Source organism: Pseudomonas sp. SM4 (assembly GCF_051913165.1).
In the GTDB taxonomy this organism is placed as follows: domain Bacteria; phylum Pseudomonadota; class Gammaproteobacteria; order Pseudomonadales; family Pseudomonadaceae; genus Aquipseudomonas.
The window spans coordinates 1-57521 of the sequence record NZ_JBODOE010000020.1; the positions used below are offsets into that span (position 1 = coordinate 1).

The 57521-nt window shown below is 58.9% G+C and carries 54 protein-coding genes (1 of these 54 running past the window's edge); 13 read left to right on the plus strand and 41 right to left on the minus strand.

Features of this window, described 5'->3' with window-relative positions; all coding sequences use genetic code 11:
• Positions 1-222 precede the first annotated feature (222 nt).
• Positions 223-2202: a bifunctional tRNA (5-methylaminomethyl-2-thiouridine)(34)-methyltransferase MnmD/FAD-dependent 5-carboxymethylaminomethyl-2-thiouridine(34) oxidoreductase MnmC gene (gene mnmC / locus ACQ4MY_RS27160; protein WP_440097058.1), complete on the plus strand. Its 1980-nt coding sequence runs from the start codon at positions 223-225 to the stop codon at positions 2200-2202.
• A 3-nt stretch (positions 2203-2205) separates the two neighbouring features.
• On the opposite strand, the gene ACQ4MY_RS27165 is transcribed toward mnmC, so the two are convergent.
• Positions 2206-6984, minus strand: coding sequence for an NEL-type E3 ubiquitin ligase domain-containing protein (locus ACQ4MY_RS27165; protein ID WP_440097060.1), 4779 nt, complete (start codon positions 6982-6984; stop codon positions 2206-2208).
• Positions 6985-7342: 358 nt separating this feature from the next.
• On the opposite strand from ACQ4MY_RS27165, the gene ACQ4MY_RS27170 reads away from it, so the two are divergent.
• From ACQ4MY_RS27170 to ACQ4MY_RS27185, 4 genes are all read left to right on the plus strand, one after another.
• Positions 7343-9115 (plus strand): N-acetylglutaminylglutamine amidotransferase, encoded by a 1773-nt coding sequence (locus ACQ4MY_RS27170; RefSeq protein WP_008079753.1) that lies wholly within the window; start codon positions 7343-7345, stop codon positions 9113-9115.
• Positions 9116-9118: 3 nt separating this feature from the next.
• Positions 9119-10867 carry an N-acetylglutaminylglutamine synthetase gene (ngg, locus tag ACQ4MY_RS27175; RefSeq protein WP_440097061.1) on the plus strand — a complete coding sequence of 583 codons (1749 nt, stop codon included), beginning with the start codon at positions 9119-9121 and terminating at the stop codon, positions 10865-10867.
• Positions 10868-11034: 167 nt separating this feature from the next.
• Entirely contained in the window at positions 11035-12225 is a 1191-nt protein-coding gene (locus tag ACQ4MY_RS27180) for an osmoprotectant NAGGN system M42 family peptidase (RefSeq protein WP_008088578.1), read from the plus strand.
• A 201-nt stretch (positions 12226-12426) separates the two neighbouring features.
• Entirely contained in the window at positions 12427-12654 is a 228-nt protein-coding gene (locus tag ACQ4MY_RS27185; protein ID WP_003192759.1) for a YheU family protein, read from the plus strand.
• Positions 12655-12657: 3 nt separating this feature from the next.
• Here ACQ4MY_RS27185 and csrA read toward each other — a convergent pair whose 3' ends face one another.
• The 3 genes from csrA to ACQ4MY_RS27200 form a co-directional block, all read right to left on the minus strand.
• Entirely contained in the window at positions 12658-12843 is a 186-nt protein-coding gene (csrA, locus tag ACQ4MY_RS27190) for a carbon storage regulator CsrA (protein WP_008088573.1), read from the minus strand.
• A gap of 138 nt (positions 12844-12981) precedes the next feature.
• Positions 12982-13314, minus strand: coding sequence for a YnfA family protein (locus tag ACQ4MY_RS27195; RefSeq protein WP_126365335.1), 333 nt, complete (start codon positions 13312-13314; stop codon positions 12982-12984).
• A 63-nt stretch (positions 13315-13377) separates the two neighbouring features.
• Positions 13378-14193, minus strand: a complete 816-nt coding sequence (locus ACQ4MY_RS27200; RefSeq protein ID WP_158830343.1) for an SDR family oxidoreductase — start codon at positions 14191-14193, stop codon at positions 13378-13380.
• Positions 14194-14517: 324 nt separating this feature from the next.
• Here ACQ4MY_RS27200 and ACQ4MY_RS27205 point away from each other — a divergent pair, with 324 nt between their 5' ends.
• Positions 14518-14676, plus strand: coding sequence for a DUF3309 family protein (locus tag ACQ4MY_RS27205; RefSeq protein WP_169432680.1), 159 nt, complete (start codon positions 14518-14520; stop codon positions 14674-14676).
• A gap of 70 nt (positions 14677-14746) precedes the next feature.
• Here the strand turns inward: ACQ4MY_RS27205 and ACQ4MY_RS27210 are convergent, their stop codons facing one another.
• The 10 genes from ACQ4MY_RS27210 to ACQ4MY_RS27255 all read right to left on the minus strand — a co-directional run bounded on the left by ACQ4MY_RS27210 (position 14747) and on the right by ACQ4MY_RS27255 (position 24257).
• Positions 14747-16840 (minus strand): LTA synthase family protein, encoded by a 2094-nt coding sequence (locus ACQ4MY_RS27210; protein WP_008087398.1) that lies wholly within the window; start codon positions 16838-16840, stop codon positions 14747-14749.
• Between the two features lie 306 nt (positions 16841-17146).
• Positions 17147-17752: an START domain-containing protein gene (locus tag ACQ4MY_RS27215; RefSeq protein WP_008087399.1), complete on the minus strand. Its 606-nt coding sequence runs from the start codon at positions 17750-17752 to the stop codon at positions 17147-17149.
• A gap of 41 nt (positions 17753-17793) precedes the next feature.
• Positions 17794-18048 (minus strand): YkgJ family cysteine cluster protein, encoded by a 255-nt coding sequence (locus tag ACQ4MY_RS27220; protein WP_008087400.1) that lies wholly within the window; start codon positions 18046-18048, stop codon positions 17794-17796.
• Between the two features lie 166 nt (positions 18049-18214).
• Complete coding sequence (locus ACQ4MY_RS27225) at positions 18215-18685, minus strand: hypothetical protein (RefSeq protein WP_008087401.1); 471 nt, start codon at positions 18683-18685, stop codon at positions 18215-18217.
• 78 nt (positions 18686-18763) lie between these two features.
• Positions 18764-20203 (minus strand): aminotransferase-like domain-containing protein, encoded by a 1440-nt coding sequence (locus ACQ4MY_RS27230; RefSeq protein ID WP_008087402.1) that lies wholly within the window; start codon positions 20201-20203, stop codon positions 18764-18766.
• A 297-nt stretch (positions 20204-20500) separates the two neighbouring features.
• Positions 20501-21313 (minus strand): OmpA family protein, encoded by an 813-nt coding sequence (locus tag ACQ4MY_RS27235; RefSeq protein WP_008085532.1) that lies wholly within the window; start codon positions 21311-21313, stop codon positions 20501-20503.
• Positions 21310-21666, minus strand: a complete 357-nt coding sequence (locus ACQ4MY_RS27240) for a DUF4398 domain-containing protein (RefSeq protein WP_177323332.1) — start codon at positions 21664-21666, stop codon at positions 21310-21312. Before ACQ4MY_RS27240 ends, ACQ4MY_RS27235 begins: the two co-directional genes overlap by 4 nt.
• Before the next feature lie 9 nt (positions 21667-21675).
• The gene (locus ACQ4MY_RS27245; protein WP_440097062.1) at positions 21676-22497 is read right to left on the minus strand and encodes a substrate-binding periplasmic protein; all 822 of its coding nucleotides are present in this window, start codon (positions 22495-22497) and stop codon (positions 21676-21678) included.
• An 80-nt stretch (positions 22498-22577) separates the two neighbouring features.
• On the minus strand, positions 22578-23507 hold the full coding sequence (locus ACQ4MY_RS27250) for an electron transfer flavoprotein subunit alpha/FixB family protein (protein ID WP_440097063.1): 930 nt from the start codon (positions 23505-23507) through the stop codon (positions 22578-22580).
• Positions 23508-24257, minus strand: coding sequence for an electron transfer flavoprotein subunit beta/FixA family protein (locus ACQ4MY_RS27255; RefSeq protein WP_007908338.1), 750 nt, complete (start codon positions 24255-24257; stop codon positions 23508-23510).
• Positions 24258-24807: 550 nt separating this feature from the next.
• Here ACQ4MY_RS27255 and ACQ4MY_RS27260 point away from each other — a divergent pair.
• Complete coding sequence (locus ACQ4MY_RS27260) at positions 24808-26472, plus strand: electron transfer flavoprotein-ubiquinone oxidoreductase (RefSeq protein ID WP_440097065.1); 1665 nt, start codon at positions 24808-24810, stop codon at positions 26470-26472.
• Positions 26473-26655: 183 nt separating this feature from the next.
• On the opposite strand, the gene ACQ4MY_RS27265 is transcribed toward ACQ4MY_RS27260, so the two are convergent.
• On the minus strand, positions 26656-27546 hold the full coding sequence (locus tag ACQ4MY_RS27265) for an AraC family transcriptional regulator (protein WP_008085522.1): 891 nt from the start codon (positions 27544-27546) through the stop codon (positions 26656-26658).
• A gap of 191 nt (positions 27547-27737) precedes the next feature.
• Between ACQ4MY_RS27265 and ACQ4MY_RS27270 the strand changes: the two genes are divergently transcribed.
• Positions 27738-28790 (plus strand): NAD(P)-dependent alcohol dehydrogenase, encoded by a 1053-nt coding sequence (locus ACQ4MY_RS27270; protein ID WP_141127034.1) that lies wholly within the window; start codon positions 27738-27740, stop codon positions 28788-28790.
• Here the strand turns inward: ACQ4MY_RS27270 and ACQ4MY_RS27275 are convergent.
• The 12 genes from ACQ4MY_RS27275 to ACQ4MY_RS27330 all read right to left on the minus strand — a co-directional run bounded on the left by ACQ4MY_RS27275 (position 28787) and on the right by ACQ4MY_RS27330 (position 39871).
• Positions 28787-29590, minus strand: a complete 804-nt coding sequence (locus tag ACQ4MY_RS27275) for an IclR family transcriptional regulator (RefSeq protein ID WP_008085521.1) — start codon at positions 29588-29590, stop codon at positions 28787-28789. The two genes, ACQ4MY_RS27270 and ACQ4MY_RS27275, sit on opposite strands and share 4 nt — an antisense overlap.
• A 60-nt stretch (positions 29591-29650) precedes the next feature.
• Positions 29651-30961 (minus strand): MFS transporter, encoded by a 1311-nt coding sequence (locus ACQ4MY_RS27280; protein WP_008085520.1) that lies wholly within the window; start codon positions 30959-30961, stop codon positions 29651-29653.
• A 174-nt stretch (positions 30962-31135) separates the two neighbouring features.
• Entirely contained in the window at positions 31136-32284 is a 1149-nt protein-coding gene (gene dgoD / locus ACQ4MY_RS27285; RefSeq protein ID WP_440097067.1) for a galactonate dehydratase, read from the minus strand.
• Positions 32285-32346: 62 nt separating this feature from the next.
• Positions 32347-32967, minus strand: a complete 621-nt coding sequence (locus ACQ4MY_RS27290; protein WP_397482913.1) for a 2-dehydro-3-deoxy-6-phosphogalactonate aldolase — start codon at positions 32965-32967, stop codon at positions 32347-32349.
• A gap of 19 nt (positions 32968-32986) precedes the next feature.
• Positions 32987-33976, minus strand: coding sequence for a 2-dehydro-3-deoxygalactonokinase (locus tag ACQ4MY_RS27295; RefSeq protein WP_440097068.1), 990 nt, complete (start codon positions 33974-33976; stop codon positions 32987-32989).
• 1026 nt (positions 33977-35002) lie between these two features.
• Positions 35003-35506 (minus strand): hypothetical protein, encoded by a 504-nt coding sequence (locus ACQ4MY_RS27300; protein ID WP_008085512.1) that lies wholly within the window; start codon positions 35504-35506, stop codon positions 35003-35005.
• Positions 35503-36237, minus strand: a complete 735-nt coding sequence (locus tag ACQ4MY_RS27305) for an alpha/beta hydrolase (RefSeq protein ID WP_238552725.1) — start codon at positions 36235-36237, stop codon at positions 35503-35505. Before ACQ4MY_RS27305 ends, ACQ4MY_RS27300 begins: the two co-directional genes overlap by 4 nt.
• On the minus strand, positions 36234-36728 hold the full coding sequence (locus ACQ4MY_RS27310) for a PAAR domain-containing protein (RefSeq protein WP_008085510.1): 495 nt from the start codon (positions 36726-36728) through the stop codon (positions 36234-36236). The genes ACQ4MY_RS27305 and ACQ4MY_RS27310 overlap by 4 nt, the downstream gene beginning before the upstream one ends.
• Positions 36725-37387 carry a hypothetical protein gene (locus ACQ4MY_RS27315; RefSeq protein ID WP_008085509.1) on the minus strand — a complete coding sequence of 221 codons (663 nt, stop codon included), beginning with the start codon at positions 37385-37387 and terminating at the stop codon, positions 36725-36727. The genes ACQ4MY_RS27310 and ACQ4MY_RS27315 overlap by 4 nt, the downstream gene beginning before the upstream one ends.
• Before the next feature lie 298 nt (positions 37388-37685).
• A complete protein-coding gene (locus ACQ4MY_RS27320) occupies positions 37686-38612 on the minus strand; it encodes a hypothetical protein (protein WP_440097069.1) in 927 nt (308 codons plus the stop codon).
• 117 nt (positions 38613-38729) lie between these two features.
• Positions 38730-39242: a hypothetical protein gene (locus ACQ4MY_RS27325; RefSeq protein ID WP_440097071.1), complete on the minus strand. Its 513-nt coding sequence runs from the start codon at positions 39240-39242 to the stop codon at positions 38730-38732.
• 149 nt (positions 39243-39391) lie between these two features.
• Entirely contained in the window at positions 39392-39871 is a 480-nt protein-coding gene (locus tag ACQ4MY_RS27330; protein WP_008085506.1) for a GNAT family N-acetyltransferase, read from the minus strand.
• Positions 39872-40089: 218 nt separating this feature from the next.
• Between ACQ4MY_RS27330 and ACQ4MY_RS27335 the strand changes: the two genes are divergently transcribed.
• The 5 genes from ACQ4MY_RS27335 to ACQ4MY_RS27355 all read left to right on the plus strand — a co-directional run bounded on the left by ACQ4MY_RS27335 (position 40090) and on the right by ACQ4MY_RS27355 (position 43303).
• Positions 40090-40743, plus strand: a complete 654-nt coding sequence (locus ACQ4MY_RS27335) for an HD domain-containing protein (protein ID WP_440097072.1) — start codon at positions 40090-40092, stop codon at positions 40741-40743.
• 109 nt (positions 40744-40852) lie between these two features.
• On the plus strand, positions 40853-42049 hold the full coding sequence (locus tag ACQ4MY_RS27340; protein ID WP_440097073.1) for an MFS transporter: 1197 nt from the start codon (positions 40853-40855) through the stop codon (positions 42047-42049).
• Between the two features lie 82 nt (positions 42050-42131).
• Positions 42132-42473, plus strand: a complete 342-nt coding sequence (locus ACQ4MY_RS27345) for a hypothetical protein (protein ID WP_008085503.1) — start codon at positions 42132-42134, stop codon at positions 42471-42473.
• A gap of 44 nt (positions 42474-42517) precedes the next feature.
• Complete coding sequence (locus tag ACQ4MY_RS27350) at positions 42518-42772, plus strand: hypothetical protein (RefSeq protein ID WP_008085501.1); 255 nt, start codon at positions 42518-42520, stop codon at positions 42770-42772.
• A gap of 150 nt (positions 42773-42922) precedes the next feature.
• The gene (locus tag ACQ4MY_RS27355) at positions 42923-43303 is read left to right on the plus strand and encodes a Rho termination factor N-terminal domain-containing protein (protein ID WP_440097074.1); all 381 of its coding nucleotides are present in this window, start codon (positions 42923-42925) and stop codon (positions 43301-43303) included.
• A gap of 141 nt (positions 43304-43444) precedes the next feature.
• Here ACQ4MY_RS27355 and ACQ4MY_RS27360 read toward each other — a convergent pair whose 3' ends face one another.
• From ACQ4MY_RS27360 to ACQ4MY_RS27425, 14 genes are all read right to left on the minus strand, one after another.
• Positions 43445-44374 carry a PfkB family carbohydrate kinase gene (locus tag ACQ4MY_RS27360; RefSeq protein ID WP_440097075.1) on the minus strand — a complete coding sequence of 310 codons (930 nt, stop codon included), beginning with the start codon at positions 44372-44374 and terminating at the stop codon, positions 43445-43447.
• Entirely contained in the window at positions 44367-45833 is a 1467-nt protein-coding gene (locus tag ACQ4MY_RS27365; protein WP_440097076.1) for a purine-cytosine permease family protein, read from the minus strand. Before ACQ4MY_RS27365 ends, ACQ4MY_RS27360 begins: the two co-directional genes overlap by 8 nt.
• Before the next feature lie 228 nt (positions 45834-46061).
• On the minus strand, positions 46062-47060 hold the full coding sequence (locus ACQ4MY_RS27370) for an ADP-ribosylglycohydrolase family protein (RefSeq protein WP_440097077.1): 999 nt from the start codon (positions 47058-47060) through the stop codon (positions 46062-46064).
• On the minus strand, positions 47057-47770 hold the full coding sequence (locus tag ACQ4MY_RS27375; protein WP_158830366.1) for a GntR family transcriptional regulator: 714 nt from the start codon (positions 47768-47770) through the stop codon (positions 47057-47059). Before ACQ4MY_RS27375 ends, ACQ4MY_RS27370 begins: the two co-directional genes overlap by 4 nt.
• A gap of 507 nt (positions 47771-48277) precedes the next feature.
• Positions 48278-49246 carry an L-arabinose ABC transporter permease AraH gene (gene araH / locus ACQ4MY_RS27380; RefSeq protein WP_045123308.1) on the minus strand — a complete coding sequence of 323 codons (969 nt, stop codon included), beginning with the start codon at positions 49244-49246 and terminating at the stop codon, positions 48278-48280.
• 12 nt (positions 49247-49258) lie between these two features.
• Positions 49259-50803, minus strand: a complete 1545-nt coding sequence (gene araG / locus ACQ4MY_RS27385; RefSeq protein ID WP_440097078.1) for an L-arabinose ABC transporter ATP-binding protein AraG — start codon at positions 50801-50803, stop codon at positions 49259-49261.
• Positions 50804-50856: 53 nt separating this feature from the next.
• Positions 50857-51861, minus strand: a complete 1005-nt coding sequence (locus tag ACQ4MY_RS27390) for a substrate-binding domain-containing protein (protein ID WP_008087257.1) — start codon at positions 51859-51861, stop codon at positions 50857-50859.
• 137 nt (positions 51862-51998) lie between these two features.
• Positions 51999-52817 (minus strand): SDR family oxidoreductase, encoded by an 819-nt coding sequence (locus tag ACQ4MY_RS27395; protein ID WP_440097079.1) that lies wholly within the window; start codon positions 52815-52817, stop codon positions 51999-52001.
• Between the two features lie 269 nt (positions 52818-53086).
• Positions 53087-53962 carry an SMP-30/gluconolactonase/LRE family protein gene (locus ACQ4MY_RS27400; protein WP_440097080.1) on the minus strand — a complete coding sequence of 292 codons (876 nt, stop codon included), beginning with the start codon at positions 53960-53962 and terminating at the stop codon, positions 53087-53089.
• A gap of 132 nt (positions 53963-54094) precedes the next feature.
• A complete protein-coding gene (locus ACQ4MY_RS27405; RefSeq protein WP_008087251.1) occupies positions 54095-54811 on the minus strand; it encodes a FadR/GntR family transcriptional regulator in 717 nt (238 codons plus the stop codon).
• A gap of 137 nt (positions 54812-54948) precedes the next feature.
• A complete protein-coding gene (locus tag ACQ4MY_RS27410; RefSeq protein WP_440097081.1) occupies positions 54949-55509 on the minus strand; it encodes a DUF1285 domain-containing protein in 561 nt (186 codons plus the stop codon).
• A 16-nt stretch (positions 55510-55525) separates the two neighbouring features.
• Positions 55526-56131, minus strand: a complete 606-nt coding sequence (locus ACQ4MY_RS27415; RefSeq protein WP_158830369.1) for a DUF4823 domain-containing protein — start codon at positions 56129-56131, stop codon at positions 55526-55528.
• 169 nt (positions 56132-56300) lie between these two features.
• Positions 56301-57269, minus strand: a complete 969-nt coding sequence (locus ACQ4MY_RS27420; RefSeq protein ID WP_440097082.1) for a GTP 3',8-cyclase MoaA — start codon at positions 57267-57269, stop codon at positions 56301-56303.
• A gap of 137 nt (positions 57270-57406) precedes the next feature.
• A protein-coding gene (locus ACQ4MY_RS27425; RefSeq protein WP_007908276.1) for a TetR/AcrR family transcriptional regulator crosses the window boundary here: on the minus strand, positions 57407-57521 show its 3' portion. 524 nt of this gene lie beyond the right edge of the window; the window shows 115 of its 639 coding nt (coding positions 525-639); its start codon lies off the right edge, out of view — the gene reads right to left on this strand; it ends in the stop codon at positions 57407-57409.

The following is a 57521-nucleotide window of genomic DNA, read 5'->3' on the forward strand; positions in this document are numbered from 1 at the left end:
CTCGCTGTCGTTGGCTTCTATAAGAATGCCACCGTGGCGCACAGACGCCTCGGCTTGGGCGAGTCCATACAATTACACTGGAATGCAATCCACCCTGTAGGAGCTGCCGAAGGCTGCGATCTTTTGACATTTTCCATGGCCCCCTGGATCAGACATTGCCATGGATCAAGCACCCCTCTCCCGATCAGCTAGAATGGCCGCCTTGTCGTTGCCGAGCCTGCCATGAAACCCGTATTGCCCCACGCCCAACTCGATTGGGATGACCAGGGACGCCCGCGTTCGCGAGTGTTTGATGACGTGTATTTTTCCGACAAATCCGGTCTGGATGAAACCCGTTATGTGTTCCTCGAACAAAACCGCTTGGCCGAGCGTTTTGCTGCGCTGGGGGCCGGTGGGCGACTGGTCATCGGCGAAACCGGTTTTGGCACCGGGCTGAATTTTCTCTGTGCCTGGCAATTGTTCGAGCAACACGCCGTGGCCGGTGCGCGACTGCATTTTGTCAGCGTCGAAAAATACCCGCTGAGTCCGGCCGATCTGCAACGGGCGCTGGCCCTGTGGCCAGAACTCAAGCCGCTGGCCGACCAGTTGCTGCGCCATTACGTGGCGATCCATCAGGGTTTTCAGCGCATCACCTTGGCCAACGGTCGCGTCACCCTGACCCTGCTGATCGGCGATGCACTCGAGCAACTGCCGCAACTCGATGCACAGATCGACGCTTGGTTTCTCGACGGTTTCGCCCCGGCGAAAAACCCCGACATGTGGACGGCGGAACTGTTCGTCGAACTGGCACGACTCGCGGCACCGGGGTCGACCATCAGCACCTTCACCAGTACCGGTTGGGTGCGCCGTTTGCTCAACGCCGCCGGCTTCAAAATGAAGCGCACGCCGGGCATTGGCCATAAGTGGGAAATTCTGCGTGGCGAGTTCCTCGGTTGGCCGTCAGACGTTGCGCCACCCGCCCCGGAAAAACCGTGGTTCGCCCGCCCTGCCCCAGTGGCAGGCGAACGTCGTGCGCTGGTAATCGGTGCCGGACTGGCCGGTTGCGCCACCGCTTCCAGCCTCGCCGCGCGCGGTTGGCAAGTGAGCTTGCTGGAGCGCCACGATGGCGTGGCGCAAGAAGCCTCGGGCAATCCGCAGGGCGTGCTGTATCTGAAGCTCTCCGCCCACGGCACCGCGTTATCGCAATTGATCGTCAGCGGTTTCGGCTACACCCGTCGCTTGCTGGAAACCCTGCAACGCGGCACCGATTGGGACGATTGCGGCGTGCTGCAACTGGCGTTCAATGCCAAGGAAGCTGAGCGTCATGCGCAATTGGCCGCAGCCTTCCCCGAAGACTTACTGCAATGGCTCGACCAGCCCGAAGCGCAACATCGCGCCGGCATCGCTTTGGCCCGCGGCGGTTTGTACTATCCCGAGGGCGGCTGGGTGCATCCACCGGCGCTGTGTCAGGCGCAAGCCGCGCAGCCGAACATCGAACTGCTCAGCCATCGTGACGTACTGGAACTGCGCAAAGTCGACGATCAGTGGCAAGCCTTCGACGGTGACCGCTTACTGGCCAGCGCACCGGTCGTGGTGCTGGCCGGCGCCGCCGACATCAAACGTTTTGCGCAAAGTGCCGAGCTGCCGCTCAAGCGCATTCGCGGACAAATTACTCGACTTGCCGAGACCGCAGTAAGCCGAGCGCTGACCACCGTGGTCTGCGCCGAAGGCTACGTCGCCCCGGCACGTTTGGGCGAACATACCCTCGGTGCGAGCTTCGATTTCAACAGCGATGACCTGACCCCGACCATCGCCGAACACCAAGGCAATCTGGCGATGCTCGAAGAAATCTCCAGCGACCTCGTGTCGCGTCTGCACATCAGCGCACAGCCTGTCGAAAACCTTCAGGGCCGCGCTGCCTTCCGCTGCACCAGCCCTGACTATTTGCCGATCGTCGGCCCCCTCGCCGACCGCGAAGCGTTCGATCAGGCATACGCCACGTTAGCCAAAGATGCCCGCCAGGTTCCGGACGTGGCCTGCCCGTGGCTTGACGGGCTCTACGTCAACAGCGGCCACGGTTCTCGCGGTCTGATCACCGCACCGCTGTCGGGTGAATTGCTCGCCGCCTGGCTCGACAACGAACCGTTGCCGCTGCCGCGAAGTGTCGCCGAGGCGTGCCACCCCAATCGCTTTGCGTTGCGCCGTCTGATTCGCGGCAAGTAGCTCTTACCCTTGGGGCATGGCGCAGATCCCCAGATTAACCAGACGTATCGCATCGTCGGTCAGGCGTGTCAGCACAGCTTCCTCAGCCAGTTCGCGCTGGAACTTGATCGCATCCATCTGACTGAGATAATCCGCGGAACTGAGTGTGCTCGCCTGCCCGAACACGGCATCCAGTTGCGGTGAAAAAATCTCGTCAATACTGGTGAACTGGCGGCTGAACGTGCGTTTGAGGTAATCACACCAGAATGGCTGGCGCTGCAGAAACGTCACCCACTGCGCTGAAGCTTCAGCCGCAACGATCCTGTTCTTCGCGATGTCCAGATCGGCAGGGGTCACACCGCCCAGTAGTGCATAACGCATGAACCGCGGCTGGCCCGGCAAATCCAGGTCATCGGCGAGGCCGGTGCGATACGCGAGGTTGACCTCCAAAGGATCGGCGGTCGGATTCTTGTCAGCATGTTCTTGAGCGATCTGGTTCAACTGATCCAGGCGGAACAGACCACGGCCGAGTTTGATCAGGGGTTTGGCACCATTTACCCGACCTTCAGCAGGGTTGATCACCCTGTCGACTTCAACGGCGATTTCCAGATGACTGAAGTTTATCGCCGCACTGTCCGTACAGTTGATCGGATTGGCCGCCAGATCGAGGATCTGTTCGTACAACGGCGCTCGCTGCTCCGCCGCTTCGAGTACCGCCCAGACCCGTCGATGCATGTCTTGGGTCGCTTTTTCGGAATCGGCGGTATGACTGAGTTCCGCCAGCAGATGGAATAATCCTTCGGCCCTCGGATCATCTTTGTATGCCGTCCAGATTCGATTACGACGATTCCAGTCCTCCCCCGCGCCGTCAGTGAACCAGAGCGATCGCGCCTGGTTTTCGTCGAGACGGGCATTATCGTTATCCAGATAGCCCATGCCGACGCCGATGTTTTCCCGGTAATTCGACAGGTGCGTGTTGCTGACGTCGGACAATGGATTGAATCGCAGGTTAAGTGCCTCACTGAAACGTCGCGGGGTTTTGAAGAGCCAATCCGGCAATACCTTAATTTCGTTGTTGCGCAAATCCACCCAATCCAGATTCGGCAAACGTGCCAGACCGTTGGGCAACTCCGTAGCACCGGTCTCGCGCAGTGCCAGAGAGCGCAATTTCAACATATGGCTGACATCCGGGGTTGCCCCCAGCGGATTGCCGCTCAGGTTCAAACTGTGAAGCGTGCGCAACTGGCTCAGTTTCAGCAGCGTCTGCTCGGTCAGCTTGATCTGGTTACCCGCCAGGCTCAACCGGCCAAGATCAGGCATGAACGAGAGAATTTCCGGCAGCCGAGTGAGCTTGTTGCGATCAAGCTCCAGGGATTCAACTTGCTTGAACGAGCGGAGGAAATACGCGATATCGTCCCCTTGCTCCATGTTCCTCAACGACAATCGCTTGATGTGGTCGAACTTCAGACCAGGTGGCAGAGTGGGCAGTTTGCCGACTCGCATGCCGTCCAGATTCAACGTACAAACGGGTTGACCATTGACGTCTCTGACCCATAAAAGTCGCCGAAAACTGTCCTCGATCAGTTCAGCGGTGGCTTTGCGACTACGACGCACCTCTTGCCAATCCCCGCCGAGCGCCCTTATCGCAGGCTCGTCCTCGCTCCAGAGTTGCAGTGCATCGCGCAGGCTTTGCAGATCCTCACGCAACGCCTTTACACCGGTTGCCCGGGTCAGCGGGTCATTGCCCAGTTGATCGATCAATTGGCTGGCCTGGGCTTCGCTGTAGCTGGGGAAAAGCCTCAAGACTTTGCGCAGCAATGCTCGCGGATGAGTCGTTGTCATCACCTGATCGGCCTGCACACAAGCCGGCTCGAAAACAACCGGCTCAGACTTGCCGGTGATCAACATCCGCGCAGTCACCTCGCGCTCGTCCAGTGCAGTTTCAAGCAGTTTGTTGCGTAGCCGAGCCCCATCAACAGGCACCGGGTCGGGGAATCCGGCGGCGGCACGTTGCGCAGGAGCCAGCGCCTTGAGAATGGCGTGATAGAGATCGTCAGCCCCCGCTTCAACCCGTCCCAGCGATTTGCTGTCGCCGTCAAACACCTCATACCCGCCATTGGATTTAACCAAATAGCGGGTGTTCAAGGGCGTCGCCGGCTCAGCACCAATCGCTTCCAGCAAAGGCCCGTTCAGGGTTTTTTCTCGTAACTCAAGCCGCAGCTGCGCATCCCAGCCGCTCAAATGAGGCAGTAACTGTATGGCCAGCTTTTCAGTGTCCGGATTGGCCATTGCCGGCAAATGAAGCCCGATCAGCGCACGATCAACACGTACCTGATGGGTCGCGGCCCTGACCTTCTGCGCCAGACCGACAGGCACTCGACCGCTGGAAAGCAGATGCACACGCTCGACACTCGGCGCCTGATCGATAAGACGCTGCGCATGGCGCGCCGGCAGGTCGACAAACGTATTGCGCAGCTTCTGCACATCGTCAGCCTCGATCCGGTCGTAGCGTTCATACATTCGCTGGAACACCGCCGGACGATCAGCCTTGAGCCGTGAGCCGAGTTTTTTAGCGAGAATCTCTCGTTCGTTCTGACGACCGGGGCTGCCCCCCAGCAAGGCATCGATTTCCTTCTGATACAAACCATCGATCACCGTTTGCAGCAATTGACCTTCGGCCAACTGGTCTTCAGTGATCACCACACTCAGACGATCATCGCGCACCGTGGTGAGGGGGTAGGTTGCCGTGACTTCGCCGGCGGCATCGGTGACCGCAATGTAGCGGTCTGTCGGCCAGCCGGGCATCCTTGGCAACGCACGCAATTGTTCATGCACAGGTTGCCCTGAGTGGGTTTCGCCCCGCTCAAGCTCGCCGATGAGCACGCGTAACCGTCGCTCTGTACGCAGTCGCTCCACGCTGTCGCGCAGCCGCGATGACAGTGGCAGATTGTCGCGCAAGGCACGCTGCAACGCTTCGTAGCGGTCGCCGCTGATCCTGCGCATCATGTCCAGTTCGGCATCTGTAAAATCACACAGCTGTGGATCGATACGTTTGAGGGTATACGCCGCGCTACGCCACTGTTCGGTGTCTTCGGCCGGAGTGCGCCAGCCACCTTCGACGTGACGTTCAAGCACAGGGGTGAACGCTTCAGGGCGCCCGGGATGTTGCAGACGCCAGCTACGCGCTGCCGAATCGGTAGTGCCCGCAAGGATTCGGTGCCCGACCCGACCGTAAAACCTGCTGCCGATTTGATGAAGGTCTTCGGCACCGTCGGCCAGCGTGAATCCGTGTGGAAGGTCATGCTCGTAAGGGCTTAAATCTGGCTTCCACAGGCGCGGTTTGCCGGCCTGATTGTAAATCGCGGTGAACTGGCCAAAGAACGTCGGGTGGGAGCGCACCAGATGGCGTCCGAGCGTGCCAACGACTTTCTGGCCCCCCGCGAACACGCCCATCAGTGCGATGTTTTCCACGACGCCGAGCAGGTGTGACAGCGCTTCCTGCTGGTCGCCCCGCTGCCAGTCCTCGACGCCTTCATACACCTCGCCAAGCAATTGCCCTACCGCAACACCCATCATCAGTTGGCCGAGAACCGGTACAAAGAGTCCTGCTACGGAGGCAACGCTGACACCGAGCTGGAGAAAGTCCAGCAGACGTTTGCGGCGTGCATCGTCATCAATGTCGGCGGTCGGCACCGCCAGTTTGCGTGCATCAACCTGCATTTTGCCCACGTGACTTTGCACCATGAACTCGAACAGCGGCACCGTGATCGGCAATGACCTGATGGATTCCAGCTCGGCGGAATCGGCAACAGCCTTGAAAAAATCTGCCTTGTCATCTTCATCAATGCTGTTGGCGAAGTAATCCTTGTAGCGCCGACCCTCCAACTTTTGCGTCAGGTACTGTTTGAACGCATTGAAACTCGGGTACTCGTACAACGCGCGCTCGGGGTCTCCCGCCATATACACCAGGCACGGTTCCTGAGGATGCGTTTCGAACGAATGGGCGCAAAACACCACGACACCCCAGACGCAGCTGTTGAAAATCTCCAGGCCTTGCATCATCAGTGTCTGGTCGTTGTAGTGCAGCGTCGCTGCCGACGCCACACCCTCGGCGTCAATCAGCCGTTGCACGGTCTGCAAACCGGCAGGTGAGATGTGATGCCTGATCGCGGCAAGGTGGGTGTCCATTTGCAACAACAGCTTTTTCATTTTCGCCATGTCGCGAATCATGGTGTTGCGTACCACGACCTTGCCGTCAGCCCCCAAAAGACCGAAGACCTGCTGAAAATGCGCCTGGTAGCGTTTGCCAAGGTCCAGCTCTCGGCATAGTCCGGCAAAGGCCGCCACGGTCAAACCGCTGACGCCAGCCGTGGCGCTGTGCACGACAACCTGACCGCCGACAGGAAAATCACCTGCGGCTTCCTCAGCGGTGAAGTTCTGCATTGCCGCTTGTAACAGTGTCTGCGTGGCAGCCGGAAAGGTTTGTACGCCGTTTTCGTCCGTCGATAGGGGCTCGCAACCGCAATCGGCACCCGGCAAGCTCAGGAAATCTTTTTCTACGTCGAAATTCACTGGCCATTTGTGGCGCAGCGCGAGGTTCAGTTCATCGATACAAAAGGTGTGCAACGGCTTGAGCGTGTCCAGCTCCCTCTGGACTGTCAGTTGAACGGCATGCAACTCCCGGGTGGTTCGATCAATCGCCGCGAGTTGGATGGCTGAACATTTCAGCAAAAAAGCAGGCAGGCTTTTTTGCAAGGCTTCGGCGCTGTCGAGATCGCCAGTGGCGTCAAGCAACGTGTTCAAAGTCAAATCCGGAGACTGCGTTTTTATTTCTGTGGTCGGCATCTGCAATAGTCCTTTATTGCGAGGTTCGAACGTCGACCATATCAACACCGAGGAAGAATAAAAAACCTAAAATAACGCCTGAAATCCAGCTGATTCAACAGTTTTTTGCACCGATAAAATATCTATATACCGCCATTCGATTTCAATCAGCTGTTAAGTGAGATGAGGCAAGTCGCGTCATTGCACAGGGTCGAATCCACGCGCTTATAACTCATCGTTCTAAAACTCCCACCACCGCACCGGGTCAGTTTCTGAGTACCGGCCATTTGGCCGCTGAAGAAACACCCTCCCCAACGGAAAAACCGGTAAGGACTTTATGTGCGGATTAGCTGGCGAGTTACGTTTTGATCAACAACCTGCAGACCTTGCAGCCATCGAGCGAATCACCCATCACCTGGCGCCTCGCGGCCCTGATGCGTGGGGCTTCCATGCCCAAGGGCCGATTGCCTTGGGCCATCGTCGCCTGAAAATCATGGACCTGTCGGACGGCTCGGCGCAGCCGATGATCGACAGTCAACTCGGCCTGTCGCTGGCCTTCAACGGCGCGATCTATAACTTCCCGGAATTGCGCGCTGAGCTCGAAGCGCTGGGCTATGCCTTCTATTCCGGTGGCGACACCGAAGTACTGCTCAAGGGCTATCACGCCTGGGGCGAAGCGCTGCTGCCGAAACTCAACGGCATGTTTGCGTTTGCCATTTGGGAGCGCGACGCCAAGCGCCTGTTCATCGCCCGTGACCGTCTCGGCGTGAAGCCGCTGTACCTGTCGCGCACCGGCCAGCGTTTGCGTTTTGCCTCGGCCCTGCCGGCGCTGCTCAAGGGCGGCGACATCAACCCGATTCTCGATCCGGTGGCGCTTAATCACTACCTGAATTTCCATGCCGTGGTCCCTGCGCCACGCACCCTGCTGGCTGGCGTTGAAAAGCTGCCACCAGCGACCTGGATGCGTGTTGAAGCCGACGGCACCACCGAGCAGAAAACCTGGTGGACACTGCCTTACGGCCCACACGACGACGAGAAAAATCTGACGTTGGAAGACTGGGTCGACCGCGTGCTCGACAGCACTCGCGAAGCGGTAGCGATTCGTCAACGTGCCGCCGTCGATGTCGGCGTGCTGCTGTCCGGCGGTGTCGATTCGAGCATGTTGGTCGGTCTGTTGCGTGAAGTCGGCGTTGAGAATCTGTCGACCTTTTCCATCGGGTTCCAGGATGCCGGCGGCGAGCGCGGCGACGAGTTCCAGTATTCGGATCTGATCGCCAAGCACTACGGCACGCAGCACCATCAACTGCGCATCGACGAGAAAGAGATCATCGAGCAACTGCCCGCGGCGTTCCGCGCGATGAGCGAACCGATGGTCAGCCACGACTGCATCGCGTTCTATCTGCTGTCGCGCGAAGTGGCCAAGCACTGCAAGGTGGTACAGAGCGGCCAGGGCGCGGACGAGTTGTTCGCCGGTTATCACTGGTACCCGCAAGTCGATGGCGCGGCCGATCCTTATGCGGCCTATCGCAACGCGTTCTTCGACCGCAGCTACGACGATTATGCGGCCACCGTACAACCGAAATGGCTGACCGCGAATGATGCCGCTGGCGACTTCGTCAAAGAGCATTTCGCACAGCCCGGCGCTGATGCGGCAGTCGACAAAGCTTTGCGCCTGGACAGTACGGTGATGCTGGTCGATGACCCGGTCAAACGCGTCGACAACATGACCATGGCCTGGGGCCTGGAAGCACGAACGCCGTTTCTCGACTATCGACTGGTTGAACTGTCGGCCCGCGTGCCGGGCAAATTCAAGCTGCCCGATGGCGGCAAGCAGGTGCTGAAAGAAGCCGCGCGCCGAGTCATTCCAAGTGAAGTGATCGACCGTAAAAAAGGCTACTTCCCGGTGCCTGGCCTCAAGCATTTGCAAGGCGACACGCTGAACTGGGTGCGCGAACTGCTGCTCGATCCGAGTCAGGATCGCGGCCTGTTCAACCCGGCCATGCTCGACAAACTGCTGACTGATCCGCAAGGCCAACTGACGCCATTGCGCGGTTCGAAACTGTGGCAACTGGCGGCCCTGAACCTGTGGCTCAGTGAACAAGGAATCTGATCGATGAAACCCCACGCCACGGCCATCAACCAACGCCTGATTCGCGGTCAGACACCGTCCTACGAACGCTTGCAGGCACGGCTGGCCGAAGATGGCAGCACCCTGGCGGCCGACCCCATTGCGGTGCATTGCGGCTGGGGCCGGTTGCTGATCGGCCACACCTTTCCCGACCCGGCATCACTGGCTCGCGAGTTGCTCAATGAGCAACCCGGCGAGCGCGACATTGCCTTGTACGTCGCCGCGCCGCAGCAGATTCTCGGCCTGGAACCGACGCAGCTGTTTCTCGACCCATCCGACACGCTGCGCCTGTGGTTCAGCGATTACCGCCAAGCCACTCGCGTGTTTCGCGGCTTCCGTATCCGCCGTGCGCAGAGCGAGGCGGACTGGCAGGCGATCAACCTGCTGTATTCGGCCCGCGGCATGTTGCCGATCGATGCCACGCTGCTCACCCCGCATCATCAGGGCGGCCCGGTGTATTGGCTGGCGGAGGATGAGGACAGCGGCGCGGTGATTGGCAGCGTCATGGGCCTGAACCATCACAAGGCGTTCAACGACCCGGAAAACGGCAGCAGCCTGTGGTGCCTGGCGGTTGATCCGCAATGCTCGCGGCCGGGTGTTGGCGAAGTGCTGGTGCGACACCTGATCGAGCACTTCATGAGTCGCGGTTTGAGCTATCTGGATCTATCGGTGTTGCACGACAACCGTCAGGCAAAAAGCCTCTACGCCAAGCTCGGTTTCCGCAACCTGTCGACCTTCGCGATCAAGCGCAAGAACGGTATCAACCAGCCGCTGTTTCTTGGCCCCGGCCCGGAGGCGCAGTTCAATCCGTACGCGCGGATCATCGTTGAAGAAGCGCATCGGCGCGGCATTGATGTGCAGGTCGACGATGCCGATGCCGGGTTGTTCACCCTCAGCCATGGCGGCCGTCGCGTGCGCTGCCGCGAATCGCTGAGCGACCTGACCAGCGCGATCAGCATGAGCCTGTGTCAGGACAAAAGCCTGACGCACAAGGTGCTGAAAGCGGCCGGTCTGAATCTGCCGTCTCAGCAATTGGCGGGCAATGCCGACGACAATCTGGCCTTTCTCGATGAGCATCAACGGGTGGTGGTCAAGCCGCTCGACGGTGAACAGGGCCAGGGCGTTGCGGTGGATCTGCAGACCATCGAAGAGCTGCAGCAGGCCATCGAAGCGGCCAAGCAGTTCGACAGCCGCGTGCTGTTGGAGAGTTTCCACGAAGGCCTTGATCTGCGGATTCTGGTGATCGGTTTTGAAGTGGTCGCGGCAGCGATTCGCAAACCGGCGGAAGTGGTTGGCGATGGTCAGCATTCGATTGGCGCGTTGATCGAGGCGCAGAGTCGGCGTCGCCAAGCGGCCACCAGTGGCGAGAGCAAGATTCCGCTGGATCACGAAACCCAGCGCACCTTGCATGCGGGCGGGTATGACTACAGCAGCATTCTGCCGGCGGGTGAGCATCTGTTCGTGCGGCGTACGGCGAATCTGCACACCGGCGGCACGCTGGAAGACGTCACGGCGATTCTGCATCCGACGCTGGTCGATGCGGCGGTGCGTGCGGCGCGGGCGCTGGACATTCCCATGGTTGGCCTCGACTTGATGGTGCCAGCGGCGGATCAGCCGGAGTACGTGTTTATCGAGGCCAACGAACGCGCCGGGCTGGCCAACCATGAGCCGCAGCCGACGGCGGAGCGGTTTGTCGATTTGTTGTTTCCGCACAGTCAGCCGGCCATTTCTTGATCCTCTAGTGACTGGGCTGACGCCATCGCTGGCAAGCCAGCTCCCACAGGTTTCGCGGTGTACACAACACCTGTGGGAGCTGGCTTGCCAGCGATGAGGCCCGATCAGGCAATACAAAACGATCTCTCATCGAAACCATCGGTGTGCTCAACCCATCAGGAGTTTCCATGACCCCGCAAATCCCCGAACCGGATCTCAACTACCTGCAAAAAGTTCTCCTGGAAATGCTCGCCATTCCCAGCCCTACCGGGTTCACCGACACCATCGTGCGCTACGTCGCCGAGCGTCTCGAAGAACTCGGCATCCCATTCGAAATGACCCGGCGCGGAACCATACGCGCCACGCTCAAGGGCAAGAAAAACAGCCCTGACCGCGCAGTCTCCGCGCACCTCGACACTATCGGTGCCGCCGTCCGCGCCGTGAAAGACAATGGTCGTTTGACCCTCGCTCCGGTCGGTTGCTGGTCGAGTCGCTTTGCCGAGGGCAGCCGGGTCAGCCTGTTCACCGACAACGGTGTGATTCGCGGCAGTGTGTTGCCGTTGATGGCGTCCGGGCATGCGTTCAACACCGCGGTGGATGAGATGCCGATCAGTTGGGATCACGTCGAATTGCGTCTGGACGCCTACTGCGCGACCAAGGCCGATTGTGATTCGCTGGGCATCAGCGTCGGCGATGTGGTGGCGTTTGATCCACTGCCGGAGTTCACCGAAAGCGGCCATATCAGCGCCCGACACCTCGACGACAAGGCTGGCGTCGCGGCACTGCTCGCGTCCTTGAAAGCCATCGTCGACAGCGGCCAGGAGTTGATGATCGATTGCCATCCGCTGTTCACCATCACCGAAGAAACCGGCAGTGGCGCGGCGGCGGCATTGCCGTGGGATGTCAGCGAATTTGTCGGCATCGACATTGCGCCGGTCGCGCCGGGACAGCACTCCAGCGAACACGCGGTGAGTGTGGCGATGCAGGATTCCGGCGGGCCGTATGACTATCATCTGTCGCGACACTTGTTGCGGCTGGCCAGTGAAAACGAGTTGCCGGTGCGCCGTGATCTGTTCCGCTATTACTTCAGCGATGCGCATTCGGCGGTGACCGCCGGGCACGATATTCGTACCGCGTTGCTCGCGTTTGGTTGTGATGCGACGCATGGTTATGAGCGCACGCACATCGACAGTCTCGCGGCGTTGAGCCGGTTGTTGGGCGCGTACATTCTGAGCCCGCCGGTGTTTGCGAGTGATGCGGCGCCAGCGAATGCATCGCTGGATCGCTTCAGTCATCAAATCGAACATGACACGCAGATGGAAAGCGATACACGGGTGCCGTCGGTGGACAGTCTGGTGGGGCAGCGTTCCGATAGCTGATCCGGTTTTTGTTATGGCAGGGCTGGCCCCATCGCTGGCAAGCCAGCTCCCACAGTTTTTGCGGTGAATCGCATATTCGTGAACGCCTTCAAACCCTGTGGGAGCTGGCTTGCCAGCGATGAGGGCGGTACTGACTACACAAAACTGGCAGGCAACCGGCATTCGCCGTAGCATCCCGACATTGATTCAGCCGAGGTGCCCATGCTCATTCCCTACGACGCTCTTGAAGTCGACACCCTCACCCGCCTCATCGAAGATTTCGTCACCCGTGACGGTACCGACAATGGCGACGACACGCCGCTGGAAACCCGCGTGCTGCGCGTACGTCAGGCGTTGACCAAAGGTCAGGCGCTGATCGTCTTCGACCCGGAAAGCGAACAGTGCCAGTTGATGCTCAAGCACGACGTGCCCAAGCACCTGTTCGACTGACCCTCAGCGGGCCTTTTCCGCGCGCTGCTTGCGCTGGATTCGGTCGTAGACTTCGGCGCGGTGCACATTGACGTTCTGCGGCGCATCGACACCAAAGCGTACGCTGGAGCCGTTGACTGACAGCACACGCAGGGAAATATCGTCACCGATGGAAATCAACTCACCAACAACACGGCTGAGTACAAGCATGGGGTTCGTCCTTCAGGATTAGCAAACCCTGAAGATGCGCGGCTTGCCGGCGCGCGACAATGCGTGACCGGCAATTCAGTTTTGCCTTACACCCTCTCAGGTTTGGAGCCGTCAGACGCTTCCCACAAAACCATCGATTCAGGCCGCGGAGAAGCGCGGCCCGAACAGAATCACGCTGGCACCGATCACACACAACGCCACGCCGAGCCAATCCGAACCCAAGGGACGAACGCGCTCGACCACCATCAGCCAGCCAATCGACGCGACGATGTAGATACCGCCGTAAGCGGCATAGGCGCGCCCGGCATAGTTGGCTTCAACACGGGTCAACAACAGCGCGAACAGGGTCAGGCTGAGCAACGCCGGAATCACCCACAACGCACTTTTGCCCTGGCGCAGCCACATGAAAAAGGCAAAACAACCGGCGATTTCAAACAACGCCGCGAGGAAGAACCACAGATAATTGAGCATTGCTGTATCTCGTCAGGGTGATCATTGCGGCCACCCTAACGATGCAGTCTGCAGCGGGCAAGCTCAGCCGTTGTTCTGCTTGGCCTTGGCGCGCATTTTCTCGGCCATCGAGGTCATTTCGTTGTAGAGCAGTTGCGGATTCTTCTGCTTGATCGCCCAGGCCATGCGCCCTTGTTCGTGGGGCAGGATCATGAATTCACCAGCAGCAACTTGCTGATAAATGTAGTCGGCGATATCGGCGGCAGTAATCGGCGAACTTTCCAGCAACTTGCCGACCGCCGCTTTCATCGCTGGCGTCGGGCCACGGAACGAGTCAAGCAAGTTGGTCTGGAAGAACGATGGGCAGACCACATGCACGCCGACTTCCTGTTGCGCCAGTTCGATCAACAGGCTCTCGGAAAGAGCCACCACGCCGGCCTTGGCCACGTTGTAGTTGCTCATCGCCGGGCCCTGCATCAATGCGGCCATGGAGGCGATGTTGATGATCTTGCCTTTGCTTTGCTCCAGCAGCGGCAGGAAGGCCTTGCAGCCCTTGACCACGCCCATCAGGTTGATCGCGATCTGCCAGTCCCAGTCTTCCAGCGACAGTTCGCTGAAGAAACCGCCTGATGCCACGCCGGCGTTATTGACGATGATGTCGACGCCGCCGAGCTTTTCTTCGCAAGCTTGGGCGAAGGCGGTGAGCTGGCTGTAATCGCGCACATCGCAGCGCTGGACGAAGCCGTCGCCGCCCGCCTCGCGGACCATTTTCAGGGTTTCCTGCAGGCCGGGTTCGCTGACGTCGGACAAGGCCAGTTGCCAGCCTTCACGCGCCCAGCGCAGCGCGATTTCGCGACCCAGGCCTGAGCCCGCGCCAGTGATCATCATGCGATTTTGCATAGCAGACAGCCTTGTTGTTCTGGGGAAGATGCGCGGAGTGTAGCGAAGGTTGTGTGTGCGCCCACGCTCCATCAAGTTGCTGAATGGAGGATCAAAAGATCGCAGCCTTCGGCAGCTCCTACACCGATTCCTGTAGGAGCTGTCGAGTGAAACGAGGCTGCGATCTTTTTGCGTCAAAGGAAATAAGCGACTAATCCAAATACATTAAAAAAACATTGAATTTTCTTTCATCTGCACCAGTCGGATTTTGTAAGCCGTCTGGAATTACTTAGTCTCCAGTCGCCCCTTGAACACCAAGACTTCTCGAACTCTCTCAACAAGGAAATCGACATGGGCACAATTCTTATCATTATCCTGATCCTGTTGCTGATCGGTGGTCTGCCGGTCTTCCCGCACTCCAGAAGTTGGGGTTATGGTCCGTCGGGTATCATCGGTGTGGTGCTGGTCGTGCTGTTGGTGCTGTTGCTACTGGGTCGGATATAACCCTCTAGCCGGCAAAAAAAGAGGCCCTTTTCAGGGCCTCTTTTTTATTGCGCGGACTTACTTTAATCGCTTAGTCCGGCTTGCCGTTAACCACACCGGCAGTGTTGTCCATCAGGCTCTTGGTCGCCGTTTGCAGGAACGCTTCGAGTTTGTGTTTCAACTCGGCAGCGCGCGGTGCATCAGCAATGACCTCGGCACCCGGATTGGCGCCCAGTTGGTACTGATAGACCTTCGCCGACATGTCCTTGTCTTTCGGCAGCACCAGAATCTGGTCCGCCGTGACGATAGCGGTGGTCTGCTCGCTGCCCGACGGCTTGATCACACCGAAACCGGTGTCGCCTTCCGGCAGGTTAAGCAGGTCACGACCCCAGCACTGATGGCGCACTTCGCCACCCACACGACCCATGATGGTCGGCACGATATCGATTTGCGTGCCCACGGTGTGATCACGGGTGCCGAACTTCTCCTGGATGCCCGGGGCGATCATCAGCATCGGCACGTTGAAGCGGCCCAGATCCATTTCGGTGATCTGGCGCTCGTTGCCGAAACCGTGGTCACCGACGATGACGAACAGGGTTTCTTTGAAGTACGGCTCTTTACGCGCCTTCTCGAAGAACTGACCCAACGCCCAGTCGGAGTAGCGCATGGCGGTCAAGTGTTCGTTGAGGCTGCCACGATCAGTGACGCGCTCGACCGGCAATGGCGACGGCAAGGCGTATGGCGTGTGGTTGGACAGGGTTTGCAGCAGCGCATAGAACGGCTTGCCGTTTTCGCGCTTCTTCAATTCGATCAGACCACGGTCGAACATGTCCTGGTCGGACACGCCCCACGTTGGATCGGAGAACACCGGATCGACGAAATCATTACGGCCGACAAAGTTGGTCATGCCCTGGTTGCTGAAGAAACCCGACTGGTTGTCCCAGGCGAAGTCACCGTTGTAGACATAGACGTCGTCGTAGTCACGGGCGCTGAGCAATTGCGGCAGGCCAGACAGTTTGTGGCTGCCTTCCGGTGTCTGCATCAGGTATTCGAAACCTGGCAGGTTCGGGAAGCAGGCCATGGTCGCGAACATACCCTGGTGGGTGTGTGTGCCGTTGGAGAAGAAACGGTCGAACAGCAGGCCTTCCTTCGACAGTTTGTCCAGGTACGGCGTGATGTTGCCTGGCGCGCCCAGAGCACCGACCGAGTGACCGGCCATGCTTTCCATCAGAATTACGACAACGTTCTTGATCGGCAGGGTCTTGTCGGCGGGCGGCGTGTAGTCGCGGCGCACGGCGGCGATGTCGGCATCGACCAGTTTGTCGTCCGGCATGACCAGCATCTGGCGCACTACTTTCTGCGCTTCTTCTTGCGGCAGTGTGGCTTTCCAGATGTTGTCGCGGTCTTCGCCCATGCGATCTTTTGCAGCGGCGATCAGCGACAGCGTACCGTTGAGGCCGAGCTGGTTGGCGAAGTTCGATTCGGTGGTGTAGACGTCACCCCAACGCATTGGCGGGCCTTGACGCAGCGTGCCCCGCGCAGCGACCACGCAGATCAGCAGGCAGACCACGAATACGGCGAGGCGCGCATACCACGGCGCGACCTGACGCGTGCCGACGCTACCGCCGCTGAAAGGCCCGCGCGGACGTGTTGCACGATCAGCGCCCTTGAACGCCAGCGTCAGAATCACTGTGCCGATGACCCACGCCAGCAGATAACGCACGACCGGGAAACCGTACCAGAGCATGCTCATCACGGTTTTCGGGTCTTCTTTCACGTACTGGAACACCAGGCCATTGAGGCGCTGGTGGAACTCACGGTAGAAGTCCATCTCCATCAGGCCGAGAAACAGCGCAATGCTCGAGGCGACGGTGAGCCACAGACGGAAGAATCCGCGTGCGGCCATCGCGCGGGCACTGAACAGCGCCAGCACCAGCGGAATGCACACGTAGACCACCAGACGCAGGTCGAAACGCAGACCGTTGGCGAAGGCTTCGAGGAAGGTCGAAGCCGGGGTATCGAGGATCATCTCGCGGTTGTAGACCAGCAGCGCGAGGCGCAGCACGGAAAACATCACCATCATGACCAGTGCGCAAAGCAGCGTGTAGGCCAGATGCGATTTGACGGTCGGTTGCAGCAGGCGACTGGAAGATCGCTGCTGATTCAGGGCGTCCGGGTTTGCCATGTCGTTTTAGGACCCATTGAAAGTTGAAGTTGCAAAAATACAGCGGCGCCATGCCCTCTATTGGTCATTCCAGACCCCGGGGCGTGCGCGGAGCGCAAATGTTGCACGATCACCCGCACCATTGCCATTGATTACTGCCCTGCCCCCAGACACTTTCATTTAGAGCAGGCACAGCGTGTAACAGCGCGGGGGAATTGTCTGGAACACTTTGTGAAAATTTCGTGCAACGCATATCTGGAAACACAATATAGATACAAAACAAAAACGCCCCGAATCGATCGGGGCGTTATCTGCAAAGCACGATGATTACTTCTCGGCGCGCTCTTTCAGGGCTTTAAGTGTGTTGAACGGTGCGTCAACCACGAACTTGTTGGCCACCATCGCCGGCACGCTGCCACCTGGCTCGGTGTGCACTTGATAGGTCACTTCGACCTGATCACCCTTGGGCACGAATTTCCAGAAGCCTTTGACCTGGGCCACACGGACGAAACCTTTTTCTTCCGGAAGGTACTTCGGCACACCTTCCAGGTTACGGGTCAGGCTGCCATCGGCGCCTTCAACGGTGGTGATGTGCAGCACCGAGTCACGCGGGGTCACCGGCCAAGGCGTATTGAACTGAGTGTAAGTCCAGCTCTGGTCGCCTTCGTGCTTGAGCAGTTTTTGGGTCTTGCACTCGTGAATCCAGGCGCAGGCGCCGGAAACGTCTTCCTGCAACGCGCGCAGTTTGGCGACGGTGGTCTTCATCAGCGCCACGCCCTGATAGGACTTGTAGTCCGAACCCGGCACTTCGCTCAGTGAAACCTTGATGCCTTCTTCGTTCTTGGCGACTTTCCAGTCTTCTGCCTGAGCGACCGAAGTGGCCAGCACAGCGGTCAAACCACACAACACAGCGATACGATGCAGCGAACCCATAGTCTTATTCCTTATTGTTGAAGTTCCGTTCGTTTGACACATCACGCCGCCGTCATTTGCTCCCACCAGCCGATCAGTCTGATCGCTTCTTGCGAACTGCTGCCGCAGACTTCGATGTCGGCAGAGAAGCCGGAACAGACTGCCGGACGCTCCGGGCGGCCGAAAATGCTGCACAGGTTTTCGACCGAGAGTTGCACGCAACGTTCGCCGGCAGGTTTGCCATCAGGCATGCCGGGAATCGGCGAACTGATGGAGGGGGCGATGCAGCAAGCGCCACAGCCTTCACGGCATTTCATGACGAACAATTCCTCGCGACGGGCGATGTGTAAAAGGGACGCGGAACAGAGTAACCGCTAAAACGGCTGTTTTAAATTGCCTGAACCGGGGTTTTTAGCGATTACTGAATATGACTGACCAGTCTCCGACAAAGCGTCTGGTCTGCGGGTCACAGCGGGGACGAATTTACTGCTTGAATTCGAAATCCAGCGCAGCGCCTTCCACTTCGCGGCGCTCTTCATTGCGCAACTGCAACTGCATTTCGTTGCTGAGCAAACGGCCATTGAGCTGAAAGCCGCTGTTTTTCTCGCCAAACATCTGCGGCAGGATCGGCTCGCGTTTCGGCAGGTCGACGGTGCCCTTGGGTTTCAGTTCCTGAACCATGTCTTTGGGCAGGCTGAGGTCAAGTCTGGCCGCCGGCAATCTGGTTTTCGCCACTTCACTGGCAGGTTTCGACTTGGACGCAATCGGCGCGCGTTTCTTCACGGGTTTGGCTTGCGGCTTCTTCGCCGGGACTGCCTTTTTCGCCGCCGGTGCCTTCTTGGCACTGGTCGTTGCTGGCGGTTTTTCCTGAACCGCAGCCGCCATGACACCGGGTGCATGACCGATCATCAGCATACACAGCACAACCCAGGCGGCAGGAACAATCGCTTTCATGGACCCAACGTGGCTAACGGCAGAGGGCCATATGCTCGCTTGTTGGACGCGACAAGACAAGCATGAACGTCCGCTCGTTCAGAATCCGCCAGCCGTTTCCTGACACAGTTGGGTCGCCAGCAGCCCCAGAGTCATCAACGCCCGTTCCGCCTCGCGATTCCACGGAATGCCGCAGTTCAGGCGGATACAGTGGTTGAATTGCTCGGTATTGCTGAAGATCAGCCCCGGCGCAATGCTGATGCCCTGCTGCAACGCGCGGATATGCAACTCCTGAGTGTTCACCCTCCCCGGCAGACTCACCCAAAGGATGAAACCGCCCGTGGGCCGGGTCATTTGCGTGCCTTCGGGGAAGTACTGCTGCACCGCCAACTGGAAAGCGCTGAGGTTTTTTCGGTATTCCTGGCGGATGTACCGTAAATGCCGGTCATAACCGCCGTTTTCCAGATAAGCGGCAATCGCCATCTGCGTCACGCTGCACGCCGAATGGGTGCTGAAGGTCTGCAGACGCTGAATTTCCTGCTGGTACTTGCCGGCAATCATCCAGCCGATGCGCACACCGGGCGACAGGGTCTTGGAGAAACTTGAGCAGTAAATCACTCGGTCCAGGCGGTCGTAAGCCTTGAGGGCTTTGGTCTTGCCTTGCTCGAACATCAGTTCGCCATAGATATCATCTTCGACAATCTGAATATCGAAATCCGAAGCCAGGCGCAGCAACTGCTTCTGCCGCTCTTCGGGCATGGTGCCGCCCAGTGGATTGCTCAGGCGCGTGGTCAGCACCAGCGCCTTGATCGACCATTGGTTGGCCGCCAGTTGCAGGGCTTCGAGGCTCATGCCGGTAGCAGGATCGCTGGGGATTTCGATGACTTTCAGGCCGAGCAGATCCGCCAGTTGCAACAGACCGTAGTAAGTCGGTGATTCGGCGGCAATCAGATCGCCCGGCCGGGTCAGTACCCGCAGCGACATCTGCAGGGCATCGACACAACCGTGGGTGATCACCACTTCCGACGGGTCGACCACCACGCCGGCATCGCGCATACGAATCGCCACTTGCCGGCGAAGCGGTTCAAAACCGGGGCTGAACATGTAACTGAAGGCGCGCGGGCTATGGAACCGGGTGACCTTGGCCAATTGCTGATGCAGCGCGCGCACCGGTAAATAATCGACGCTGGGCACAGCGGCACCGAGCGGGAATACGCCTTCACGACGCGACTCGACCAGCACTTGCTGAATGATGCTGCTGCGGGTGACTAGGCCTGGACGCTCGACCCGGGCGATATCCGGCGTCGGCGCGGTCAGCGCGGGGGTCTGGTGGACGTAATAACCGGACTGCGGACGTGCGCGAATCAGCCCCTGATCTTCGAGATTGGCGTAGGCCTGCAACACCGTTGCATGGCTGACGTTGAGCTGCGAACTCATCTTGCGCACCGAAGGCACGCGCTCCCCCGGTTGATAGACACCACGGCGGATGTCTTCGGCCAGTTGCTGAGCAATACGTTGGTAGAGCAAGAGATTGGTCATGACGCAGCACTCGATTTCACGGGCATTTTATTCTTGTGTGAAACAATACCGGAACAGTTTAGAAGTGTACTGGGACAGTTGCCACTTTAGTCGACCATACAGTGCGGTGTCTGCCCCTGACTGTACTGATTTGCGACCCATTCGACAGACGTAAAAAAGCCCGGTGCTTGCCGGGCTATGTACTGGAACGCTGTAGGAGCTGACGAGTGCAACGAGGCTGCGATCTTTTGATCCTGTTTTTAAGATCAACATCAAAAGATCGCAGCCTTCGGCAGCTCCTACAGGGTTTCACCTGGCTTAACGGGCGGCGCCGAGTTGGCCTTTTTCGTCGGAGAAGACAATTTCCACGCGACGGTTCTGTGCCCGCCCACGCTCGGAAGCGTTGACGTCCACCGGGTATTCGTCACCGTAGCCTTCGACCTGAATGCGCTTGTCCTCGATACCGAGATCCATCAGCACGTCGGCCACTGCTTGCGCGCGGTCGCGTGATAGTTTGATGTTCTCCTGCTTGCCGCCGGTGCTGTCGGTGTAACCCTCGATGCGTACCACGCGTTTCGGATTCAGTTGCAGGAACTGGACAATCTTCAGCACCACGCGATTGGCCGAGTTTTTCAGCTCCGCTTCACCCGTGTCGAACAGCACATCGCCAAGGGTCATCACCAGACCACGATCAGTCTGCGTGGTGGCCAGTGCAACGATCTGTTCTTCCAGCCATTTGCCTTGCTGCTGAACGCTGAGCAGCTTCGATTCACGCAGGGCCAGTTGCAGGCGCTGACGTTCCAGTTCGAGTTTGGCCGCGCGCTCTTCGTTGAGCACCTGATTGGTGTGCTCGCGGGCGATTTCGCTGTAGCGCTGGCTCAGGTAGGCGTAATGCACCACGTCCGAACCGCTGCCCCAATAGGTCGACAGGCGATCGGCGCGTGCCAGGGATTCACCAGCGCGGATCACGTCTTTCGGCGCGATGCGCAGCACGTTGGAGTCTTCTTTGACTTTCTGGAAGTCAGCACCCGCCTCTTGCAGAGCCGATTCGCTGTGTTGACCGGCGCAGCCGTAAAGGCTGGCGCAACCGGCGAGAATCAGCGCGCCGATGGTTTTGGATTTGAGGCTCATTGGGCATCTCCCAGTTGCTTGCGCAGACGGACGATGCGGGTATTGAGCACATTCACCTGTTCTTCACTTTTCTGGGTCAGCACTTTGGCTTCAGCCAGACGCGCATCCAGCTCGGCCTGTTCGGCACGCATGCGCGCATTCCGATAGGACTCGTCAGCCATATTGCCTTTGGCGCGGTCGTACTTGGCTTCGGCCAGTTTCATTTCCGGCATGTCGTCGGCAGTGGCACCGACAGCCTTGGCCTGGGTAATGGCTTGTTCGGTGAGACGCATTTGTTCGTTAGGTGCCGGATCGCTGGCGCAACCGGCCAGGGCCAGAACGGCCATCGCCGCGAAAAGAGGTCGAATACTCACTAAGAATCCCTACTGTTTTGGGGCACTGACAGGTTGTTGCGGCTGTTGCTGCTGCGCCTTCCAGCGCTCGATATTGCGTTGCAGCGCGGCTTCTGTCAGTCCGGACGCGGGCAATTCTGTCATCTTTTTGGCCAGCTGTCCGCGCAACCACGGATCGTTGCAGGCCGAGTTGTGGGAAACCGCGAGGAACAGCCCCGGGCGGTCGATGGGTTGCTCGAACGCCAGCAGATCATTGGCCATGCCCAATGCCTGCGCGGCGGCCATGCCCGAGTAGCGGCCGGCCAGTACATATTCCACTTCGCCGAGGAGCAATTTCTGCAGGGCCTGGGTGAGGTTGGCTGTCTTGGTCAGGGTCAGATTCTGCTCGGCAAAAGTGCCAAATCCTTGCGTCATTCGAGACTTTTCCGACAGCGCGCCGGCGTGACCGTGCAGGTCTTTCGCTTCGCTGTAAACCAGTGTCGAGCCTTTGCGCGTCCACACCAGGTAGTCGTTCTCCAGCAGCGGCGGATAGATGTAGTCGAGGTTTTCCAGCTCGTTGAAGGTCAGTGGCGCGTCAGCGAGCATGTCCATGCGGCCGCTGCGCACCTCATCGACAGCTTGCGAGCGTTTGCCGGCGTAGAGCAGCTCGACTTTGATGCCAAGATCTTTGGCGACTTGTTGCAACAGGTCGGCACTGGCGCCGATCAACTGCTTGGGATTTTGCGGGTCCTGCCACAGGTACGGAGGCGCGTCGGGGCTGCCGGTGACAACGAGGCGCTCGCACTTGCCAGCGGCCATGGCCAAACCGGGCAACAGGGCCAAACCCAACAACCATCCGCAGCGCAGATCCATGGCAAAACGCTCCCACTCAAATCCGAGACAAAAAAAAGCCCGACCAACAGGCCGGGCTCTTTATAAGTGAAGCCGCTGGATTAGACCAGCTTCTCGAACTCAGGAACTGCTTCGAACAGATCCGCCACGAGACCGTAATCGGCCACCTGGAAGATCGGCGCTTCTTCGTCCTTGTTGATCGCAACGATCACTTTGGAGTCTTTCATACCGGCCAGATGCTGGATCGCGCCGGAGATACCGACGGCGATGTACAGCTGTGGCGCAACGATTTTGCCGGTCTGACCGACCTGCATATCGTTCGGTACGAAACCTGCGTCAACCGCGGCGCGCGAAGCACCGACAGCAGCGCCCAGCTTGTCGGCCAGGGCGTACAGGTGTTTGAAGTTGTCGCCGTTCTGCATGCCGCGGCCGCCGGAAACGACGATCTTGGCAGCGGTCAGTTCTGGACGATCGGACTTGGCCAGTTCTTCGCCAACGAAGCTCGAAGTGCCCGCGTCGTGTGCAGCGCCAACGGCTTCAACAGCAGCCGAGCCACCTTCAGCAGCAACCGGGTCGAAACCGGTGGCACGCACGGTGATCACTTTGATCGCGGCGGTCGACTGTACGGTAGCGATAGCGTTACCGGCGTAGATCGGGCGCTTGAAGGTGTCAGCGCTTTCTACCGAGATGATCTCGGAGATCTGGTCAACGTCCAGCTGCGCAGCAACGCGCGGCAGGATGTTTTTGCCGTTGGAAGTGGCGGCAGCCAGGATGTGGCTGTAACCAGCGCCCAACTCAGCAACCAATGGCGCAACGTTTTCCGGCAGCTGATGCGCGTAAGCCGCGTTGTCAGCGTTCAGAACTTTGCTCACGCCTGCGATTTTCGCAGCGGCTTCAGCCACGGCGCCAGCGCCTTGGCCAGCAACCAGAACGTGGATGTCGCCGCCGATTTTGGCAGCAGCAGCCACGGTGTTCAGTGTGGCCGGGGCCAGCACTTTGTTGTCGTGTTCAGCAATAACCAAGATAGTCATTTAGATTACCTTCGCTTCGTTCTTGAGTTTTTCAACCAGTTCAGCCACCGACTTGACCTTGATGCCAGCGCTGCGTGCAGCCGGCGCTTCGACTTTCAGGGTCTTGTTGGTGGAGGCGGTGGAAACGCCCAAAGCGTCCGGAGTCAGCACTTCGAGAGGCTTCTTCTTGGCTTTCATGATGTTTGGCAGGGACGCATAGCGCGGCTCGTTCAAACGCAGGTCGGTGGTGACGATGGCCGGCAGTTTCAGGGAAACCGTCTGCGCGCCGCCGTCGATTTCGCGAGTCACGGCAACGCTGTCGCCCGAGACTTCGACTTTCGAGGCGAACGTGCCCTGACCGTAGCCGCTCAGTGCAGCGAGCATCTGGCCGGTCTGGTTGTTGTCGCTGTCGATGGCCTGCTTGCCGAGGATCACCAGCTGCGGCTGTTCCTTGTCGACCACAGCCTTGAGCAGCTTGGCCACGGCGAGCGAGGTCAGATCTTCAGCGGATTCGACGAGGATGGCACGGTCGGCACCCAGAGCCAGTGCGGTACGCAGCTGCTCCTGAGCGGTGGTCGGGCCGATGGAGACGACGACGATTTCAGTCGCAACACCTTTCTCTTTCAGGCGTACGGCTTCTTCCACTGCGATTTCGCAGAACGGGTTCATCGACATCTTGACGTTGGCGAGATCGACGCCGGAATTGTCCGCCTTGACGCGGACCTTGACGTTGTAATCCACAACGCGTTTGACAGCTACAAGAACCTTCATGGATTCCTCGTTACTCTCCGGTGAAAAGAAAGTCGCCTAGGCGAACCTGGCGGTTGATGCTCATCAGGCTAAAAGGGCACCTCTAAAAACGCCGACTCGGGTGTCTGGTGGCTGCACGGTATGAAGACCTGCGACCGTTCGTCAGGGGCGACCGACGAGTCATGGATCTTCACGCTGTGTAAACTGCGCGCCGGACTGCGCCGCGCATCACCTTTTATTGCCTGTGCCCTGTCTTTAGAGGTGCTCTTGAAACCGCCAGTCTGCCTACGACGAGCGCAAAACCGCCCGTATCTTGACCGGAACGCCTATTCCGGTCAATACAGCAAAATGACCATTCATAAGCCGCGCTTCTTTGATTTCTCTGGGCTGGAGCCAATTCAAACAAACGTTTGTATTGGACGCTCGGAGTGGTGTAGATATAATGCGCCGCCTAGAGAGAAAGGTGGTTTGCCCATTATTACCCTTGACGTTAACGTAAAGGCAATAACGGATGCGACACCGAACCTCCAAATTAGAAAAAAAACTGTGAGCCTTGAGTAGGAGATAGCCTGTGGAACGCGAATACATGGAATTCGACGTGGTCATCGTCGGTGCCGGCCCCGCTGGCCTGTCCGCCGCCTGCCGTCTGAAGCAGAAGGCCGCCGAAGCCGGTAAGGAAATCAGCGTCTGCGTGGTCGAAAAAGGCTCCGAAGTCGGCGCACACATCCTGTCCGGCGCCGTGTTCGAACCACGCGCTCTGAACGAACTGTTCCCGGACTGGAAAGAACTCGGCGCCCCGCTGAACACGCCCGTCACCCGCGACGATATTTTCGTGCTGAAAAACGCCGAAAGCGCACAAAAAATTCCAGACCTCTTTGTGCCCAAGACCATGCACAACGAAGGCAACTACATCATTTCCCTCGGCAACCTGTGCCGCTGGCTGGCCCAACAGGCGGAGAACCTCGGCGTAGAAATCTACCCAGGCTTCGCCGCTCAGGAAGCGCTGATCGACGAACAAGGCGTGGTTCGCGGGATCATCACCGGTGATCTCGGCGTCGACCGCGAAGGCAACCCGAAAGAAGGCCTGTACACCCCGGGCATGGAACTGCGTGGCAAATACACGCTGTTCGCCGAGGGCTGCCGTGGCCACATCGGCAAGCAACTGATCAAACGCTACAACCTCGACAGCGATGCCGACGCTCAGCATTACGGCATCGGCCTGAAAGAAATCTGGGAAATTGATCCGGCCAAACACCAGCCAGGCCTGGTAGTGCACACCGCCGGTTGGCCGCTGGACATCATGGGCACCGAGAACACCGGCGGCTCGTTCCTCTATCACCTGGAAAACAACCAGGTGGTGGTCGGCCTGATCGTCGATCTGTCCTACAGCAACACGTACCTGTCGCCGTTCGACGAGTTCCAGCGCCTCAAGCATCACCCGGTGCTGGCGCAGTACCTGGAAGGCGGCAAGCGCATCAGCTACGGCGCTCGTGCGATCTGCAAAGGTGGCCTGAACTCGCTGCCGAAAATGGTCTTCAAGGGCGGCGCGCTGATCGGTTGCGACCTCGGCACCCTGAACTTCGCCAAGATCAAAGGCAGCCACACCGCGATGAAGTCCGGCATGCTCGCCGCGGAATCGGTGGCTGACGCACTGTTCACTGAAAAGGACGGCACTGAAGAACTGACCACTTATGTGGACGCGTTCAAGAAGAGCTGGCTCTACGACGAACTGTTTGCCAGCCGCAACTTCGGCCCGGCGATTCACAAGTTCGGCGCTATCGTCGGCGGCGGTTTCAACTGGCTGGATCAGAACATATTCGGCGGCAAACTGCCGTTCACCCTGCACGACACCAAGCCGGATTACGCTTGCCTCAAGCTCGCGGCCGACTGCAAGAAGATCGACTATCCGAAGCCTGACGGCAAACTCAGCTTCGACAAACTCAGCTCGGTGTTCATCTCCGGTACCAACCATGAAGAAGAACAGCCTTGCCACCTGAAGCTGAAAGACCCGAGCATCCCGATCAGCAAGAACCTGCCACTGTACGACGAACCGGCGCAGCGCTACTGCCCGGCCGGCGTGTACGAAGTGATCACCAAGGAAGACGGCGAGAAGCGCTTCCAGATCAACGCCCAGAACTGCGTGCACTGCAAGACTTGTGACATCAAGGACCCTTCGCAGAACATCACCTGGGTCACGCCGGAAGGCGCTGGCGGCCCGACTTATCCGAATATGTAAGTCGAACCGCTGAACATCAAGGCTCCCGAACCGGGGGCCTTTTTGTTGCCCGCAATTCCGCTAGCAACACAAATCCCTGTGGGAGCTGGCTTGCCAGCGATGGGGCCGTGTCAAACGACATCACGGCAAACTGAACCACTGCTATCGCTGGCAAGCCAGCTCCCACAGGGAGTGTGTAAATCCTCAGGCAGCGCGTTCGTCGCCCGGGCTACGCTCGAAATAGCGCTTATATTCGCGACTGAACTGCGACGTACTCTGATACCCCACCCGATGCGCCACCTGCGCCACGCCCAAGCCCTCCGCCACCAGCAACGTCTGCGCCTTCAACAACCGCAAACGCTTCAAATACTGCACCGGCGACAACAACGTACTGCGCTTGAAATGCTCATGAAAGGTCGACACGCTCATGTTCGCGCAACCGGCCAATGTCTCGACATTCAATGGCTCGGTGTAATGCGCATGCAGATGACTGATCGACGCCGCCACCCGCGCAAACTGCCCCTGCTGCTCGACCAACGCGCGCAACACATCGGCCTGCGGCCCGCGCAACGCGACAAACAACAATTCCCTTACCCTCGCCGGCCCGAGAATCTGGCATTCCAGCGGATCGTGCAGGCAGCTCAGCAAGCGCTCGACACAACCGCGCATGTCATCGTCGAGCACCACCGAAGTCATCGACTCCGGCGTCTGCGCCGGAATATGCCGCCCCGGCGCCAGCCCCATGGCCAACACCAGCTCACCGAGCAACACCCGATCAATCGCCACTGACACCCCGAGCAACGGCGCATCCGGCAAGGCAAACGTCTCGCATTCGAACGGCACCGGCAGTGCCTGAATCAGGTAATGCCCAGCGCCGTACTCCATGGTGCGCGGCCCGAGAAACGCCAGTTTGCTGCCCTGGGCGATGATCATCAGGCTCGGCTCATAAATGTGCGGGCCACGGGCGACGTCGCAACTGGCACGCAACACTTGCACACCGGGCAACCCGGTCGGGGAATAACCATCGCGCAGCGCCAGCGGTTCGATCAGCGAAACCAGCCGGGCATTGGCATCAAGATGACGGGTTAATTGCATCAAAGCTCTTCACTGAAAATGGAGCGAAAAAAGGGATGCAAGCATCATCGCAGATCCTTTTGCCAATGCGACCGATCAAACCCGCATGCCGGAGGATTAGGCATGAGACCCGGAGGAATCGTCATGGCCGACCGGTCAGTCAGCGCCCAGAATGCGCCGCCTCACTTGTTCCTGCTTTTGCGAGGTTTCACATGTACACCGCCATCGGCTATGCCGCCCAATCGGCCACCACGCCCCTCGCCCCGATGAAATTCGAACGCCGCAGCCCGCGCGCCGACGACGTCGCGATCGAGATCCTCTACTGCGGCGTTTGCCACTCCGACATCCACCAGGCGCGCAACGAATGGGGCATCGCCGTTTACCCGCTGATGCCTGGCCACGAGATCGTCGGAAAAGTCACCGCGATCGGTGCGAATGTCACCCAGCACAAAGTAGGCGATCTGGTCGGGGTTGGCTGCATGGTCGACTCGTGCCGCACTTGCGAAGCCTGCCAGTCGAACCTTGAGCAATACTGCCTCGAAGGCCCGACCATGACCTACGCCACCCCGGATCGGGTCGATGGCAGCAACACCATGGGCGGCTATTCGGACAGCATCGTCGTCAGCGAGCACTTCGTGGTGCGCATCCCGGAGAAACTGGCTTTGGCCAGCGCTGCGCCAATCCTTTGCGCCGGCATCACCACCTACTCGCCGCTCAAGCACTACGGCGTCAAGGCCGGCGACAAGGTCGGGATTCTCGGCATGGGCGGTCTGGGCCACATGGGCATCAAGTTCGCCAAGGCCATGGGCGCGGAAGTGACGCTGTTCACCCGCTCGGCGAGCAAGGCAGAAGAAGGTCGTCGTCAGGGTGCCGATCACGTGATCGTGTCCACCGACGCCGAGCAGATGAAAGCCGCTGCCGGTTACTTCGACTTCCTGCTCGATACCATCCCGGTGCAGCACGATCTGAATCCGTACCTCGACACCCTGCGTTTCGACGGTGTGCACATTCTGGTCGGTCTGATCGAGCCGGTTGATCCACCGGTACACGCCGGCAAACTGGTGATGAGCCGTCGCGTTTTGGCTGGCTCGTTGATCGGTGGCGTCGCCGAAACCCAGGAAGTGCTGGATTTCTGCGCCGAACACAACATCACCTGCGACATCGAAATGCTCGACATCCGCCAGATCAACGAGGCTTACGCGCGCATGATCGCCGGTGACGTGAAGTACCGTTTCGTAATCGACATGGCGACGCTCAAGGTTTAAACCTTCAAGCCAAGCTCTGCCGAGAGCCGGGCTGTGACCCCTTTGATCAGGGGAATCAGCTCGGCCATTTTTTCCAGCGGCATGTATGGCACGGTGCTGGCAATACTGATCGCCGCAACAATGCCTTTGCTCGCATCGCGAATCGGCGCCGCCACACAGCGGATCGACGGTTCGTTGTCTTCCAGATCGAACGCGTAGCCACCGGCGACGTACTCGGTCATGCGCTGTTCGAGCTGTTCCCACGACTGCTGGGGATGCTGAGGCCAGAACTGACTTTTCCCACCCGCCGGCAGGCTGATGTCGTACAGCCGCTGCCAATCTTTCGGCGAGTCATCGAGCATCAACGCCTTGCCAATCCCGGTGCGCGCCAGCGGCATGCGATGGCCGACCCGCGAACGCATTTCCGGGCCATTACGTCCCGGGTTCTTCAGCAGATACAGCACTTCATCGCCTTCACGAATGCCCAAGTGCACGGTGTCACCGGTCAGCGCCGACAACTCGTCCAGATACGGCGCAGCCAGGGTCACCAGCGGCAATTCTTCGCGGGCCTGAAAACCCAGTTCAATCAGCTTCGGCCCGAGCAGGTAACCGACTTGCGGCACCACGCGCAGGTAACGCTCATCAACCAGGCAACTGGCCAGACGATGGGTGGTGCTGCGTGTGGTGCCGATCAGCCGGGCAATTTCCTTGAGATCGCGGGCGCCACTGGCCACCGCTTGCACCACACCCAGGCCGCGCAACAGTGTTTGCGTGCCGGTGGGCGCGGCGTCCTTGGTTTTTTCCGGAGCGTCTTCCTGCATATCCAGCCTTTACCGTTGAGCGAGGGAACGGGCGGCATTATGGTCGCCCGACGCAGACCACTACAACTCGATACGCTCGACCTTGCCAACCAGCAGCACGTAGGACAAAGCACCGATCAATGCGAGAACCGCGATATAGGTGATCGCCGGCGCGAACGAATCGCCGCTGGCGAGGAAGCCGATGACGATCGGCGTGGCAATCGCCGACAGGTTGCCGATGAAGTTGAACACCCCGCCGGTCAGCCCGAGCAAGCGTGCCGGCGCCAAGGTCGATACCAGCGACCAGGTGATCGAGGCCAGACCGTTGCCGAAGAACGCCAGCGCCAGAAAGGCAATCACCAAAGGCGTCGACTCAACGAAGTTGGCGCCGATGATCGACGTAGAAATCAGCAGCCCGCCAATGATCGGCAACTTGCGCGCAAAGCCGACGGTGTAGCCGCGACGGATCAAAAAGTCGGAAAAGAACCCCGAGCACAACACGCCAACGAACGCTGCGAGAAAGGGCAGCGACGCCAACAGGCCAGACTTGATGAAGTCCATGCCGCGATATTTCACCAGGTAGGTCGGGAACCACGTCAGGAAGAACCACAGCGTCGAGTTCAGGCAGAACTGGCCGAGGTAAATGCCCCACAACTTGCGCTTGGTCAGAACGATGCCGAGATCGGTCCAGCTGAATTTGGCTTTGACCTTGGCCGATTCCTGCTGAATATCAACCAGACCACCGCCCTCGCGTATCAGGTCGATTTCGGCTTCGTTGGCGCCTTTGAAATCCCGTGGCTCGCGATACACCGCGTACCAGATTGCTGCCCAGATGATGCCCACCGCGCCGGTTGCAACGAACACCATGTGCCAACCGAATTCGTGTTGCAGCCAGGCCAGCACCGGGGTCAGGAATGCCAGACCGACGAATTGCCCGGAGGTGTAGAAACCGATGGCCGTGGCGCGTTCACGCTCGGGGAACCAGGTTGTTACAACGCGGCTATTGATGGGATAGGCCGGTGCTTCCAGCGCGCCGACCGCCATGCGCAGCACGAACAGCGCGATGAAACTGGCGGCGAAACCCAGCATCACCGTGGCAATAGACCACAGCAGCAGCGCGACGCTATAAAGGATGCGCGGCGGCACGCGATCGACCAGCCAGCCGCCGGGGATCTGCATGGCGGCGTAAGTCCAGCCGAACGCGGAGAAAATCAGGCCGACGTGAATCGGATCGATGCCCAGCTCACTGGTCAGCGCTGGCGCGGCAATCGACAGGTTGCTGCGGTCGAGGTAGTTGATGACCACGGTGATAAACAGCAACACCATGATGAAAAACCGCTTGCGGCTGGGCGTGACTAAAGACGCCTGCCCGGTGAGGGTTTGCGGTTGCATGGGGAGAGCCTCTTTTTATGTTTATTGAGGTCGGCCTGAGGCCTGATCGTTCCCACGCTCCGAGTGGGAATGCAGCCCGGGACGCTCTGCGTCCCAAAAGCGGACGCAGAGCGTCCATTGAGGCATTCCCACGCAGAGCGTGGGAACGATCTCATCGGGTGTGTCAGGCAGGAATCACCACTCGGCAAAGCTGCCATCGGCATGGCGCCAGATCGGGTTGCGCCAGCGATGGCCGACCGCCGCACGCTCGATCACGTACTCCTCGTTGATCTCGATGCCCAACCCCGGCCCGTTCGGAATCTTCACGAAGCCTTTGTCGTAATCGAACACCCGCGGATCTTTCACGTAGTCGAGCAAGTCGTTGCTCTCGTTGTAATGGATGCCCAGGCTTTGCTCCTGGATAAACGCGTTGTAACAAACCGCGTCCAGTTGCAAACACGCTGCCAGCGCAATCGGCCCCAGCGGGCAATGCAGCGCCAGCGCGACGTCGTAGGCTTCGGCCATGTTGGCGATCTTGCGGGTTTCGGTGATGCCGCCGGCGTGGGAAGCATCCGGCTGAATGATGTCGACGTAACCTTCGCTCAACACGCGTTTAAAGTCCCAACGCGAGAACAGCCGCTCGCCGAGGGCAATCGGCGTGCTGGTCAGCGGCGCCAGTTCTTTCAGCGCTTCGTAGTTTTCGCTGAGCACCGGCTCTTCGATAAACATCAGCTTGTACGGATCGAGCTCCTTCATCAGCACCTTGGCCATCGGCTTGTGCACGCGGCCATGGAAGTCGACGCCGATGCCGACGTTCGGCCCGACCGCATCACGCACGGCGGCGACGTTGGCCAGCGCCAGATCAACTTTTTCAAAGGTATCGAGGAATTGCAGCTCTTCGGTGCCGTTCATTTTCACCGCAGTGAAACCACGGCTCACCGCCTCTTTCGCCGCACACGCGGTGTCGGCCGGGCGATCGCCGCCGATCCACGAATACACGCGAATCTTGTCGCGCACCTGACCACCGAGCAGATCACTCACCGACACCCCAAGCGCCTTGCCCTTGATGTCCCACAGCGCCTGGTCGATACCGGCCAACGCGCTCATGTGAATCGCGCCGCCACGGTAGAAACCGCCGCGATACAGCACGGTCCAGATGTCTTCGATGTTGCGTGGGTCTTTGCCGATCAGGTAGTCGGACAATTCTTCGACGGCGGCGGCGACGGTGTGCGCGCGGCCTTCGACCACAGGCTCGCCCCAACCGGTCACGCCCTCGTCGGTTTCGATCTTGAGGAAGCACCAGCGCGGCGGAACGATGAAGGTCGTGAGTTTGGTGATTTTCATCTCTGCTCTCTTTTGTAAATGCAGCTCTTATTAGATGCAGCGCACGCAGCGCCAAAAAAGTCTTAGCGAAGGGCCTTCCACGCGGCCACGTAGGCCTTGGCATTCACCGCCACTTGCTCCGGGGTCATGCCCGGTTTGAACAGGCCGGAACCGAGGCCGAACCCTTTCACGCCAGCGTCGATGAACGCCTGCATGTTGTCCGGGGTGATGCCGCCGACCGGCGCCAGCACCGTCCCGGACGGCAACACCGCGAGCCAGGCTTTGACGACCGCCGGCCCCATCTGCTCGGCCGGGAACAGCTTGAGAATGTCCGCGCCCTCCGCCAGCGCCGCGAACGCTTCCGTTGGCGTGGCAACACCCGGCGACAGAAACAGCCCCGCCGCTTTTGCTGCGCGTAAAACCTTTGCATCGCTGTGCGGCATGACGATCACTTGGCCGCCGGCCTCTTTCACCAACTCAACCTGTTCCGGCGTCAACACCGTGCCAGCACCGATCAGGCAATCGGCGGGCAAGGTCGTACGCAAAATGCGGATACTTTCGTACGGCGAAGGGGAATTGAGCGGTACTTCGATGACGCGAAATCCGGCCGCATACAGGACTTCTCCGACAGCGGCAGCTTCCTGCGGATGCAGGCCACGCAGAATCGCGATCAGACCGTTTTGCGCCAATGCTTGCTTGAGCATGTCAGGCCTCCAGTCAGGGTTAACGGGATGAGGAATCGATCAGTCCAGCGGCCAGCGCCAGTTGCCACAGTCCACGCTCGGTGGCCTGCTCGGCCAGCGTCACATTGGCGAAACCACAGGCATCGAGGGCGCGGCTGTAGCGCGCACAGAGTTGCGCGTTGCCAATCAGGATGATCGAAGGAAGATTGAGATTGTTACGGCGACGGCGTTGCGCGCCAGCCAGTGCTGCCAGTTCATGGCCGATCATCAGGCCGGACAGATAATCCGCCTGCGCCGTCTGGCTCAGTTCGCCGGTCAGGCCCAGGGTTCGGGCGCTGAACAAGGTTGACAGCACGCCGAGCTCACCGTCCGCCGACTGCGCGATCTGCACACCGCGGTCAAACGCCTGAGCATCGAACACCGCGCCTTGCTTCAGGGTACGGCCGAGGATGCTGTGCTCACTGAGCACGGCGAACACTTCGCCGGTCATGAACGTGTCGAAATGAGTGATGCAGCCATCGACCACGTCCACCCATTTCGAGTGACTGCCCGGCAGCCCGATCAGCAGATCAGCGCCCGCCTCGACCGGCAGATTCTGCAGGACGCCGAGCACTTGGGTCTCCTCGCCGCGCATCACATTCGGCAAGTTCGAACGCTGAATCACGCCCGGCACGATATGCACCCGCGTGCCGCGCAGACTGACAATTGTTTGTAGGGAGTTTCCGAGATTGGCGACGTTTGCCGGCGTCTCGCAGTAGGCCGCTTCGCGCCAGCCCTGCGCACTGCCGACCATGCCGCAGGCAATCACCGGCAGATCCGGCTGCGCATCGAGCCAGTCGCCGCACGCGTCGTCGAAGGCCAATTCAAAACCATCGGCGCATTCGCGACCGTTGATGATTCGCGGGGTCTTGGGCAACTGCATGATCCCGGACGACAGCGCGCGCTGCTCCAGCACCACACCGCCCGCCGCGAGTTTGTAAGCACGTAATGAGGTCGTCCCCCAGTCGAGCGCGATCAATTGCGCCAGCATCGCTTCACCTGTTTTGTTTTTGGCAGTGAGTGCGATGGACTATAGACCTCTCAGACTGGAAATCTCAATATGTAATTTTACATCCCATATTATGGGATATCGTCTATATCACCAACGATCCCAGCCCCTCCTCAAACAGAAACAGCTTAAAAGTTTCAGAATGATCCGAGCCAAACACATGAGTATCCCCCTGAGCGTCACTCAGGCCTTCCTCTTCGCGGCCATCTGGTCGCTTGATCATGTACCTGACATTCGCCTTGGGATGTTGGGTGCGAGTATCGAAAATGCGGAATTTTCCATTCAGAGGTGCAAAAGAGCTCAACAACCCGCTGTAGGGCATGCTGCTGCACGCTCCGCCATGAACAATAATGTTCCCGCCGTGGTAGCGTTTATCTGTAATGCATATCTGTTCAAACATCAACCACGATAATGGCTGTACTTCTGGCGGTAGAATTACATATTCCGGCGCGGTAATTTCATGCTGAACTTCTTTTATGACCCGAGAGATCGGGATATACGTAATCTTTGAATAGCAAGCATTGTAGAACGTAGCAATAGTTGTCGTCCGGCAAGGTATAGTCCTGCCCTTTCAACATTGAAAGCAGTTTTTCCTTTCTGATGAACAAAGAACTAGCACCTTGATCAACATCCTCCTCAAATCCGACTTGCACGTTAAACTCATAACGGCGGTCACCTTCAACGGTGCGAACTTCATCAACGACACCATTAACGGTATAACGAGTGTGATGCAGAATTGAAAAATCGACATCACCATCAAGTGAACAGATCAGCCACGTACCGACCTGCGCACTATCCCGTGCGCGTCGTACAAGTTAACCAAGTCTCTGTCGGACCTAAAGCGCAGATTGTATCGACCCGCGTCATATTCGATTGATGTAAATTCAATCCTTGGCGCTGGCACATGCAACTGCATACAAGAGGAACACAAAACAAATAAAACAACCAATAGTAACCTAGCCATTACCGCTCCCACACACTTCAAACACAGCATCTTTTACATCCAACTCAACGATCACTCACTGCCTGAAGAATTTCCACCACCGGCACATACATCACATTGGAAAAATAAGTGTCCATCATCGTAGCACTGGCCATAAACTTGCACGGGATTTCAGCCTTGTACTGCAGAATACGTTTGATCTCTATAGGCGTTAAATCTGTCTCACTAGAGCCATTGGCATCGGATTCACTAAAAGTAAGCCGCGAAATGAAATCAAGATCTGAGCCTGCCCGATTTCGCGAAACCGAGCCATTAACAAACCACTTCATTCTGTGGCCCACTTCAAAATTAAAGTCGTCCCCCAACGCACAAATAAACCTAACGCCAACCAATGACTTGTAGGGGCCAAGAATATTGATATCCGACGAAAAATAAAGATCGTACAACACTGTTTCACCCACTCTCTCAATCTTGGAAAACTCAAGATTAGCGGGCGGTTTATCCTGCTTTAGAGTACAGCCCGCAAGCATCACTCCGAGAACCAACAAAAACACTCTAAAGCCACTCATATTTCGCCTCGATAGTATTTATTCAGCGAATTTATCATGTAATGCAAGGCAGACTTTCCATCAGCCAAAACGGTAGTAAACATCACCGCAGCCTTGTCGTGATTGACATCCATTATGCTATTTACGTTAGGCCCACTTTCCAACACCCACTGTTCACCAACACCCGCAACCCAGTCGGACACATTGGATTCTGACGACTTGGCCAAGATATTTATCCACAGCCCGGCTTTGGGTCTAGGTGTATCCGGGTAAATATTAGAGATACTTCCCACCAAGGCCCCTTTGCCGACAGGATCGAGCGTCACCAACATCTTCACGGTGTATCCCAAGTCACTCAAAATAGCTGACAAATGCGCTCCATTCCAACCACCGAGACTATGCCCAACGATATAAACAGCATCATTTTTGCACAGCTCCCCTAGCACATTGGCCTGTATATTTTTCTCGCCAATGACCTCGTTATATCCAAGATGATGTGACTTCACGCCCGGAGCGTAGTCGGCCTTCTTCACCGATTCATCAAAAGGCAATCTTGCATAATTGACATTATTTTCCGGCCCAAAACCATAATAACTTTCTTTATCGCCCGCTCCCCCGACAAAGAAAGCTACAGCACGCCGCCTGTACTTGAACTTTTTAACTTCCTCGTCTGTTGGACACGTTAACGCATGGGTTCCAAGGCTCTTTTTGCTGTCATCCGGTGTTGAATTATCCGCTCCCACTTCAATCACTCCGCAAACAATTCGATGGTTTCAGCAAGATGAGAGCTGACGGCATGTGTAAAGCCTGCTGCATCCGTAACGCCGTGTTCTTCACTGCCATCCCCACGTTTGATTGTGTAAGGATGATTGGCAACAGGCTCGCCCGAGAACTCATCAACCAGCTGCATCTTGTCCGTAAAATGCACCGGCATCGGCAGCAATCCGCTAAACGCTGCCCCGCCGCCACTCTGGCCGATAATCACCGTCCCTGAACCACCAACCACGACATTGCCGTGGCCTCCGGTGCTATCGAGCGTGGCCGCGTTCAGGCCGTTGATGAATACGGTGCCGGAAACGGCTCCGGTAATCGGGCTGCCACACGCCGATTTATCGGTCATGCGCGCAGCCGCGAGTCCGTCGAAGAACACGTCGGGCGAGCCGGAGGCGATTGGATTGTTGCCATGGCCTGGCAACGGGCAGGCGGTCGGGTCGGTGACGCGTGCAGCGGGTTTACCACTCAATTCAAAGCTCCTTGCTTCTGGGGTTCCGGGTGCGGCTGGTGGAGATCGACGTCGGTCGCGGCAAAGCGCCAGCGGTTGTCGACGGGATCGAACAGGGCGTGGCAATGCTCACGGCTGTCGGGGGGTGTAGCGAATTGCAGAAGCTGCCAGGCTTCGTCGACCTGCCATGCCAGCTCGGCAGATGTCGCATCGTCGAGTTCGTTGAGCCAAGCGTTGTAGTTGCTAAGGTGATTGCGCTGGTAAGTCGATTGCAGCAGTTCGGCCATCTGTGTGCCGAGGTCCAGATGATGTTCGGCCGTCCACTGACCGATCTCGGAATAGGCGTACCAGCCCATCGGCATCAATCCGCCGTCCTTGAGCAGCGAATGCTCGGCAGGGGCGACGAAACCACAACAAATGTGCAGCGTCAGCCAGCCTTGATGGGCGTCGATAAACGCTGTCGGATCGAAAGTGCGCAGCGGTATCACGCGGTAATCGTCGAGCCCGGCACTGCGCGTCATCAACTCGGCATCGAGGCGTGACACGAACGCACGAATGGCGATTGCGCCCGTACGATTTGTGATGCACAGAATATCGACCGGTTGCCGCTGGGGGTTGTCAGTGGAGCCTGAGTTTTTCACCAGGCCATACAGACGCATTGTCGCCCGTAGTCCGCTCATCGCCGGTCACTCGTTGACGCAGCGAAGGCTCCACGGGCGTGGAGAAGTTGTGCCAGAGGCATTGCAGGTGTCGTCCGTGAGCGCGCAAAAATGGCGCGTAGAATGCCGGACTAGAGCGCTGGCGACAATCGAATTAGTACTGGATTGCCATCATTGTTTTCAGCCCTCGGCAAACTCGCGCAGGACCTTACTATCCATGCGATAGCGCACTCATCCCTGTTCCGAGATTGCGCACTGCCGACCATGCTGAGCTAACCACCGGACAATCCTGCTGCACATCGAGTCAGTCGCCCGCATATCAAGGAGCGGCATCAATCCATTTCGTCGACCGATCAACACTGGTCACGCCCTCTTCAGCGAACACTTTCACGACTTCATAATCTTCTGCGCCAAGGTGATGAGTGTGACCATGCTCGTCAGAAACCCCCGGTTCCTGACGGCCATCCCCGCGCACAATGACGTATGTTGTCAGCGGTTTTGGCGTCAGATCCGACGAGGACACGATGCTCAGAGCCAATCGATACGGTGCAAACGAGGCAAGTAATCCGACGTAGGGCAGGTCGTCGCAAAGGCCAATACGATCGAGTTCGTCATACGGTGTTTCGGCAATGTGTCGCCAGCGCACGATGCAAATCGGGGCCTCTGGCAACAGCGTACGCATGCGATCCTCGGCCAGTAGAGTGACCCGTGGCGGTGCTACCCGCGGACTGCGCACTTGATCAATAAAGCGTGAAGTTGGCAGGTACATGACTTTCGAGTAATACGCCACGAACGGGAACGCCGTAATCACTACCTTGCACGGTATGTATTGCTGCGGTTTGAGCATGCGCACCAGTTCAATCGGCCTGATGTCATTAAAACCATCATTGATGCCGTGATTCTCGACCCTGATATGCGCAAGCATCTCGTACCGCCGATCTCCCTCGATCAGACGCATGGCGCTGACGCGTCCCGACGCCTCCATCTCGATTCGATGTTCGATGGAAAAATCAGCATCGCCATTCAGCGAACAATGAATCGTCGTACTGATCTGGCCTTGCCTGCCGTAATCCTCATACAGATTGATAAGGTTTCGATCTGAGGTGAAACGCAGGTCGTAATAAGAAGAGTTGGCGCGCTGGATTGAAACAAACTCAAGTCTGGCGGGGGGAACGTTCAGGTGCATGCACGCCGTGCAGGATAAAAAACTGCCAATCAGCATCCACTTGAAGATACGCATATTCAACGGTTTACCCCCCGCTCTATCACGAGAATAAATTCGGAACTCGGAATACCGACGGGAGATCCTGTCAATTAACAACAACCCGATCTTGATGCACACAGCAGTTCAAATAATCAGCGCTCACGTGCCGAGCGCCCTTATAAAATCCATGGCCGGGATACGCATAAAATCTGAAAAATAGGTTTTGTATTTCGTTGTATGCACTCTAAAAACGCACACAACCACGTCGCCCACCCTTAAAGCTCTGCGCAATTCATCTCCCGCAAGAATACGTTGTGTACCCCGCACAGCTCCGGTCTCTCGAAAAATGACCCGGGAGATATAATTTCCTTTCGAAGCGTTTCCGCTCAACTCAACGATGCCGCTGCCGTAGCGTTTCTGGTAATGGCCAATCGAAAAATCCGCATCGCCGTCCAAGGCACAGACCAGCTCTTGGCCGATCCTGGATTGGAACAATGTCAAAAGGTCCGTATCACTTGAAAACCGTACGAAAAACGAACTTGCGCTCGGCGTCATTGCAACACTTTCGAAGTCAAGCTTCGCTATTGGCCTGCCGTGATTCGAAGTACATGAACTGCAAAGCAAAAAGACGAGCGCTATATACCAGTGCATTGCCGCCCGCAGTGTGCTCATCGCCGGTCACTCGTTGACGCAGCGAAGGCTCCACGGGCGTGGAGAAGGGGTGCCTGAAGCATTGCAGGTGTCATCCATGAGCGCGCAAAAATGGCGCGTAGAATGCCGGACTGGCAAAGTGCCGACAATCGAATTAACGCCAACGTTGTTCAGCCCTCGGCAAACTCGCGCAAGACCTTGCCATCCATGCGGTAGCGCACCCACTCCTCCTGCGGTTGCGCACCAAGGGATTTGTAGAAATCGATGGCCGGCGTGTTCCAGTCGAGCACGCTCCACTCGAAGCGACCGCAGTCATTGGCGCAGGCGATTTTCGCCAAGTGCCGCAGCAAGGTTTTGCCGGCGCCGCCGCCACGTTGTTCGGGGGTGATGTAGAGGTCTTCGAGGTACAGGCAGTTGCTGCCCAGCCAGGTTGAATAGCTGAAGAAGAACACCGCAAAGCCGATCGGCAAGCCGTCACGCAGGCAGATCAGGCCGTGGGCGGTGGCGCCTTCGCTGAACAGGCTGCGCTCGATGTCGGCGACACTGGCGATGACTTCGTGGCGGGCTTTTTCGAAATCGGCCAGTTCGGTGATGAAGGCGAGGATTTGCGGGGCATCACTGGGGGTCGCCGGGCGGATTTCGATCGTCATGGACGGGCCTTGTCGGAAAAGGAAAACGCCATACTAAGGCCGTGGGCGGCGCTCGTCACATTCCAAACGTGGTAGAGAGCCCTATGGTGAGGGGATTTATCCCCGACGGGTTGCGCAGCAGCCCATTTTTTGGGGTCGCTACGCGCCCATCGGGGATAAATCCCCTCACCACAGAAGTATCATCAAGCGAAAATCCACGACAGCCTGCAAGGATGCACATGAACGAAACTGCTTTTGCTCCGCTCGCCCCACTCGCTGCCAAGCTGCTGCCCCACGCCCTGGAACCCTCAAACGACGGCGCGCACGACCTCGCGCACCTGCAGCGGGTCTGGCACAACGTGCGCACGTTGCACGAAGGCGAAGGCGGCGATCTGCAAGTCTTGCTCGCCGCCGTACTGCTGCACGACTGCGTGGCCGTCGAGAAAAACTCGCCACTGCGTGCACACGCCTCACGTCTGGCGGCAGAAAAAGCGGCGGCGGTGCTCGCGCAGATGCATTGGCCCAGCGAAAAAATCGCCGCCGTCGCCCACGCCATCGAAGCCCACAGTTTCTCCGCCAACATCAGCCCGCTCACCCTCGAAGCGAAAATCGTCCAGGACGCCGACCGTCTCGACTCGCTGGGCATGCTCGGCGTCGCCCGCACCTTCTACATTGCCGGACGCATGGGCTCGGCGCTGTACGACCCGCAAGATCCCCAAGCGAAGCAACGCGACTACGACGACAAACGTTTTTGCCTCGATCATTTCCAGACCAAACTGCTGCACCTCGCCGACGGTTTCCAGACCGCCGCCGGCAAGCGACTGGCGCAGATTCGGCATCAGCGTCTGAAAAGCTTCATGGAGCAATTGCTGGAAGAAATCGGCATCGTCTGAGCGTTACTCCGGCCAGTGCTGAACCTGACTTCGCCAACCTCAGACCTAACCCGCGCGGGCGACGTGTTAAACAGATGACGCTCAATTTTTTCCGGTCAAGGAACGCGTCATGTCGCAAGCAACGCCGCAAGTGTCAGGCAAGCTGTTTGGCCTGTTCTGCCTCGCCAGTTACCTGTTGTCGCTGTCGTATGGCTCGACGTTTTTGCTGTCGCTGTTGATCGGCTCTCGCGGCGGCAATGAGCACGATGCCGGCAGTGTGATTTCGGCAGCGATGCTCAGTACGTTTGTCGCGGTGCTGGTGTCCGGGCACTTGTCCGACATGCTCGGCGCGGCGCGGTCGATTGCGCTGTTCGGGTTGTTGCTGGTGACGGCGAGCCTGGGTTTTGCGATGACGCCGGGGTTCGGCCATCTGCTGCTGTTCTTCGGTTTGCTATTAGGTCTGGGCTGGGGCGTTTTCTACACCTTGGGGCCGATCATCGTTGCCAGTCTGGTGACCCCGGCGCAGCGTGCGAAGTACTTTGCCTTGCTTTCGGGCAGCATGATGACCGGGATCGGCAGCGGCCCGTTGCTCGGGCGCGCCGCCAGTGCGCTGGGCTGGCCGGTGACTTCGGCGTTTTATCTGGCGGCGTTGGCGAGCCTGATCGGTGTGCTGCTGTTCTGGCGCCTCGGTGCTCGATTGAAAAGCACCCAAGCCACGTCGGCGGCGAAAATCACCTGGCAAGCGACCACTCAAGTCCTCGGCTCGCGCGCGGTGTTTCCGATCATCATGGTCGGGCTCGGCGGCTGTGTATTTGGCGGACTGTCGAGTTTCCAGACCAGTTACGCGACCGCGCGCTCACTGGATTATTCGCTGTTCTTCCTCGGTTTTATGAGTGCAGCGATCAGCAGCCGGATGCTGATCGCAGGTTATGTGGTCAAGCGTGATCCGCTGCGCGCTTCCTGCCTGTTGTCGGGGCTGATGCTCGGCTCGATCGTGCTGTTCGCCTTCGGCGTGCACAGTGGATTCACCTATCTGCTGGCCGCGCTGATGCTCGGCATCGGCTATGGCCTGACGTATTCGGTGATCAACGGCCTCGCCGCCAACGAAGCGCCGACCGGCAGCACTTCGCAGGCCTTGTTGCTGTTCAGTCTTTCGTATTTTATCGGCGTGTTCGGCTTTCCATTGGTGGCCGGGAAAATCATCGTCGAACAGGGGATGGCGACGTTGCTGCTCACGGTATTGGCCGTGGCGCTGGTGAACTGGCTGATCACCGTGGCTCGTCTGCTCTGGCGTCGACTCAACGTCAAAACGGCGACGCCGGCCTAGACCGTTCGTCGCTGATCAGGCACCAATCCGATCACCGGGCAGACCAACGACAGGTAAGGATTCCAATCACTGGAGAAGCCCTATGATCCCGTCAAGGTTGACCGCTTTCGTATTCAGCGCCCTACTCTGCCCTGCGGTTTTCGCCGCATCCGCCACCGCTGCGGGCACCGGCCCTACCGATCCGACCCCGCCCCGCGCCCCCGCCATCAACAGTGCTCCCGGCATGAACACCGATGGTTCCGGCGTACCGTTGATCAATCAGCCGCCCGCCACCGGCACTGATCCGCGCACTCAGGGCAGCGACCCGGGTCGCCAGGGCGGCATGAACACCCCCGATGCCCCTGCCACGCCAGACAACGCGGGCCCCGGCATCGGCTCGAAAACCACCACCGGTGGCTCCGGTTCCGAAGGCTCCGGTCAGTAGTTCGCCGACGCGAGCGTCCTATTCAATCCAATGAAGAGGTAACCATGAACGTCGATAAAAACCTGGAAAAAGAAGTCCTCACCCGACTGCTGCACGCCCACCCGAGTGGCCTGGGCAAGGAGGTGCTGGACAATTACCGGGGCGAAAAAGTCGTGGCTGGCGCCCTCGCCGCCCTGCAGGATCGCGGACTGATTCACCACGGTCATGTGACCTGCAACGAGGCCGGCGAACATTCGTTGAACCTGCCAATCAAGCTCAGCGCCGCCGGTGTCGAGGCTGCACGCAAGCTCGAAAGCTGAGCAATGTGATCGTGTGATCGTGTGATCGTGTGATCATTAATCATGTAGGAGCTGCCGCAGGCTGCGATCTTTTGATTTTCAAGATCAACAGATCGCAGCCTGCGGCAGCTCCTACATGGCAATTCATCTGCCGATGCAAGGAGAAATCCCATGCCTCGTGGAAGCAAAGAAAAATACACCACCGAGCAGAAGCGTAAAGCCGAACATATCGAAGACAGCTACGAGAAAAAGGGCGTGTCGAAGGATGAAGCCGAGGCGCGGGCCTGGGCGACGGTGAACAAACAATCGGGCGGCGGCGAGAAGAGCGGCGGTTCCGGACGCAAGAAACCGGCGAGCGCCAAGTCCGAAGATCGCCAGGAATCAGCGCGGCGCGCAGTGGCCAGTCGCGAGGGACATTCGCGTAAAAGCCCGGCTTCGCGGGATGCGCAGACGGTTGATAGCTTGATGAAGGAGGCCCGGGCCAAGAAAATTCCGGGGCGGTCTTCGATGCGTAAGCAGGAGTTGATCGAGGCGCTGCGCAGAGCCGGCTAAAAGTCCCCTGTAGGAGCTGCCGAAGGCTGCGATCTTTTGACTTTGAAGATCAACAGATCGCAGCCTTCGGCAGCTCCTACATTGGGTTTAGGTGCGACACAGATTCAATGTGGGATCTGGCTTGCCGGCGATTGCTATAAATCAGGCGCCGCTGGACTCACGGATAAACGCATCCACTTCAGCCACCCCCGGCGAGGTCGCCGGCCCCCAGCGCGTCACCGCGATAGCCGCCGCCGCATTCGCCCGCCGCGCCGATTCGTGCGCCGTCAAACCCTGCGCCAACCCCGCCACAAACACCCCGGCATGCGCATCGCCAGCGCCATTGCTGTCCACCGCTTTGACGGCAAACCCCGGCACATGCCGACGCTCACCGCGCTGATGAATCCAGCAGCCTTGCGGACCGTCGCGCACGACCATCAACACGTCTTCAGGCAGATGCTCAGCCAGCCGATCCAGAGCCAGCGCAATGTCTTCAGCGCCGGTAAACCGCAGCGCTTCAACACTGTTACTCGTCCACACATCAATGCGTGGCAGCAGCGCCTGCATCATCGGCGAATCCGGCGATTCCACCAGCGGGCCCGGATCGAAGACCACGTTGACCGAGCCCGGCAACGCCAGCGTCCAGTCGAGCAACGCCTGCGCCTTGCCTTCATGCAACAGGCTGTAACCACTGAGATAAACGTAATCGCCCGCCTCGGCTGCAACGCTGTTCAGATCGTCCTCGGTCACTTCACCTTCAGCGCCGATGTAGGAAATGAAACTGCGCTCGGCCGAAGAATCAGTCAGCGCCACGCACAGACCGGTGTCGCGCTGCGCACGTTCCTTGATGCCGATATGAATGCCTTCGACAGTCATCGCGTCCCGCGCCAGATCGCCGAAACGCCCGGTGCCGTGGCGACCGAGGTACACCACCGGCAAGCCATTACGCACCGCCGCTGCCATCACGTTGAAGCCGCCGCCGGCCTCGAAACCAGCCGACTGCGCGAGCACGTCGCCGCCAATCTGCGGCAGTTTATCCACGGCCATGACCAGGTCGATGATGACCTGGCCGGTGTGCAACATCTTAGGCATGAGCATTCTCGGTTGGCGCGGCGCGGCGATCTTTCGCCCCGCCGAGGACGAAGTAAATGCCACCGGCGACGACAAAGGTCACGATCCAGCCGAGGCCGTTATGGCCCAGCCAGGAGTCTGACAAAAAGCCTTTGAACCAGACGTTCTCGGCGGTGGTGCCGATGGTGGTGAAGCTGAAACCGAGGACGATGGCCATCGCCCACGCGCCGAACGCGCGCCACTCGATGCCGCCGTTGTACCAATAGGCGCTGCGCGGGCTGACGTCGAGCAGGTCTGTCGGGCTGTAGTAGTGACGATGAATCAGGTCAACGATGAAGATCCCGACCCACGCGGTGATCGGCACTGCCAGCAGGGAAATGAAGGTGATGAACGGGCCGTAGAAGCTGTCGGCGATCAGCATGAAGTAGATCGAACCGGCGAAGATCGCGACGATATCGACCACCACCGCGTAGACGCGTTTTACCTTGAGACCGAGGGTCAATGTGGTCAAACCGGCGGAATACACCGACAGGTTGTTCGACAGCAGCAGACCACCGAACGCGGTGATCAGGTACGGCACGGCCATCCACGTCGGCAGCATGTCGCGGATCGCCACGATCGGGTCAGTCGCCGAAGCGAGGTCGTTGTTGCCCACCGACAACAAGCCGCCGAGGGTGATCAACAGCACCAGCGGAATACCGGCGCCGAATGCCGCGGACGCGACCAGACGCACGGCTTTGACGCTGCGATGCTGGTAGCGCGACATGTCGGCGCCAGCGTTGGCCCAACCGATGCCGGTGCCGGCGGCCATGGTACCGATGCCAATGATCATGGCGCTCATCGGTGCTGGCGTGGCGTTGAACACCGCGCTCCAGTCGATGGTCGCGCAGAGGAAGCCGCCGACCAGAAGGTTCAGCGCGCCGAACACGTAGGTCGCCCACTTCTGGATCACCAGCAAGGTCGCGTGGCCGAGGCCCGACACCGACAGGGTCAGCAGGACGAAAATGGCGATGAAGATCAGCGTCAGTACCGGTGCGCTTTTCGCTTCCACCGGTGAGCCGAACAGGATCGAGCACAGTGACAGCAGCACGAATGCGGCGGTGGTGGTGTTGACGGTTTCCCAACCCAGACGCGACATCAGCGAGACCAGCGTCGGGCCGATATTGCCGCGTACGCCGAAGATCGCTCGCGACAACGTCAGGCTCGGCGCACGACCACGGCGACCGGCAATCGAGATGATCCCGACCACGGCAAACGAACCGGCAGCGCCGATGATCGCGACGATGATTGCCTGCCAGATCGCCAGCCCGCGAAACGCCACCAGCGTGGCGCCCAACGGCAGACCGAGGATGGAAATGTTGGCGGCGAACCAGACCCAGAACAATTGCAGCGGATGACCGTTGCACTCGGCTTCCGGCACCGGTTCGATGCCGCGGGTTTCCAGTTGCCCGGCGCTTTGCCCGGCGTTTGCTGAACTCATGAAGGTGCTCCTGTTTGCCTTTTTTGTGGTTGTGGCAATGACGCAAAACGACAAGACATCGCGGCCGTCCTCGGCCTGTCTGCGCGATCCATTGCGGGTTGGAAATTCGAAATTTGCGGTGCGCCTATCGCTGGCAAGCCAGCTCCCACAGGGATCAGGGTGTACACAAATGTGTGTTCACAGCAAAAACCTGTGGGAGCTGGCTTGCCAGCGATGGCGTCAGTTCAATCAGCGCAAGGCCAACAGCCCCTGCACCGATGGCTCAAGCTGAAGATGATTAACGGTTTTCACCGTCTCGATCATCTCGGCAGGCCAGCTCTCAAGGCCCAGGCAGGCCCCGAGCATCGCGCCGAGAATCGCCGCGATGGTGTCAGTGTCGCCACCCAGACTGGCAGCCATGCACAGCGCATCAAACGCGCTCATCTCACCGACCGCAACTTGCTGCGCCAGCGCGAACGAGACCACCACCGATTCCTGCGACGCCACCGAAGTACCGATCACGTCGTAGAGCAAATCCGCCAGCAGAGCCTTGTCGCTATCGACACTGATCGTGCGTGCCCAACTGATGCGCGAGGCGATTCGTCCACCGGCAACCCAGTGACCATGCGCTTCCGCTTGCTGAGCGATTTGCTGAGCGAGGTTCAACGCCTCGCCCAGGTCCATGCCGTTGATGCCGGCCGAAACCACCGCCGCCACCGCCGCCGCGCTGGAAATCCCCAGCGTGGTGTTGTGAGTCACCTGACAGGCCTGCACCACCGCCGCAATAAAGCGCTCGGGATCGGCAACATCCGCCGCGATCCCGACGGGGGTGATGCGCATCGCCGCGCCATTGGTGGTGCCGTAACGCCCGGCCTCTTCCGGCGAATGACCGGCGAGGATCATTTCGATGGCGCGTTTGGTCGACGGGCCGAGCAAATCCTGCGAGCCCTTGGCCTGCATCTCGGCTTCCCACTCGATCAGGCGTTGCGCGAGGATCGCCGGTTCGATATGGCCCTTGCCTTCGACCAGCAATTCGCCGACCAGGATGGCCTGTTCGGTATCGTCGGTGATCGAGCCTTTGGGCATGTTCGCGGCGATGGGTTGCAATGGCCCGGCGTCCTGTAGATCGGTGATCCGGCCGAAGCGCGCCTTGATGGTTTCGCGGTTCAGCGATTGCGTCGGCATGCCCAGCGCGTCGCCGAGGGCCAGGCCATAAAAAGCGCCGAGGGCACGGTTAAGCGGGGTCATTTTGATTCTCCAAATTGCAGGTGCAGACGGAAATGCACCGGGTCGAGCAGGCTTTCGACCTGCTCCATGAAACGGTTCTGCCGGTCGTAGGTGGTGCGCAGGGCTTTGAGGAACACCGTGCCTTCCGGGCGGCCGAGCAGTTCAGCGTCGACGGCGTTCAGCGGTTCGGCGCCGATCCATTGATCACCGCGCTCGCCGATGTAGCCGTAAGCGGCCAGGGTGATGGTCAGGGAATTGTCGATCAGACCGACGCGCGGCAGGCTTTCCAGGCCGCCGGTGGCCGGCATCAAAGAACGTTCAAGGGACACCAGCGTGCCTTCGGTGGAACGGCGACGACGGTCGAGAGTGATGAATTGGTCGGTGCCGAACCGCGACAGCAGGTCGGGGCGGGTCACCGCTTCCAGGCGCAACACTTCGGTGTTGATCATCGCGCCGCTGTCGGCCAGCGCCTGTGCCCAGCCGCTGCGCTGGTCGAGGGCGACACCATCGAAGGTGACGATCGAGCCGACGCCGCCTTGCGTGGCGATGTATTTGCGCCGCTTCAGTTCGGCCAGCGCTTCGCGCAACGTGCCACGGCTGACGTTGAATTCTTGAGCCAACTGATGTTCGCCGGGCAACAGAAAGCCGTCCTCCATGAGACCGCTTTCGATGCGTCGGACGAGTTCGTCGACCACCCGTTGTTTCTTGTCAAATCGTACCTGTCTAATCATGTACAAAGTGATAACCGAAACGGGCGCTAACGGGCAAGAACAATTTCAGCAAGCTGACAAAAGGCGCATCCCCCTGTAGGAGTGAGCCTGCTCGCGATAACGTCGGCACATCCAACATCAACGTGGCTGAAAGTACGCTATCGCGAGCAGGCTCACTCCTACAGTTTTTGCAGTGAACCGGCGTTCACTGCTGACCGCGAATCCCTGTGGGAGCTGGCTTGCCAGCGATGGCGGCGGTACATCCAATATCTGACCGCGAATCCCTGTAGGAGTGAGCCTGCTCGCGATAACGTCGGCACATCCAACATCAATGTGACTGAAAGTACGCTATCGCGAGCAGGCTCACTCCTACAGTTTTTGCGGTGAACCGGTGTTCAGTGTTGACCGCGAATCCCTGTGGGAGCTGGCTTGCCAGCGATGGCGGCGGCACATTCAAAGTTGATGTTGAATGATCTACCGCAATCGCTGGCAAGCCAGCTCCCACAGGTTTGCGTGTCGGGGATGGGATCAGCGTTGTTTGAGGCGGTCGATGACGACGGCCAGCAGCAGGATCGAACCGCGGATAACGTATTGGTAGAAGGTATCGATGTTCTTCAGATTCATCGCATTCTCGATGATCGCCAGAATCAACACCCCGGCGATCACATGCCGAATCATGCCGATCCCGCCGCTCAGCGACACCCCGCCCAACACGCAAGCCGAAATCACCGTCAGCTCAAAACCCTGGCCAATCATTGGCTGCCCGGAAGTCATCCGCGACGCCAGAATCACCCCCGCCAGCGCACCAATCACACCGTGCACCGCAAAGATAATGATCTTGGTGCGATCAACGTTCACGCCCGCCAGCAGCGCCGCTTCCTGGTTGCCACCGATGGCCATGGTGTTGCGCCCGTAGGTGGTGTAATTCAGCAGCCAGCCGAAAAACAGAAAGCAAATGATGGTGATGAGAATCGGCACCGGCACGCCAAACAGCTGGCCGTTACCGAAAACGAAGAACGATTCCTGCGACACGCCCACCGCTTTGCCGTTGGCAAAAATGTACGCCAGACCGCGAACAATCTGCATGGTCGCCAACGTCGTGATCAACGCATTGACGCGCAACTTGGCGATCACAATCCCGTTGATCAGCCCGACAATCAGGCCCATCACCAACGCCGCACTGACACCGAGAAACACGCTGTTGGTGTCACGCATCACCACCGCCGCAACCACGCCGGCGCAGGCAATCACCGAGCCCACCGACAAGTCGAAATGCCCCGACGCCAGGCAATACAACATCGTGCACGCCGCGATCCCGGTGGTGGAAATTGCCAGGCCCAGACCACGCATGTTCAACGGCGAAAGGAAGTTGTCGATCAGCAGCGTACAGGCAACAAAAATGCCCACCGCCGCCAGCAGCATGACCCAGTCATCAAGGAAGCGGCGCATGTCCAGCGGTTTGCGCTCTTTGGGCAGGGTTTCGTTTTGGGTTGTCATCATAGTCACCTCTCAGTTCGCCACGCCGTCAGCGCGGTGGCGCGGCAAAGCCAGTTGCAGCAAGTTGGATTCATTGGCCTGGTCACGGCTGATTTCGCCGCGCAGGGCGCCTTCGCAGAGCACCAGAATGCGGTCGGAAATGCCCATCACTTCCATCAGGTCGCTGGACACCACGATCACCGAAATGCCCTCGGCGGCGAGGTTGTGGATGATCTGGTAGATCTCCGCTTTGGCGCCGATGTCGATGCCGCGCGTTGGTTCGTCGAGCAGCAAGACCTTCATCGGCATCGACAGCCAGCGACCGAGAATGGCCTTCTGCTGATTGCCGCCGGAAAGAAACTTGATCTGCTGGCCGGCATGCGGGGTTTTCACTTTCAGCGCTTTGATCTGTTTGTCGGCGTTGCCCTTTTCCCACAAACCGCGAATCAGGCAACCGAGCCCCGAATGAGCACCACGTGCGCTGATGTTGATGTTCTCGGCGACGCTGGCCAGCGGGATGATGCCTTCCTTCTTGCGATCCTCCGGACAGAGCAAAATGCCCGCCGCAATCGCATCACGCGGTGAGCGCAACTTCAGTTCGTGACCGCGCAGTTCGAGGCGTCCGGCGGTGTTGCGCTCAAGACCACTGAGCAGGCGGAACAGCTCGGTGCGCCCTGCCCCGACCAGTCCGAACAAGCCAAGGATTTCACCCTTGTGCGCCTCGAAACTGATCGGCTCGCGCAAGCCAGGGCCTAGCAAACCGTCGACCTTCAGCGCGACGGCGCCACGTGGACGATGGCGATAATCGTAGATGTCCTGAATGTCGCGCCCGACCATGCAGGTCACCAGTTGATCGTGGGTCAGCTGGCTCATGTCGTCGAAGGTGCGCACGTAGCGACCGTCCTTGAACACCGTCACCGCGTCGCAGATGCGGAACACTTCTTCCATGCGATGGGAGACGTAGAGCACCACTTTGCCCTCGTCGCGCAGGCGACCAATGATCGCCATCAAGCGGTCGATCTCACGGGCCGAGAGGCTGCTGGTCGGTTCGTCGAAGGCGATCACATGGGCGCCGCGCGACAGCGCTTTGGCGATTTCCACCAGTTGCCGCTGGCCGAGGGACAGGCGTCCGACCTTGGTCTGCGGATCGATTTCGTCGGCCAGACCCTTCAAGCAATTCAAGGCTTGCTGACGCAAGGCGCCGCGATTGATCAAACCGAAACTGGCCGGCAGATGGCCGAGAAACAGGTTTTCGGCGACGGTCATTTCCGGCACCAGATGCAGCTCCTGGTGAATCACCGCGACGCCGCTGCCGATGCTGTCGGCGGTCGACCTGAACGCCATGGTCTGCTCGCCGATCTGCAACTCGCCGCTGCTCGGGATGTAAGCGCCACCAAGGATTTTCAGCAGGGTCGATTTGCCGGCGCCGTTCTCGCCCATCAAGGCGTGAACCTGCCCCGGATGCGCGACGAAGCTGATGGCGTCCAGCGCCTTCACACCGGGAAAGGTTTTGCCGATCCCGTTGAAGCGCAGGCTGCCGCTGGAGCTGTGTTGTTGTGTCTGTACTTGCGCGTGCATAAAGCCACCTCTTCACACCGAAAAACGGCCCGGCTGCCCGGGCCGTCGCTGCATCAGTTCCACAAGCCGATTTTTTCCAGCTCTTGCTTGAAGTTTTCGCGGGTGATCAGGGTGACGTCGTCCATCGCGGTGTACTTCGGCGGTTCTTTGCCGGTGGTGACCCACTCGTACATCATCTCGGCGGTTTTGTAGCCCTCGATGTGCGGGCTTGGCAGCATCGAGCCGAAGAAGCCGCTGTTAGGCTTTTTCAGTTCGCCAATGGCGTCGGTGCCGTTGATGCCGATGCCGATCACGTTGGTCGCGGCAAAACCGGCCGCTTCAGTGGCGCGCACGCCGCCGAGCACGGTGTTGTCGTTCATGCCGCCGATGATCAGGTTTTTCGCCGCGCTCGGCAGTTTCACCAGCGCCGAGTTGGTGGCGTCCATGCTGCCCGGTACGTCGAGGGTTTTCAGCGCGGCAAAGAGGATGTGATCCTTCGGCATGCCGGCGTCTTCAAGGGATTTCACCGAGCCGTCAGTGCGTTTCTTGCCGGTGTCGAGTTCGTTGTAGGTGTTGACCACCGCGTAGGTGTCTTTCCAGTCCCAGTTGCGTTTTTTCGCTTCGGCGACCATCGCGTTGCCTTGCTTCTGGCCGACTTCAAACGCGGCCATGCCGAGGTATGGCACGTCTTCCATGAACTTGCCGTTGGCGTCGACGAAACGGTCATCGACAGCAATCACTTTCAGGTCATTGAGTTTGGCTTTGGCCATGATTGCCGGCCCGAGCGAAACGTCCGGCGGGCAGATCACGAAGCCCTTGGCTCCGTTGGCGGCGAGACTGTCGATGGCCGAGAGGGTTTTCTCGCCATCTGGCACAGCAATCTTGATCAGTTCGAAGCCCTTGTCCTTGGCGGCTTTCTCGGCGAAAGCCCACTCGGTCTGGAACCACGGCTCTTCAGCCTGCTTGACCAGAAAACCGATTTTCACGGTGTCGGCAGCGAGCAGCGAACTGCTCAGGCTGAACGCAGTGACCGCCAGGGCGGTAGTGCACAGGGTACGAATCCCGAAACGACGTTTCATAAGCTGACTCCTTGTTATTTTTTTTGAGCAATGTTTTGAAAAGCGTTAAAGCGTGTTCCTGCAAAGCCTGTTGAAAATAGTCATATCGTATGATGATTGGATTTCACCCGGATCTATCCGCGTGAAAGCTGCAGCGCTCAGTCGTGGTACATCACCGAGCGGCCACCATCGATGGTGATGCATGACGCGTTGATAAACGGTGCTTCATCACTGGCCAGTAACACCGCAGTCATCGCCACTTCCAGCGGCTGACCGATGCGTTTCGGCGGGTGCAGATCGAAGGCGCGCTGACGTTCGGCGTGCGGGTCGGCGAAACCGTTCCAGTAATCGACGTTCAACTGAGTTTCAATGTAGCCCGGCGCAATCGCGTTGACGCGAATGCCTTTCGCCGCGTATTCGATGCCGAGCGCGCGGGTCAGGCCGAGCAAACCGTGTTTGGCCACCGGGTACGGGAAGCAGCCGGGAATGATGTGGCTGGAATGGGTCGAGGCGATGTTGATGATGCTGCCGACGCCTTGCTCGATCATCTGCGGCAGCACCGCTTTGCAGCCGAACCAGGCGCCATCGAGGTCGATCGCAAAGCAGCGATGCCAGTCTTCGTCAGTCATTTCCAGCGGATCACGGAACACGTTGACCCCGGCGCAGTTGACCAGCACGTCGATACGACCGTGCAGTTCAACGGCGCGTTTGGCCATGGCGTGCAAATCGTGCTGACGCGAGACATCCGCCTTCAGCGCCTGCACGTCAAAGCCCTGCTCGCGCCAGTGCGCGGCGACCTTTTCGACCTTTTCGGCCTGGATATCGCTGATCAGCAGTTTGGCTTGCTGCGAGGCGAAAGCGGCGACGATGGCTTCGCCGATGCCTTGCGCAGCGCCGGTCAGCACTACCACCTTGTCTTTCAGACGCTCGCCCTTCGGCGGTGCGGGCACCGGCGGCAGGGAAAGAGGTTCAGCCATGGATCAGAACTCCTGTTTCGCAGGCACAAAAAACCGGGCATCTGATGATGTCCGGTCTGGAAGGCGTTTTGAACGAAACAGGCAGGCGTCGCCGACGGCATCGAGCCGTTGCGAGACGCGGACTCCACTCGGGAGTGCGATAGACATTCGCTGCATCACTTCACCTGTTTTGTTCTTTTTAAGTGTGAGTGCGTATTACTGCTGCAGCCGACTATAAACCCGACCGCCAAATAATCTCAATATATAATTTTGCATCCCATATTTTGGGATCATCCAGCAAAACGGGTGCAGAGTTTTCCGGGCACATCGACGCGCATCGACAGCACCGCGCCATCCAGCGGATGGTTGTGCGGACTCTTGGCACTGGTGATGTACAGGGTTTTCAAATCTTCACCGCCAAACACGCAACTGGTTGGCCGACTCACCGGCAGATCGATCCGCCGGTCGATATAGCCGTCCGGCGTCAGGCGCAACAGGCAACTGCCGTCCCAACGGGCATTCCACACGTAGCCTTCGGCGTCCATCGCCGAGCCGTCCGGGCCGCCCTGCTGATCGGGGCCGTACCAGATGTAAGCGGTGTCGAGGTTGCCGTCGGTGTGAATGAAATAGCGGTACAGCGTGCTGTCGAGGCTGTCGCCGAACAGCAGCGTGGTGCCGTCGTTGCTCCACAGCAGCGTGTTGGGAATGCCCAGACCGCGCAGCAACGGCGTGACGCGTTTATCCGGATCGACGCGAAACAGCCCACCGGAACGGCGGATGATCGGCAGATCCTCGCCCTGCTCGCCGATGTTGTTTTGCATGGTGCCGAGCCACAACCGGCCCTGAGCATCGCACCGTGCTTCGTTGGGACGATTGCCCGGTTGCGGGTCGGCGACGCAGAACAGCGTCAGGCGCGGTTCGAGGCCGGGGGAATCGAGATCGAGGCGATAGACGCCGCTGCTCAGGGTCACCAGGGCATCGCCGCTGTTGCACGGGATGAATGCGGAAATGTGCTCGGGCATCTGCCAGATCTGCACGTTCTGGCCGATCAGGCGCAAAGCCTGTTTGCCGGCAATGTCGACCCAGTACAGCGCCTGGGTCGGCGCGTCCCAGAACGGGCCTTCACCGAGTTGGGCGCGGTGTTGGGTCAGGGCGGTCCACGGCATATAACGGTCTCCATTGTTCTTGTTTTTTACTGTAGGAGTGAGCCTGCTCGCGATCGCGGTGGATCAGTCGAAGCTGCTTTGCCTGATACGACGCAATCGCGAGCAGGCTCACTCCTACAGGGGAATTAGTTGTTAGCCGGCTTTTTTGTCGGCCATGACTTTTGGATAGAAGCGTTTTATCGCCAAGTCTGCATTGTCGATCAGGGTCATGCACGCCCACACGCCGCGCGCGGAATCGCGGGCGGCGATGGCATCGGCCATGTCTTTGTGGATCGGCAGTGTGCGGCGCAGTTCATCCGGATCGGCGGCAGAGACTTCGAACGACACCGCCAGCAACGCGCCGAGGGCCGGAACCATTTGTTCAATGAACTGGTTATGGCTGGCCGCGAGAATACATTCGTGGAAAGCCTGATCGGCGCGGTTGTAATCGATGCCGCTGTCCACCGCTCGTTCAAGGGCATTGAACGCCAGTTGCACGGCTTCGATCTGCTCCTGCGTTGCCCGCTCGCACGCCCAGCGCACCGCCATCGGTTCGATGGTGCGGCGCAAGTCCAGCAGGTCATCGACAAAGTTTTCCGGCAAACCGTTGCGCGACAACCAGCCGACGACTTGTGGATCGAACAGGTTCCAGCGCCGCACGGGCAATACGCGGGTGCCGACTTTCGGCCCGACTTCAAGCATGCCTTTGGCGACGAGGGTTTTGATCGCTTCGCGGATGACGGTGCGGCTGACCCCGAGTTGCTCGCCCAGATCGGCTTCGACCTTGATGGTCTGCCCCGGTTTGACCTGGCCAGCGGCGATCCAGCTGCCCAGCCAGTCAACGGTCGACGCATGAAAGCTGCTGGACATGAACACCTCAAAGCGGGACGCGATGGGTGATCAAGCTAATGATCATATGATTGGGTGTCAACGACAAAAAAAGATCGCAGCCTTCGGCAGCTCCTACAGGTGTACGCCATGTAGGAGCTGCCGAAGGCTGCGATCTTTTAAGGTTCGAGGCCGACGCGAAAGAACTCGCCGCCGCTCCATACGCCCAACCAACGTTGGCCATCGATCTCACGACTGACCGCCAGTTCCACCAGTTGGTAGAACACATTGCGGTGGATCAACGCTTCGAGGTTGGTGCGTACATGCACGTAAGGCGCAGGCTCTTGCGTTGCCGGATCAATCTCGACGCGAATCGGATGCTCAGGCCCGGCCTCAGCCGTTTCATCCACGTTGGTGGTAAAACGCAACAGTTGCGCCTCCCCCTCGCCTTCAACCTCGACAGCAATCGCCACAAACGGCGCATCGTCGACCTTGATCCCGACCTTCTCGACCGGGGTGATCAGGAAATAGTCATCGCCATCGCGGCGCATGATCGTCGAGAACAGCTTGACCATCGGCTTGCGCCCGATCGGCGTGCCCAGGTAATACCAAGTGCCGTCGCGGGCGATGCGCATGTCGATGTCGCCGCAAAAGTCCGGGTTCCACAAGTGCACCGGCGGCAGGCCTTTGCTTTTCGGGATCTGTCCCAACAGGTCATTGGCTTTTTGCGGGCCACTCATGGCGTTCTCCTTTGAATTATTGGTCGCCGACTCCCAGCAGGCTGCGCGCGTATTGCGCCAGCGGCGGGCCGATCAGGTCTTCGGGTTTGCTGTCGTGGAACGTCAGTAAACCGCCACGACTCTTGATGCGTGCAGTATCAATCAAATACTGGGTGCTGGTCTCGATCAACATGATCTGAATCACGCCGCCGTCGATGCCCAGGCGATCCACAGCTTCCTGATCGAGCCATTCATCGGAGTTGCCGATGCGGTCGTCAGCCTTGGCGAAACGGGTGTAGAGCAGATAGTGCGCGCCGGCGTCACGGGCCTCACCCATTGCCTGATCCAGGCCTTCCGGCGCGCGGGCACGGCGCACCATCGGGAAATATTCGACGAAGCCCTTGAAGGCTTCCTCAGCCACTACGTTGGGGCGCGGGTAAGAACCGCCCGGCGGCGCAAACGAACCTTGCGCGATGTAGATGAACGAGTCCGGCTGAATGCGGAAGTTGTTCACGCGGCGGCTGTCACTGTGATCCAGCAGCCCCGCATCGCTCATCTGATAGCGAGTGCCCTCGGCCATATCACTGACAGTCATACAGCCGCCAAGCGCCAAAACGGCCAGCAGCAAAACCAGGCTACGCATCCTATTCCTCCAGAGGCCGGTGACGGAAAACCGGCGAATGGCCGTTGGATGCAGCTTTTGCGCCAGCTCGGGATCTTGGTTGATTTATAGAACGCATTCGCGGGCAAGCCTTGCTCCTACAGGATCGCATAACTCTGTAGGAGCAAGGCTTGCCCGCGAATGGGGAGTATCAGCCGCCAATGATCTTCATGACGGTGGCGCCGCCGGAAAACGCCACTTCCTGCTTGTCCCCCAGCGCCTTGACCAGCAGACGCTGCAGCGCCGGCAGTGCCTGATGACGCGGCTTATCAAGCAGATCGCCGACGTAATGGCGGTTGCTCGACGACAGGCAGCCGTGCAGCCACCCGGTCGACGAGAGGCGCAAGCGCGAGCACGTCCGACAGAACGGCACGCTTTCGTTGGCGATCACGCCGAAATTGCCCAGGCTAGGAATCGCATAGCGCACGGCGGTCGCGTCGATCGGCGCGTCAGTCTGTGCGTACTCGTAGCGCTCGCCGATCAGGCTAAGCAATTGTTCAAGGCTGACGAACTGTTGCAGGAAAGCATTGGAGTCTTTGGCCAGGTGGCCCATGCGCATCAGCTCGATGAAGCGCAACTCGAAGCCGCGTTCAAGGCAGTAATCGAGCAACGGCATCACCTGATCGAGGTTCTGCCCGCGCAACGGCACCATGTTGACCTTGATCTTCATCCCCGCCGCAGCGGCTTGATCCATGCCATCGAGCACAGTGGCCAGGTCGCCGCCACGGGCGATGCTGCGGAACGCACCCGCGTCGAGGGTATCGAGGGACACATTGATGCGGCGCAGACCGGCATCGACCAGCAGCGGAAGTTTCTTCGCGAGGAGTTGACCGTTGGTGGTCAGGCTGATGTCGTCCAGGCCCATCTTGCCGACGGCGGTCATGAACGATTCAAGCTTCGGGCTGACCAGCGGCTCGCCGCCAGTGATGCGCAAGCGCTCGATGCCGGCGGCCTCGATCAGGTACTCGACGCCGCGTGCCATGGACTCAGCCGACAGTTCATCCTGCGCAGCCACCAACCGCTTGCCGTTGGGCACGCAGTAGGTACACGCGTAATTGCAGGCTGAAGTCAGGCTGATGCGCAAATTGCGAAAACGCCTGCCTTGACGGTCAACGATCATGATCACTCCGGCGATAGAATTTCGAGCCACTAAAACTTGACTCACAAATCAAGTTTTAGCAAGCCCTATGCCTGAGTATATTCCTGCGGTACTGCGTCATGTAGCGAAATCATGGCGCAATAAGGCAGCTGAATGGCTCAGCTGCTCGGCGTTTCCGGATCGCGCTTGCGTTTGTTGCCCATGCGCACGCCGATGTCCATCAGAAACTGAAAGAAACCTTCCTGATCTTCCAGCACATTGCTCCAGAACGGT

Coding starts and splice junctions, on each gene's coding strand:
- mnmC (WP_440097058.1), top strand. CDS start 223: ATGAAACCCGTATTGCCCCACGCCCAACTCGATTGGGATGACCAGGGA.
- ACQ4MY_RS27170 (WP_008079753.1), top strand. CDS start 7,343: ATGTGCGGATTAGCTGGCGAGTTACGTTTTGATCAACAACCTGCAGAC.
- ngg (WP_440097061.1), top strand. CDS start 9,119: ATGAAACCCCACGCCACGGCCATCAACCAACGCCTGATTCGCGGTCAG.
- ACQ4MY_RS27180 (WP_008088578.1), top strand. CDS start 11,035: ATGACCCCGCAAATCCCCGAACCGGATCTCAACTACCTGCAAAAAGTT.
- ACQ4MY_RS27185 (WP_003192759.1), top strand. CDS start 12,427: ATGCTCATTCCCTACGACGCTCTTGAAGTCGACACCCTCACCCGCCTC.
- csrA (WP_008088573.1), bottom strand. CDS start 12,843: ATGCTTGTACTCAGCCGTGTTGTTGGTGAGTTGATTTCCATCGGTGAC.
- ACQ4MY_RS27195 (WP_126365335.1), bottom strand. CDS start 13,314: ATGCTCAATTATCTGTGGTTCTTCCTCGCGGCGTTGTTTGAAATCGCC.
- ACQ4MY_RS27200 (WP_158830343.1), bottom strand. CDS start 14,193: ATGCAAAATCGCATGATGATCACTGGCGCGGGCTCAGGCCTGGGTCGC.
- ACQ4MY_RS27210 (WP_008087398.1), bottom strand. CDS start 16,840: ATGGCAAACCCGGACGCCCTGAATCAGCAGCGATCTTCCAGTCGCCTG.
- ACQ4MY_RS27215 (WP_008087399.1), bottom strand. CDS start 17,752: ATGGGTTCGCTGCATCGTATCGCTGTGTTGTGTGGTTTGACCGCTGTG.
- ACQ4MY_RS27220 (WP_008087400.1), bottom strand. CDS start 18,048: ATGAAATGCCGTGAAGGCTGTGGCGCTTGCTGCATCGCCCCCTCCATC.
- ACQ4MY_RS27225 (WP_008087401.1), bottom strand. CDS start 18,685: ATGAAAGCGATTGTTCCTGCCGCCTGGGTTGTGCTGTGTATGCTGATG.
- ACQ4MY_RS27230 (WP_008087402.1), bottom strand. CDS start 20,203: ATGACCAATCTCTTGCTCTACCAACGTATTGCTCAGCAACTGGCCGAA.
- ACQ4MY_RS27235 (WP_008085532.1), bottom strand. CDS start 21,313: ATGAGCCTCAAATCCAAAACCATCGGCGCGCTGATTCTCGCCGGTTGC.
- ACQ4MY_RS27245 (WP_440097062.1), bottom strand. CDS start 22,497: ATGGATCTGCGCTGCGGATGGTTGTTGGGTTTGGCCCTGTTGCCCGGT.
- ACQ4MY_RS27250 (WP_440097063.1), bottom strand. CDS start 23,507: ATGACTATCTTGGTTATTGCTGAACACGACAACAAAGTGCTGGCCCCG.
- ACQ4MY_RS27255 (WP_007908338.1), bottom strand. CDS start 24,257: ATGAAGGTTCTTGTAGCTGTCAAACGCGTTGTGGATTACAACGTCAAG.
- ACQ4MY_RS27265 (WP_008085522.1), bottom strand. CDS start 27,546: ATGCAATTAACCCGTCATCTTGATGCCAATGCCCGGCTGGTTTCGCTG.
- ACQ4MY_RS27270 (WP_141127034.1), top strand. CDS start 27,738: ATGTACACCGCCATCGGCTATGCCGCCCAATCGGCCACCACGCCCCTC.
- ACQ4MY_RS27275 (WP_008085521.1), bottom strand. CDS start 29,590: ATGCAGGAAGACGCTCCGGAAAAAACCAAGGACGCCGCGCCCACCGGC.
- ACQ4MY_RS27280 (WP_008085520.1), bottom strand. CDS start 30,961: ATGCAACCGCAAACCCTCACCGGGCAGGCGTCTTTAGTCACGCCCAGC.
- dgoD (WP_440097067.1), bottom strand. CDS start 32,284: ATGAAAATCACCAAACTCACGACCTTCATCGTTCCGCCGCGCTGGTGC.
- ACQ4MY_RS27290 (WP_397482913.1), bottom strand. CDS start 32,967: ATGCTCAAGCAAGCATTGGCGCAAAACGGTCTGATCGCGATTCTGCGT.
- ACQ4MY_RS27295 (WP_440097068.1), bottom strand. CDS start 33,976: ATGCTGGCGCAATTGATCGCGCTCGACTGGGGGACGACCTCATTACGT.
- ACQ4MY_RS27300 (WP_008085512.1), bottom strand. CDS start 35,506: ATGAGTGGCTTTAGAGTGTTTTTGTTGGTTCTCGGAGTGATGCTTGCG.
- ACQ4MY_RS27315 (WP_008085509.1), bottom strand. CDS start 37,387: ATGAGCGGACTACGGGCGACAATGCGTCTGTATGGCCTGGTGAAAAAC.
- ACQ4MY_RS27325 (WP_440097071.1), bottom strand. CDS start 39,242: ATGAGCACACTGCGGGCGGCAATGCACTGGTATATAGCGCTCGTCTTT.
- ACQ4MY_RS27330 (WP_008085506.1), bottom strand. CDS start 39,871: ATGACGATCGAAATCCGCCCGGCGACCCCCAGTGATGCCCCGCAAATC.
- ACQ4MY_RS27335 (WP_440097072.1), top strand. CDS start 40,090: ATGAACGAAACTGCTTTTGCTCCGCTCGCCCCACTCGCTGCCAAGCTG.
- ACQ4MY_RS27340 (WP_440097073.1), top strand. CDS start 40,853: ATGTCGCAAGCAACGCCGCAAGTGTCAGGCAAGCTGTTTGGCCTGTTC.
- ACQ4MY_RS27345 (WP_008085503.1), top strand. CDS start 42,132: ATGATCCCGTCAAGGTTGACCGCTTTCGTATTCAGCGCCCTACTCTGC.
- ACQ4MY_RS27350 (WP_008085501.1), top strand. CDS start 42,518: ATGAACGTCGATAAAAACCTGGAAAAAGAAGTCCTCACCCGACTGCTG.
- ACQ4MY_RS27355 (WP_440097074.1), top strand. CDS start 42,923: ATGCCTCGTGGAAGCAAAGAAAAATACACCACCGAGCAGAAGCGTAAA.
- ACQ4MY_RS27360 (WP_440097075.1), bottom strand. CDS start 44,374: ATGCCTAAGATGTTGCACACCGGCCAGGTCATCATCGACCTGGTCATG.
- ACQ4MY_RS27365 (WP_440097076.1), bottom strand. CDS start 45,833: ATGAGTTCAGCAAACGCCGGGCAAAGCGCCGGGCAACTGGAAACCCGC.
- ACQ4MY_RS27370 (WP_440097077.1), bottom strand. CDS start 47,060: ATGACCCCGCTTAACCGTGCCCTCGGCGCTTTTTATGGCCTGGCCCTC.
- ACQ4MY_RS27375 (WP_158830366.1), bottom strand. CDS start 47,770: ATGATTAGACAGGTACGATTTGACAAGAAACAACGGGTGGTCGACGAA.
- araH (WP_045123308.1), bottom strand. CDS start 49,246: ATGACAACCCAAAACGAAACCCTGCCCAAAGAGCGCAAACCGCTGGAC.
- araG (WP_440097078.1), bottom strand. CDS start 50,803: ATGCACGCGCAAGTACAGACACAACAACACAGCTCCAGCGGCAGCCTG.
- ACQ4MY_RS27390 (WP_008087257.1), bottom strand. CDS start 51,861: ATGAAACGTCGTTTCGGGATTCGTACCCTGTGCACTACCGCCCTGGCG.
- ACQ4MY_RS27395 (WP_440097079.1), bottom strand. CDS start 52,817: ATGGCTGAACCTCTTTCCCTGCCGCCGGTGCCCGCACCGCCGAAGGGC.
- ACQ4MY_RS27400 (WP_440097080.1), bottom strand. CDS start 53,962: ATGCCGTGGACCGCCCTGACCCAACACCGCGCCCAACTCGGTGAAGGC.
- ACQ4MY_RS27405 (WP_008087251.1), bottom strand. CDS start 54,811: ATGTCCAGCAGCTTTCATGCGTCGACCGTTGACTGGCTGGGCAGCTGG.
- ACQ4MY_RS27410 (WP_440097081.1), bottom strand. CDS start 55,509: ATGAGTGGCCCGCAAAAAGCCAATGACCTGTTGGGACAGATCCCGAAA.
- ACQ4MY_RS27415 (WP_158830369.1), bottom strand. CDS start 56,131: ATGCGTAGCCTGGTTTTGCTGCTGGCCGTTTTGGCGCTTGGCGGCTGT.
- ACQ4MY_RS27420 (WP_440097082.1), bottom strand. CDS start 57,269: ATGATCGTTGACCGTCAAGGCAGGCGTTTTCGCAATTTGCGCATCAGC.